Source organism: Haloechinothrix sp. LS1_15 (genome assembly GCF_033042135.1).
Taxonomy (GTDB): Bacteria; Actinomycetota; Actinomycetes; order Mycobacteriales; family Pseudonocardiaceae; genus Haloechinothrix.
Genome location: NZ_WBXM01000015.1, coordinates 1 through 57,671 on the forward strand (window position 1 = coordinate 1; position 57,671 = coordinate 57,671).

Consider the following 57,671-nt stretch of genomic DNA (forward strand, 5'->3'; position numbering starts at 1 on the left):
AAGATCTCGTGTTGCGGGGAGAACGCCCGGGTCCAGTCGGGGTTCTGCTCGTAGGAGAACGAGTACATGTGCGACTGGATGTCGCACGCGCAACCGGGATAGGAGTTGTCACGCCACGTCCCGCCGATCTCGTCAGCCTTCTCCAGGATCACGAAATCGTGAATGCCAGCTCGCTGGAGCTGGATCGCCTGTCCGAGACCAGAGAATCCGGTCCCCACGATCACGACCTTGGCTCGGGCACGTACCGCCATACTCACATCCTCCACGCGCCTTCCGGGGCGATATCCGACCGGGCAGCTGCCAGGCAGCACGCCGGGCCACGACGACCAGCGGTCCGGCCGCGCCAGCACAGCCGCAACCATTGTTACCGATAGTAACAGTTACCATAGGGTAGCATGCGGGAAGAGGTGGCGACTGTCAACCGAACTCCGGTCACCGACCGGCGCATACCGGTCAACCCGACGTGGTGTTTCCCACGCAATAGCCCTTCGGGTATGCCATTCGACCCGGATTCACATTAAAGTAGGAGGACCCGGTAACCCCGGGCACCGCGATATGCGCACACGGCGTGCCGCCTGGCCTGCGCCGATCCGGGGCCGGGGACGGGCGCCACTGGCACGATGACGTGCAATCTATCGGCTGCACAGCGAGGTGCGGCCACTCGCTTACCACCGGTAGGGACGCTCGCCTCCGGACAACCAGCAGCTCGCCAGCTGCTGTCCGGCAATAGCGGCGGACCGACCATCCGGCGAGATACCGGGCATCTCGCGTCTGAAGAGCAGACCACCGCGATTCCTGGCAGTGCCACTTCCCCGGCCGCCCCCGTGGCCGGGGACCCATGCGCGCTGCCAGGACGCGCCGACACCATTGGGAGGGCGGCTAGACGTGACCCGCCACAACACGAGCTCGCTTGGCGCAGCGCAACCCTCGGCGCAACCCCCGAGTGAGGGTCTGTACGACAAGCAGTACGAGCACGACGCCTGCGGCGTCGCCTTTGTCGCCGATCTCTCCGGTCGCCGCGACCACTCGGTCGTGCGCAACGCGCTCACCGCACTGCGCAACCTGGAGCACCGGGGAGCGCGGGGTGCCGAGCCCGAGACGGGTGACGGCGCCGGGCTGCTCATCCAGATACCCGATGCGTTCTTCCGCGCGGTCGTCGATTTCGAGCTGCCCGACCCCGGAGCTTACGTGGCAGGCACCGCCTTCCTGCCGCGCGACGAGCAGGCACGGGACAAGGCCAAGTCGACCATCGAGCGCGTCGCCGCCGAGGAGGACATGAGGCTGGTCGGCTGGCGTGACCTCCCGGTCGACACCGCCCATGTCGGGGCGACGGCGGCGAGCGTCATGCCTTCCTTCGCGCAGGTTTTCCTGGCCCCCAAGGAGGCGGGCTCGCACGCCCCTACCGGGCTCGCGCTGGAGCGGATGGCCTACTGCGTCCGCAAGCGTGCCGAGCACGCGCTGACCGATCACGGGGTCTACTTCCCGAGCCTGTCCGCGCGGACCATCGTCTACAAGGGGATGCTCACCGAGCCGCAGCTGGACCGGTTCTACCCCGACCTCACAGACGAGCGCGTGGCCAGCGCCGTCGGCTTGGTGCACTCCCGGTTCTCCACCAACACCTTCCCGTCATGGCCGCTGGCGCACCCGTACCGCTTCATCGCGCACAACGGCGAGATCAACACGCTCCGGGGTAACAAGAACTGGATGAACGCCAGGGAGTCGATGCTCCGCTCGGAGCTGATCCCCGGCGAGCTCGAGCGCCTCTACCCCATCGTCACACCGGACGCCAGCGACTCGGCCACCTTCGACGAGGTGCTCGAGCTGTTGCACCTCGGTGGCCGCAGCCTGCCGCACGCGGTGCTGATGATGATCCCGGAGGCCTGGGAGAACCACGACGAAATGGACCCTGACCGCAGGGCCTTCTACGAGTTCCACTCCGGGCTCATGGAACCGTGGGACGGACCCGCGCTCGTCGCCTTCACCGACGGCACCCGGATCGGTGCCGTGCTGGACCGCAACGGGCTGCGCCCCGCGCGCTACTGGGTCACCGAGGACGGCCTGGTCGTACTGGCCTCCGAGGTGGGCGTGCTCGACCTCGAGCCAGCCAGCGTCGTGGCCAAGGGCAGGCTCGAACCGGGCAGGATGTTCCTTGTCGACACCGAGCAGGGCCGGATCATCGACGACGAAGAGGTCAAGGGCGAGCTCGTCGCCGAGCACCCCTACCGGGAGTGGGTCGAGGCAGGCAGGCTTCGCATCGACGAGCTGCCCGAGCGGGAGCGCGAGGTGCCCACCCACTCCTCGCTGGTCCGCAGGCAGCAGGCCTTCGGCTACACCGAGGAGGAGCTCTCGGTGTTGCTCGAGCCGGTGGCTCGCTCCGGGGCCGAGCCGATCGGCTCGATGGGCAACGACTCCCCGCTCGCGCCGTTCTCCGGCCGGTCGCGCCAGCTCTTCGACTACTTCACCCAGCTGTTCGCCCAGGTCACCAACCCGCCACTGGACGCGATCCGCGAGGAGATGGTGACCTCGCTCGAAGCTCAGCTCGGCACCGAGCCCAACCTGCTGGATGCCGGTCCGCAGGCGTGCCGGCGTATCGTGCTGCCGTTCCCGGTGCTGGACAACGACGAGCTCGCCAAGCTGGTGCACGTCAACGACGACGGTGACCTTCCGGAGTTCCAGGCGGCCACCATCGACGGCCGCTACCCCGTGCACGGTGGCGGCGAGGCGCTCGTCAGGCGGCTCGACGAGATCCGCTCCGAGGTCAGCGAGGCCATCGCCGAGGGCGCGCGGCTGATCGTGCTCTCCGACCGGGGCGTGGACGCCGACAACGCCCCGATCCCCTCGCTGCTGCTGACCGGAGCGGTACATCACCACCTGGTGCGCGAGAAGACCAGGACTCAGGTCGGGTTGGTCGTCGAGTCAGGTGACGCCCGCGAGGTCCACCACATCGCGCTGCTGATCGGCTACGGCGCCGCCGCGGTCAACCCCTACATGGCCATGGCCACCGTGGAGGAGATGGCCGAGCGTGGCCTGATCCCCGGCACCGATGCCAAGCAGGCCACCCGCAACCTGATCAAAGGGTTGGGCAAGGGCGTCCGCAAGACCATGTCCAAGATGGGTGTGTCCACGGTCGCCTCCTACACCGGTGCGCAGATCTTCGAGGCCATCGGCCTCGGGCAGGAGGTCATCGACTCCTGCTTCGCCGGAACCACCTCCCGAATCGGCGGGGTCGGCTTCGACGTGCTCGCCGAGGAGGTCGCCCAGCGGCACCGCAAGGCGTTCCCCGCCGACGGGGTGCACGCCCACCATCGCGAGCTGGAGCTCGGCGGCGACTACCAGTGGCGCCGCGAGGGCGAGCCGCACCTGTTCAACCCACACACGGTGTTCAAGCTGCAGCACTCCACCCGCTCGGGACAGTACGAGATCTTCAAGGAGTACACCCGCGGCGTCGACGAGCAGTCCGAGGAACTGATGACGCTGCGCGGGCTGTTCTCGTTCCGCGAGGGCGCGCGTGAACCGGTGCCGGTCGAGGAGGTCGAGCCGGTTTCGGAGATCGTGAAGCGGTTCTCCACCGGCGCCATCTCCTACGGCTCCATCTCGCAGGAGATGCACGAGACCCTGGCCATCGCGATGAACCGGCTGGGCGGCAAGTCCAACACCGGTGAGGGCGGCGAGGACCCCGAGCGACTCTACGACCCGGAGCGCCGGTCGGCGATCAAGCAGGTCGCCAGCGGGCGTTTCGGCGTGACAAGCGAGTACCTGGTCAACGCCGACGACCTGCAGATCAAGATGGCCCAGGGAGCCAAGCCCGGCGAGGGCGGCCAGCTGCCAGGCAACAAGGTGTACCCGTGGATCGCCAAGACCAGGCACTCCACGGCGGGCGTCGGGCTGATCTCGCCGCCGCCACACCACGACATCTACTCGATCGAGGACCTGGCGCAGCTGATCCACGACCTGAAGAACTCCAACCCGGAAGCCAGGGTTCACGTCAAGCTGGTGTCCGAGGTCGGGGTCGGTACCGTCGCGGCCGGCGTGTCCAAGGCCCACGCCGACGTCGTGCTGATCTCCGGCCACGACGGCGGTACCGGGGCTTCCCCGCTGTCGTCGATCAAGCACGCCGGTGCACCGTGGGAGCTCGGGCTGGCCGAGACTCAACAGACCCTGCTGGCCAACCGGCTGCGTGACCGGATCGTGGTGCAGACCGACGGCCAGCTCAAGACCGGCAGGGACGTCATGGTGGCCGCGCTGCTCGGCGCTGAGGAGTTCGGCTTCGCCACGGCCCCGCTGATCGTCTCGGGCTGCATCATGATGCGTGTCTGCCACCTGGACACCTGCCCGGTCGGGGTGGCCACGCAGAACCCGAAGTTGCGGGAGAAGTTCACCGGCAAGGCCGACTACGTGGTGAACTTCTTCGAGTTCGTCGCCCAGGAGGTTCGCGAATACCTGGCAGCACTCGGTTTCCGCTCGCTGGACGAGGCGATCGGGCACGCCGAGATGCTCGACACCCGTCGCGCCGAGGAGCACTGGAAGGCGCAGGGGCTCGACCTCTCGTCCATCCTGCACGTGCCCGAGCTCCCCGATGGCGCGCCACGCCACCAAGTGGTCAGCCAGGACCACGGTCTCGACAAGGCGCTGGACAACACGCTGATCCAGCTCGCGGAAGGCGCGCTCGCCTCAGGTGACCGGGTACGCCTCGAGCTCCCGGTGCGCAACGTCAACCGCACGGTGGGCACCATGCTCGGCTACGAGCTCACCCGGCGGTGGGGCGGCGACGGCCTGCCTGACGACACCATCGATGTCACCTTCACCGGTACCGCGGGCCAGTCGTTCGGTGCGTTCGTACCGCGCGGCATCACGCTGCGCCTGATCGGCGACGCCAACGACTACGTGGGCAAGGGCTTGTCCGGTGGCCGGGTCATCGTGCGTCCGCACGATGACGCCCCGTTCGCCGCCGAGGAGAACCTCATCGCGGGCAACGTGATCGGTTACGGCGCCACCGGTGGGGAGATCTTCCTGCGTGGCAAGGTCGGCGAGCGGTTCTGCGTCCGCAACTCCGGCGCGGTAGCGGTGGTGGAGCACGTCGGTGACCACGGCTGCGAGTACATGACCGGTGGCAAGGTCGTGGTGCTCGGCGGGATCGGGCGCAACTTCGCCGCGGGCATGTCCGGCGGCGTCGCCTACGTCCTCGACCTGCCACATCACCGGGTCAACACCGAAATGGTCGACCTCGACCCGCTGGACGACGACGACCGCGAGTTCCTCGCGGGGATCGTCGGCCGTCACTACGCGGAGACCGGATCCACAGTGGCACGCTCGCTGCTCACCGACTGGGACGCGGCGGTGGAACGGTTCGGCAAGATCATGCCCAAGGACTTCAAGCGCGTGCTACAGGCACGCGAGGCCGCGGTCCGGGAGGGCCGCAGCGTCGACGAGGCAGTAATGGAGGCCGCGCATGGCTGACCCGAAGGGTTTTCTCACCACCAAGCGGGAGACCGCGAAGCCGCGACCCGTCGACCTGCGGTTGATGGACTGGCGCGAGGTCTACGAGGGGCTGAACAACGGGAAGTTGCAGGAACAGGCCGGACGGTGCATGGATTGCGGCATCCCCTTCTGCCACGAGGGCTGCCCGCTGGGCAACCTGATCCCGGACTGGAACACCCTGGTGTGGCGGCAGGACTGGGCCGATGCCATCGAACGCCTGCACGCCACGAACAACTTCCCCGAGTTCACCGGCACGTTGTGCCCCGCGCCGTGCGAGGCAGCGTGCGTACTCGGCATCAACGATGACCCGGTCAGCATCAAGCAGGTCGAGATCTCCATCATCGACCGCGCTTGGGACGAGGGTTGGGTCAAGCCCCAGCCGCCTGCCACCAAGACCGGCAAGAAGGTCGCGGTCATCGGTTCGGGGCCCGCGGGACTCGCCGCCGCCCAACAGCTCACCAGGGTGGGGCACGACGTGGTGGTCTACGAGCGCGCCGACGCCGTGGGCGGGTTGCTGCGTTACGGCATCCCCGAGTTCAAGATGGAGAAGTGGCGCATCGACCGCAGGCTCGAGCAGATGCGAGCCGAGGGAACCGAGTTCCGCACGGGCGTCGACGTGGGCGTGGACGTGACCGCCGAGCAGTTGCGCGGCTCCTATGACGCCGTGGTGCTGACCGGAGGCGCCACCGCGTGGCGCGACCTGCCGGTGCCCGGCCGCGAGCTCGAAGGGGTGTACCAGGCCATGGAGTACCTCCCGCTGGCCAACCGGGTCGCCAACGGCGAGCTCGACGTCTCCCCGATCGACGCCGAGGGCAAGGACGTGGTGATCATCGGTGGCGGTGACACCGGCGCCGACTGCCTCGGCACCGCGCACCGCCAGGGCGCTCGGTCGGTGACCCAGCTCGAGATCATGCCCAAGCCGCCCGAGTCCCGCACCGAAGACCAGCCGTGGCCGACCTACCCGTTGCTCTACCGCACTTCCTCGGCGCACGCCGAGGGCGGCGAGCGGGTGTTCTCGGTCAACACCCAGGAGTTCCTCGGCGATGGCGACGGCAAGCTGCGGGCGTTGAAGCTGGTCGAGGTGGAACGCACCGACAGCGGTTTCGCCCCGGTCGAGGGCACCGAGCGGGAGATCCCGGCGCAGCTGGTCACCCTCGCGATGGGCTTCGTCGGCCCGGAGAAAGGGCCGCTGCTGACCGATCTCGGCGTGACCTACGACGGGCGCGGTAACGTGGCCCGCGGCGATGATTACCAGACCAGCGTCGAGGGTGTGTTCAGCGCGGGCGACATGGGCCGCGGCCAGTCCCTGATCGTGTGGGCGATCGCCGAGGGCCGTGCGGCCGCAGCCGGAGTGGACGCCTACCTCACCGGACGGGACGTGCTGCCCGCCCCGGTGAAGCCCACCGACCGCCCCATCTCCTAGTCCCGGGGTCGGGGTGCGCCCGATCCCCATGGCTGCGGCCTACCGTCAGCGTCGCCGGTAGGCCGCTTTGCGCCTTCCCTGCGGGAAAGGGGTGCCGATGGTCCGGCTACACGCCCTGCGGGACCGTCGCGCAGTGCCTGCGCACCACCATCACAGGGCACGTGGCGTGATGCAGCAACGCCTGGCTCGTCGAGCCGAGCAGCATGCCACGGAAGCCGCCACGGCCACGGCAGCCCACCACCACGAGATCGGCGCTGTCGCTCCAGTCGAGCAGCCGCTGCCGGGGCTTGGCTCGCGCCACGTCCCGCTGCACCTCGACGTCCGGGTAACGCTCCGCCCAGCCTGCCAGGCACTCGGCGAGCACCCGGTGCTCTGTGCCGTCCGGCGGCTCGCCGCCGGACGGCACCGGTGACCGTGCACCGGGCTCGCCGGTATCCCCGTCGCCGGTGGCGCGGACCGCCACCAGCCTCGCCCCTCGGAAAGCGGCCTGCTCGAACGCGCAGCCCAGCGCATCGTCGCTGAGCTCGCTACCGTCGACACCGACGACCACGGTATTCGCCTGCACTCGCTCGCCCGGCCCACGCACCGCGACGACCGGGCAGCGCGCGTGCGCGGCCAGCGTGATGGTCGTCGAGCCGAGCAGTGCGCCTGCGAACGCACCCCTGCCGGACTCGCCGAGCACCACGCAGCGTGCTCGCGCCGACTCGTCGATCAGCGATACCACTGGGGAATCGGTCAGCGTCTCGGTACCGACCACGATCCCACCTCCCACCCGCTCGGCCAGCTCCCGCGCGTCGGCGAGCGCGGCGTCGGCGTCGCGCTCGAGCAGGTGGAACAGTTCGGTCGATGGGGAGATCGCGCCGCCGGGGAAGAAGTCCGGGATACCGATGGCATGCACGATACGCAGCGCGGCGTGCCGTAGCCGCGCCTCGTGCGCCGCCCAGGTCACGGCCCGCAACGCCGCCTCCGACCCGTCCACACCCACCACCACCGGGCCGCTGCGCCCGTGTTCGGCGTGGTGCGCCGAGGTGTCCGAGTGCCCCACCGGCTACCTCCCGCCGTCGTACCGAGCCCGCCTGCCGCACCGGCGGGTTCCTGCTGGTCATCATGGCGCAGATACCCGGCACCTGCCACCAGGCCAGGGCGCCACCGCACCCTTGTGCGCGGTGCCATCCTGGCGCACCGTTGAGACCATGGCCGCGCCTGCCCGCCTGCTCGTTCTCGCCCTGCTGTTGGTAGCAACAGCCGCCGCAGTGGCGATCGGGTCGCGGCAGGAGGTGGCAGGCACGCCAGGGTACCGGCCGGAAGCAGGCGCCGCTGGCACCGCGCTGCTGTGGCTGATGGCGCTGGCGATGCCCTTGCTGGCCGCCATCCTGCTGGCCGCCGTCCACCACCGTGTCACGCGCCGCCGCGCCACCGACCGGCACCACGGAACCCCGGTGCTCCGCGGGCTGCTCGGCGCGCTCGGGCTGCTCGGGCTGCTGGCAGCGCTGGCTGCCGTGATACCGCTGCGGGCACCCGATGTGTCGCTGCCCAGCGACCAGGACGGCCGGGCGCCCGACGACCGGCAGGAACCGCCCGGCCGGGATGCCGGAAACGAGCCGGCCACCGCCGACCCGGCGCCCGGCGGCGAGGCCGGGCCCTCTGGCTTGCTCGATGTGGTGACCGTGTTCGTGGTCGCCGCGGTCCTGCTGCTCGCACTCGCCGCGCTGATCGCCCACTGGCCGCGACGGGCCCCCGGCGGGCCGGTAGTCGAGCGCGGCCACGGTGAGCAGGGCCACGGCTCTCGTCTCTCCACCCACCACGCCCTCGTCGAGGCGACCCGACGTGCCCTGTCCGAAGTGGATTCTGCTGGGCAGTCACCGCGCGAGGCGATCATCCGCAGCTACGCCACCTTCGAACGCGCGCTCGCCGATGCGCCGGACGCGGCGCCGCACCCGGCTGACACCGCATCCGATGTGCTGGGCAGGGCGGTTCATGCAGGCAAGCTCCGCGCCGAACACGGCGGGCGCCTGGTCGAGCTCTTCGCCGAAGCCCGGTTCAGCACGCACCCGATGACCGAGCAGGACCGCGCCGATGCGGCGGATACGCTGCGCCGCGCGTTGGACGACCTGCGGGAGCGCGTATGGTCACCTTCCTGATACTCGAGCTGCTCGCCGTCACGGCGCTGATCGCGATCGCGCTCACGCTGCTCAGCCGATCCCGGCGTGCACGGCTGGACCGCGACTCCGCGAGCGCTGCCCGGATCCCGGCTGCCGGGGCCCCGGACGATTCCGTCGCCGCGCGGGCGGCAACGATCGCCTCGGCCGCCCGAGGCACGCGAGCGGATTGGGACCGGCACGTGCGGCCCGTGCTGGCGAAGGAGTTCGCCGAGATCACCGCGAACCGCCACCCGCACGCCCCCGAAACGGCCACCGAGGGCGAGCGGCACCGCGCGGGTGTCCGGTTGTTCGGCGCGACACTGTGGCCGCTGGTCGACCCCGAACAGGCGTTCACCACGCGTCTTGGCCACCAGGGGCCGGGTCCCGACGCGCTGGAGGCCATCGTGGACAGGTTGGAGGAGGCCACATGAACGTGCTCCCGGCCGCCACGACGACCGCGCACTGCACGCGCGTGCTCGACGAGATCGAACGCGCTGTCGTCGGCAAGCGCGACGCGCTCGAGCTCATCCTGACCGGCGTGCTCGCGTGCGGCCACGTCCTGATCGAGGACCTGCCCGGCATGGGCAAGACCCTCATCGCCCGCTCGTTCGCGACGGTGTTCGGGCTGCGTTTCACCCGCGTGCAGTTCACCCCCGATCTGCTGCCAGCCGACCTGCTTGGTGCCACCGTCTACGAGCAGGCAACCGGAACGTTCACGTTCCGTCCCGGCCCGATCTTCACCCACCTGCTGCTCGCCGACGAGATCAACCGCACGCCGCCGAAGACGCAGGCCGCCCTGCTCGAGGCGATGGCCGAGGAGCAAGTCAGCGTGGACGGGCACACGCGATTGCTCGAAGCGCCGTTCATCGTGCTCGCCACCGACAACCCGATCGAGTACGAGGGCACCTACCCGCTGCCCGAGGCGCAGCTGGATCGCTTCATCCTCCGCGTGCGCCTCGGTTACCTGGACGCCGACCGCGAGGTCGAGATGCTGCAGCGGCGCCTGCATCGCGGGATACGGTCGACCCAACTGCACACCGCCCTGGCTCCGGAAGACCTGCTTGCCATGCGTGACTCCCTAGAGCAGGTGTCGGTACATCCCGAGGTGTTGTCATACGTGGTGACGCTGGCGGGCGCGACACGCTCCCACCATCAGGTCGACGTCGGGGTCAGCCCACGGGCCGAGCTCGACCTGGTGCAGCTCGCCAGGGCAAGGGCACTGCTCCGCGGCCGTGACTACGTCATCCCCGAGGACGTCAAAGCGCTCGCGGCGTCGTCGTGGGCGCACCGCGTCAGCCTCCGCCCCGAGATGTGGATCCGCCGCATCACCGCCGAACACGTCCTCGACGAGCTGCTCGCCACCCTGCCCGCGCCGCGCCTGGAGTGACCCGTGCACACCCGACAGGAACGCGTCACGCTGCATGCCTCCCCGCTGGCCACACAGCTGGTGCTGTTCTCGGCCGCCGCGCTCGCGCTTGCCCTGCTGCTGCGCCGGATCGAGCTCATCGCGTTCACCGCCCCACTGCTCGGTGCGCTGGCAGGGGCCTCGGCCCGGCACCGGCGGCAGGCCGTCCTGCTTCAGGTGCATCCGGCGACCGCGCGGATCCTGGCGGGCGAGACGGCGCGGGTGCGGGTGGAGGCCACTACCTGTAGCCGTCTCACCGGCCTCGACGTGCGGCTCGACTGCCCCGACGGCGTCACCGTCGACGAGCGTACTGTCGCCGGCGTGCCAGGGGGCATCAGTGTCGAGTACGCGCTGACGGCTCCGGACTGGGGCCGGTTCGTGCTGCCCGTGACGCTGACCGTCCGTGCTAGGGGAGGATTGCTGGCAGCCACCCACACCAGCCCGGTCGCGGTCGAGGTGCGCGCCTATCCGCTAGCCGCCCCGTCGGCCGTCTCACCGCGCGCGGCAGAGCTGCCCGATCGGATCGGCGCGCACCTCACAAGGGCACGGGGCGAAGGGGTGGAGTTCGCCGGGATCCGTCCCTACGTGGCAGGCGACCGGCTCCGTGCGGTGAACTGGCACGCCACCGCCAGGACTCGGCGACTGTACGTGACCGAGCGGCACACCGAGCGAGCCTGCGACACCGTGGTGGTGGTGGACACCCCAGGCACGGCGCCCCGACCGGGCACCGCCGAGCGGCAGGGGCTGGACCGTGCGGTACACGGGGCGGCACAGGTCGTCCAGACCGCGCTACGGCACGGCGACCGCACTGGCGTGTTCGCCCTCGGCGGTCGAGTACGTTGGTTACCGCCCGAGTCGGGACGAAAGCAGTTCTACCGCATCGCCGACGTGGTCCTCGACGCCATACCGGGCCACGCCGTCGGTGCCCACGGCGTCGCTACCGATGGTGCCACCGGCGCGTTGATCCCTTCGGGCGCGCTGACCTCCGGTGCCATGGTCATCGCGTTCACACCGCTGCTCGACGCACGCATCGTGCTCACCATCAACAACGCCCGGTTACGAGGGTACGCGGTGGCCGCGGTCGACGTGCTCACGGCGATGCCGCGACACGCCACTGCCGCCGACGATCCCCTCGTCGCGCGACTGTGGCGGCTGCAACGTCGGGGACTACATCGCAACCTCGCCAGCCTCGGCGTACCGGTCATGCCGTGGCGAACCGAATCGTCGCTCGACGAGGTCCTGCAGCCGCTGGCTCGCAGGCCGCTGCGCGCGCACCCGCCGAGGAGGGCACCGTGACCGGCCGCGAGCCCGGTGGCGGGCACCGCCAAGGCAAGACACTCGCCGCGATCACCGTGGCCTGCGGGATCGCGCTTGTCGGGGTCGCTCCCGCCGGGGTGCCCCACGCGCTCGCCGCGGGCCTGCTGTGCCTGCTCGCGCTCGTGCTGGCCGACGCGACCCCCCGATCCCACCCACCTGGCGACGGCCGCCGCGACTACGCCTGCTTGCTGCCCGGCGTGGCGACCGCCTCGATCGTGATGCTCGGCGCGAGCCTGCTGTCAGCCGACGCCCTACCGGACGTGCCGTGGCAAGCGGTGATCGCCCCACCCGCCGCGGTCGCCCTGCTCGCGCTTGTCAGCTGGCCGTACCGGACATCTCGGACCGGCCGGTGACGCAGTGGGCGTGCCGTGCCACTACCCTGGGCATGGTGTGTAGTCGCTGCGGTGGCCTGCGAGCAGGCCACCGCCCGGCCAGGCTTGCGGGTCGGGCGATGGTCGTGCCGCGCTGCCGACGACACGCTGCCCGGTTCCAGCTGATGGGAGGGTTCGTAACGGATGCTGGGGGGAGACTCCACACCGGTGCCGGCCGTGGCGAGCCGCCCGCGACCGACCGGTCGGCTCGCTGTCGCTGTCGCGCTCATCGCCTGGGTTCTGGGGGTCGTGTACGTCCTCGACCTGGTCATCGGATCGCACCACCTCCCCCGTGCGGTGACCGTGGCCGGGGTCGACATCGGCGGTATGTACAAGCAGGACGCGGTCGAGACACTGCGACGCGACCTCGACCAGCGGTTGACCGAGCCCGCGACGGTCACCGCCGGTGACGAGAGCGTCGACATCGACCCGGCGGCGGTGGGCATCGAGGCCGATTGGGAAGCGACGGTCGCCACCGCCGCGCAGCGCCCGTCGCGACCGCTTGCGTGGTTGCTGTTCCACTTCACAGCGCACGAAGTAGATCCCGTCGTCGACGCCGACGAGCAGGCACTGCGCGAGGAACTGGCCCGGCTCCGCGACCAGGTGGAACGCGATCACGTGGAAGGGGGCATCGCCTTCCACGGCACCGAACCGGTGGCGGTGCCACCGGAGGAGGGAAGGCGCCTGAACGTCGACGGGGCAGCGCGGACCGTCCAGCGGGAGTGGGTGCACGACAACCCCATCACGGTCGCCGTGACCACGCAGCGTCCCCTGGTCACCGCCAACGGCGTGCACACCGCGCTGGAGTCCGTGGCGCGTCCAGCCGTTGCCGGTGACGTCACGCTCGCGGGTGCTGACGGCGTCAGCGCCTCGTTGGAACCACACGACATCGCGGAGCTGCTGCGGTTCCGTCCCGACGGTCGCGGTGGCCTCGCCCCCGAGCTGTCGCCGGATGATCTGGAGAGCACCGTAGGCGACGAGCTGGCCGAGTCGGAGCAACTAAGCAGGGACGCCTCGATGGAGTTCGATGGCGAGACCCCCACCGTCCGGCCTTCTGTGGACGGTCGCCGCATCGACTGGGACGGCACGGCGGCGGAGCTGCTGGATGTCCTGCCGGGCGACGACCGCGAGGTCGCCGTCTCCTACCGCGACGAGCCCGCCGACATCACCACCGAGCAGGCCCGCGACCTGGGTATCGACGAGGTCGTCGGGGAATTCTCCACCGGGGGCTTCGCCCAGGACTCCGGGGTGAACATCCGCCGGGTCGCCGAGCACGTCGACGGTGTGATCGTGCCACCGGGTGAGACGTTCAGCCTGAACGAGTTCACCGGCCCCCGTGGCACCGACCAGGGCTATATCGAGGCGGGGATCATCGAGCAAGGCGAACCCGGTCGTGCCGTCGGCGGCGGTATCTCGCAGTTCGCCACCACGCTCTACAACGCGGCGTACTTCGCCGCCATGACCGATATCGAGCACACCGAGCACAGCTACTACATCAGCCGTTACCCAGTGGCCAGGGAAGCCACCGTCTACCAGGACGCCAGGGGCAACAGCGTGATCGACCTGGCGTTCCGCAACGGCCACCCGACAGGGATCGCCATCGAGACCGAGTGGACCCCCACCGAGATCACGGTCCGGTTCTGGGGGACCAAGCACTACGAAGTCGAGTCGGTGACCGGTTCGAGGACCAACTTCACCAGCCCGTCGGTACGAACCATCCCGCACGGCGAACCTTGCACCCCCAGCAGCGGTTCGCGGGGTTTCACCGCGACCGATACCCGCATCATCCGGGACCTCGACGGCGAGGTGGTCACCGAGGAGGAACGCACCGTCGTCTACAACCCGCAACCCGCTATCCGCTGCGCGCCCGCGCCGGACCCGTCGCCGGATCCCGACGACAACCCCGAGCCCGATCCCGACGACAGCCCCGAGCCCGATCCCGACGACAGCCCCGAGCCCGATCCCGGTGACGGCAACGGCGACGGCGACGAGGACGCGAGCGGCGGCAACGGCAACGGTGGCGGTAATGGTGGCGGCAACAACGGGGACAACGGTAGTGAGAACGACGGCGGCTCCGACTGACCGGGCACGGCCAACCCGTCTCACGGGGTGCTGGGTAGTCGCACCGTGACCGCGAGACCACCACCGACCACGGGGTCCGCCGTCACCGTGCCGTGGTGGGCCTCCACCGCGGCACGCACGATGGACAGGCCGAGCCCGGAGCCGTCCCGGCCGGTACGAGCCGTCCCACCCCGGTGGAACGGTTCGAACAGCTCCGAGACGGTCTGCGGATCGATCAACGGTCCCGAGGAACGCACGACCAGCGTCGCATCGGCCGGTTCCGCCCTCGTGCGGACCGTGATCCAGCCACCTGCGACGTTGTGCCGCACCGCGTTCTCCAGCAGGTTACCGGCAACACGTTCCAGCAGGGCCGGGTCACCTACGGCGGGAGCGGCCGGGGTGTCGAACTCGACACGCAGCTGACGTTGCTGGGCATCGGCACGCACCGCATCCCACGCGTGCCGCACCACAGCTGCCAGATCCACCGGCTCCCGCGTCGCGAGCTCGGCACCGTCGGTTCGGGCCAGCAGCAACAGCGCCCCAACCAGCTGCTCGGCGCGCCGCGCGGCTGATCGCACCACCCCGGCCATCCTGCGCAGCTCCTCGGCGTCGGCCTGTTCGTCGGTGAGCGTGACGTCGAGCTCGGTTCGCATCACGGTCAGTGGCGTGCGCAGCTCGTGGCTGGCGTTGGCGACGAACCGGCGCTGCGCATCGAACGCCGCGGCCAGCCGGTCGAGCATGTTGTCGATCGTCGCGGCGAGCTCGGCCAGCTCGTCACGCGGGTGCAGCTGCCCGATACGCTCGTCCATCGACTCGGCCGTCAGCCGCCGCGCCGTTCCTGCGATCTCCCGGAGCGGGCGCAGCACGTACGAGGTCAATGCCCATGCCAGCACGCCTGCGGCGAGTACCACGCAACCGAAAGCGATACTTCCGATCAGCACGACGCGGGTGCGGGCCTGCTCCCGCAGGTACTCGGCCAGCGCCGAGGCTTCCACGTCGGTGCCGTCCACGCGTACCGTGGTTCCCGGTGGCATGTGCGGTACGGCAGCGATCGCGTCGCTGACCAATCGCCACGCCAGGACGAGCAGGATCGCGCTGATCCCCGCGGCCAGCAGCACGGAGAGCAGCGTGATTCGCGCGCGCAGCCCGCGCGGGGACAGCCTCTCGCGAAGCTTCCTCAACTGGGTTCCAGGGTCGTCGGTGGAGCGGTCTACTCGTCGGAGACACTACCGGCTTCCGGGATCCGGTACCCGGCTCCCACGACGGTCTCGATGATCCCCGGCTCCCCCAGCTTCTTCCGTAGCGTCATGACGGTGACCCGGACCGTCGTGGTGAACGGGTCCGCGTGTTCGTCCCAGACCCGTTCCAGCAGTTCCTCGCTACTGACCACGGACCCTCCCGCCGACAACAGCACCTCGAGCACCCCGAACTCTTTCCTGGTCAGATCGATGTGGCCGCTGTCGCGGTACACGGTGCGGCGCGCCGGGTCGAGCCGGACATCCGCGGCACGCAGCACCGGGGGGTTCGGCGGCGTCGCGCGTCGCGCCAGCGCGCGCACCCGCGCGACCAACTCAGCGAAGGCGAAAGGCTTGGCGAGGTAGTCATCGGCCCCGAGCGACAGCCCATCGACCCGGTCGGCAACGGTACCGCTGGCGGTCAGCATGAGGATGCGGGTGAGCTCACCCGAGCCCACGATCTCCTCGCACAGCGTGTCACCCGGCATGCCGGGCAGATCACGGTCGAGCACCACGACGTCGTAGCGAGTGATCATGGCCTTCTCGTGCCCGTCGTCGCCGTTGAGTGCCACGTCCACGGCCATGCCCTCGCGACGCAGACCGCGCGCCACCGCCTCCGCGAGCGGCTGTTCGTCCTCCACTACCAGTACCCGCACGTCACTACCGTGCCACATCCGCCTGAGAGCGGGATGAGACGCGGCTGAGAACCCCCGGCATCCCGGATTCCGGCGGGCTCCCCGGCCGCGAGACCCCGCCCGGCCGCGGAACGGCGGGTCGGCAGCTCCCGCGCTGGTCCCGATCAGGTACCTTCGTTCTGCGGATTCCTGCTGGACATAAGCTCCGGTGCGGCCAGCTCGGCACCTGTCTCCGGCGCGGCCAGCCGGTCGGCTACCCATTCGGTGACACGGCGGGCGATGTCCTGCGACGTGAGCCCGAACGAGGTCAGCAGCTCCGACCGCGAACCGTGCTCGTGATATTCCTGCGGCACAGCCAGGTCCCGCAGCGGCACGTCGCATCCGGCGTCGCGCAGTGCCGCGGCCAGCGCCGCACCGAACCCGCCGTGACGTCCGCTGTCCTCGACGGTGACCACCAGCCGGTGTCTCGCCGCGAGCTCGACAAGCTCCCCTGGTACTGGCAGGATCCAACGCGGGTCGGCCACCGTCACGCCGATCCCCTGGTCTGCCAGCTTGCTCGCCGCCTGCAACCCGAGCTCGGCGAAAGCGCCGACGGGGACCAGCAGCACATCGGAGCCCACCTCGCCGTCGGGGGTGCGCAGCACGTCGACGGTGCCGGTGCGGTAGTGGGCAGGCAGCTCCTGCGGCACCGTGCCCTTGGAATAGCGCAGTGCTGTCGGCCCGCCCGAGGTCGCCACCGCCTCGCGCAGCTCCTCGCGCAGTGTCACCGCGTCGCGGGGAGCAGCCACTGCCATACCCGGCACCGTGCCGAGCAAGGACAGGTCCCACATGCCGTGGTGGCTCGGCCCGTCCGGGCCGGTGATGCCTGCACGGTCCAGGACGAACGTCACCGGCTGGCGATGCAGTCCCACATCGAGCAGCAGCTGGTCAAAGCCTCGATTGAGGAACGTGGAGTACACCGCGACCACCGGGTGCATGCCGCCCATGGCCAACCCGGCCGCCGAGGTCACCGCGTGCTGCTCGGCGATCCCCACATCGAAGACCCGCTCCGGGTAACGGTCGGCGAAGGCGTGCAGCCCGGTCGAGTGCAGCATCGCGGCGGTGATCGCCACCACGTCCGGCCGCTCATCGGCGATCTCGGCGATCGCGTGGCCGAAGACCGAGGTCCAGCTCGTCCCCTTCGCGGGCGGCTTGCCGGTGGCGGGATCGATCGCGTCGGTCTGGTGCATCTGGTCGGTCTCGTCGTTCACCGCAGGGGGATAGCCGTACCCCTTCTGGGTCACCGCGTGCACGATGACCGGGCCACCGAATGCCTTGGCCTTGCTCATCGCCGCTTCCAACGCGCCGAGGTCGTGCCCGTCGACCGGCCCGATGTACTTCAAGTCCAGATCGGCGAACAGCGCCTGCGGGCTCAAGGCATCCTTCAAACCTGCCTTGGCGGCATGCGCGGCCGCGTACAGCGGCTTGCCGACCACCGGCGTCCGCTGGAGCAGGGTCTTGCCGTACTCCAGGAACTGCTCGTAGCCGGGGCGCAACCGCAGCGCGGCGAGCCGCTCGGCGATGCCCCCGATAGTGGGAAGGTAAGACCGGCCATTGTCGTTGACGACGATGACCACAGGGCGGTTGGCCGCAGCGATGTTGTTCAGCGCTTCCCAACACATACCACCGGTGAGTGCGCCGTCACCCACGACCGCGACCACGCTGCGGTGCCCACCCGCGAGCTCGTAGGCTTTCGAGAGGCCGTCAGCGTAGGACAGCGCCGTCGAGGCGTGGCTGTTCTCCACCAGATCGTGCTCGCTTTCCTCGCGGGAGGGATAGCCTGCCACACCGCCGCGCTGTCGCAGCCGATCGAAGCCCTTCCGCCTGCCGGTGACGAGCTTGTGCACGTAGCTCTGGTGCCCGACGTCGTAGACGATGCTGTCCTTCGGCGAGTCGAACACGCGGTGCACCGCCAGCGTCAGTTCGACCACACCGAGGTTGGGGCCGAGATGCCCACCGGCGGCACGGACCTTGTCTACGAGGAACGCTCGGATCTCGGCCGCAAGCGCCGCGAGCTCGTTCCGGCTCATCCGCTTGAGGTCGTCCGGCCCGTTCACCGCGTCCAGCAACGCCACCGCTCCACCTCGATTCTTGCTTCACCCAGGCAGGGAACGTCCCCCAGTCTAGGGGTTCTTCCCCGCTCGTTGGCCGCTGGACAGTCCATTGCCTGCGCGACCGGCGGGACCGGCCCGCGTGTCATGCCCGTTACGGGCCTGTGGTTCCAGCAGGGCGACACACTCCACGTGGTGGGTCATGGGGAAAGCATCGAACGCGCGCAGTCTGCGCAACCTGTAGCCGTGGCAACCGAACGTCGCAATGTCCCTGGCGAGTACCGCCGGATCGCAGGCCACGTAGACCACGCGGTCGGGCCCTGACGCAGCGATGGCGCGCACCACGGCTCGACCCGCCCCGTTGCGCGGCGGGTCGAGCACCACCACCCGCGGCGGCCGCGCCACCGAAAGGCCTTCCTGCCCGGCGGCCATCACCCGATCGACCCTGCCCTGCCGCCAGCGCACCTGCGGGAGATCGGCCAGGTTGCGCCTGCCGTCGGCGACCGCGCGTCGCGACGACTCGACCGCGAACACCTGACCGGTCGGGCCGACCTGCTCGGCCAGCACCGCGGCGAACAACCCGACTCCCGCGTAGAGGTCCCAGGCCAGCCCACCAGCAGGCGCTTCGGCATCCTCGGCCACCACGCCAGCCAGCGCGTCGGGCAGCTCAGGATGGACCTGCCAGAAGCCGTGGGCGTCGAGCCGCCACTGCCTGCCCGCCGCCCGCTCGGCAGCCTGCCCGCCCCGCAGCTGCCGTCCCGCGCCCGACGTGCCCGCCCGCACGTGCACCTCGCCTGCGGCGTCGACCGCGACAGCGATCTCCTCGCCCGGCTCCCACCTCTGCCCCGCGAGGCCGTCGAGGGCTCCTGGCACCGCCAACGGGCAGCCGTACTCGCCCAGCGGGATCACCCGGTGACTCCGGTTGGCGCGCAGCCCTGGCCTTCCCTCGGCATCGGTGGCGAGCCTGATCCTGCTGCGCCACCCGAGCGTTCCGCCGGGCAACGCCACCACCTCGGGAGCCAGCTCGATCCCAGCCAGCCTGCGCAGCTGCTCGGCGACCACGGTGGCCTTGAGCTCCCGCTGGGTGGCCGCATCGGCGTGCTGCCAGTCGCAGCCGCCGCAACCGCCCGGCCCCGAAAGCGAGCAGCGTGGACTCACCCGTCCCGGTGCCGCTCGCAACACCTCGATCGCGTCGGCACGGCAGAACGAGCCGCCATGGTCCTCGGTCACCTCGGCCAGCACCCGTTCCCCCGGCAGCGTGTGGCGCACGAACACCACCCTGCCGTCGGAGCGTGCCACGCAGTGACCGCCGTGCGCCACAGCCTCGATCTCCAGCGCCACCCGCTGCCCGGTCCAGTCGGTCGTCATCGTCCCTCCAGTGTGTGCCATCAGCAGGCCAGGTGATTCCACGCCCCGACCCGCGGCCGTGTCTTGCCCCAGCGAGAAGGGTGCGCAGTAGCCTGAACCCACACGATCCCGCCCGAGGAGGAGGCATTCGAGTGCACGTGGTCATCATGGGCTGCGGCCGTGTCGGCGCCTCGCTGGCGAACGCGCTCGAGCGGCTGGGACACGACGTCGCCGTGATCGACAAGGACCTCGACGCGTTCCGCAGGCTGGGAGCTGAGTTCCACGGGGACCAGATCCTCGGGATCGGCTTCAACAAGCAGACGCTGCGCGAGGCAGGCATCGACAGGGCCGAAGCCTTCGCCGCCGTGTCCAGCGGGGACAACTCCAATATCATCTCGGCACGGGTAGCACGCGAGACGTTCGGCGTCACGCACGTCGTAGCACGCATCTACGATCACAAACGTGCCGCGGTGTACGAGCGGCTGGGGATCCCGACCGTCGCCACCGTGCCGTGGACCACGGACCGGTTCCTGCACACCCTGGTCGGTGACTCCGCCGCACCCGTGTGGCGGGATCCCTCGGGGCAGGTCGCGCTACTGCACCTGCGCCCGAGTCTTCAGTGGGTCGGTGCCACGTTCGCGGAACTGGAACGGACGACCGGTGCGCGGGTCGCGTTCCTACGGCGTGCGGCCGCCACGATCTACCCGGAAGGCGACGAGCGTCTCGCCGAGGGCGACTCGGTCTACGTAGTGGCAGGATCGGACGAGCTCGACACCGTCGAGCGGTTCGCGGGAACCGGACCGCCTGCGCATTCGGGTGAGGAGGTCCGCTGATGCGTGTGGCCATCGCAGGCGCCGGAGCGGTCGGCCGGTCCATCGCGTTGGAGCTGCTGGAGGTCGGCCACCAGGTGATGCTGCTGGAGCGGCTCCCGGAGAACTTTGCCCCCGAATCGGTGGAAGCGGCCGACTGGGTACTCGGTGACGCCTGCGAGGTTTCCACACTCGAAGAGGCAGGCCTGCAGGGGTGCGATGTCGTCATCGCCGCTACCGGGGACGACAAGGTGAACCTCGTGCTGTCGCTGCTGGCCAAGACCGAGTTCGCGGTGCGCAGGGTGGTGGCCAGGGTCAACGACCCCGACAACGAGTGGTTGTTCGACCAGCGGTGGGGTGTCGACGTCGCGGTGTCCACTCCGCGCATGCTGGCGGCGATGGTCGAGGAGGCCGTCGGGATCGGCGACCTCGTCCGGCTGATGACGTTCCGCAAGGGGCAGGCCAATCTGGTGGAGATCACGCTGCCCGCGGGCAGCGCGCTCGACGGACGCCCGGTGAGCCGGCTCTCGCTGCCCGCGGACACCACCCTGGTGGCCGTCCTTCGGGGCGACAGCGTGATGGTTCCCACCGGGGACGACCCGCTGCATCACGGGGACGAGCTGCTGTTCATCGCCGGTGACGAGGCCGAGGACGCCATCCGGCACATGGTGAAGGAACCCGAGAGGTGACGTCGGACTCGCCCACTACCCGTACTTCTCCCGTAGCCTGCGCTCGATCTCGGTGTCCGACTCATGCTGCTGCCACGTCATCGCCTTCATACGCTTGTTGGCCTTGCGAACCGCCCAGATGGTGACGATCAACGCGAGCCCGAACAGTGGGGCACCCATGGATATCCGTGCCACGGCGAGCATCCCCGTCTCGTTCTCCAGGTACAGCCAGTTCTGCACCACGAACCGCGCCGCGAACACCGCGGCGAAGGCGAGCGTGGCGATGTCGTAGGCGTGCAGCGAGGGCTTGTCCTTGCGCCAACCCATCCCGGAACCGTTGAGGAAGTTCCAGATCACCCCGACGAGCGGCCACCGCACGATCACCGAGATCACGAAGATCCCGCAGTAGAGCAGGCTCATCCAGATGCCATACAGGAAGAATCCCCGGGCTTCGCCGGTGCGGTAGGCGATGAACGCCGCGATAGCGGTCCCGAAGAGTCCGGCCACCGCGGGTTGCAAACTCTCCTTGCGCACCGCTCGGACCACGGCGATCACAGCAGCCGAAGCCAGCGCGCTCCAGATCGCGGGCACGAGCTCGAACACCGAGTTCACCATCACGAAGACCACGATCGGGACGGCGGAGGCCAGCATCCCGTACACGCCGCCTATCTGCTCGAGCAAGGTCTGCCCACCGAACACGCGGGCGCCCGCAGCCGAGTCCTGCGCTACCTCGTCCGACGATGCTCGTTGCTCGTCGCCGGGGCTGTCATTGCCTGCCCGGTTCGCCGGTTCGCCCACGATGTCCCTGCGCCTTCTGCAGACGGTCGGTTGGCTAGCCGCGGTCGGTAGCGGGTGTTCCCGGATATCAACCGGGTACCCGTGCTGTCCCGCGTGCGTCCGTCAAGGATAGCTGGCTCGCGGCGCGGCCGTCCCTTGCCCGGCCTGCGTCGCACCCGCGCTCAACCGCTCTGCTGCTCGCGTCGCTCGGCGATGTGCTTGGCGACAGCCTCGGGCAGCTTGATCGGCAGCGGGTTGCGAACCGGCATCGGACCATCACCGCGAACCACGACCGTGTCGCGCATGAGCCTGCGCAACGTTTCCGGGGCACGCTCGGCCAACTGACCAGGACCGGCGATGACACCGCGCAACATCCACCGTGGCCCGTCGACACCGACGAAATGCAGCGCGTTCTTACCCATCTGCACCGACAACTCCGGGCCCCACGGCCCGGTTGTACGCACCACCGTCGCGCCGTCGGAGCGCAGCTGCTCGCCGAGCTCCTCGCTGACCTCCGGCCAGATCTCCCCGCTCCGCGGCGCCGCGTACGCGCTGATCGTCACCTGGCCGTGCGGGGTGACGACGTGGACCGCGCGAACCTTGCCGCTGGATTGGTCCATCTCGACCTGGATCTGCGCGCCCTCGGGAACCGGGACACGCACTGAACCGAGATCCATGCGAGGCACGGAGTCCTGCGGTGCTTCGGCGACGTCGTACGGACCGTCGTGTGGGGGAGGATCCCGGTCGGCGTCACCGGCACCGGCCGCGTCGGGATCGGTCACATCGGACTCGCTTCCCGCGCCCGCCGCGTCGACCGACGAGACCTCGTGGTCCTCCGGGAGCGCGTGCCTGCCCCGCTGTTGCCTGCGGTGGCCCGCGCCTCGTCGCTTGCGTCCGAAAATCCCCACTAGCTCACGTCTCCGTTACTCAACCGCCCTACACCGTCCTCGTCTCCAGTGTCGCGCATGCCGTCGCGGGTACGGGCGGCTCGTCGCAGCGCCGTAGCTGCCGTACGCACGTACCCTTGTCTGCCCGCGTCCTCGCCCGGCGGTCACCCACCGCCGCTGTCCGCCCCCGCTCGCCAGCCGCCGGTGGAGCCGTAACCGTTGGTTCCACGCTCCCCGCCGTCGAGCTCGCCGACCTCGACGAAATCGACGTGCTCCACCCGCTGCACGATCAACTGGGCGATCCGGTCGCCGCGGGACAGCACGATGGGTTCGGCGGGATCGTGGTTGATCAGGCACACCTTAATCTCGCCACGGTAGCCCGCGTCGATGGTGCCCGGGCTGTTCACCACCGAGAGTCCTGCCCGCGCGGCCAATCCCGACCGGGGATGCACGAAGCCCGCGTAGCCGGTCGGCAGCGCGATCGCGACCCCGGTTCCCAGCACGGTGCGCTGTCCCGGTTCGATCACGGCGTCCACCGTCGTGCACAGGTCGGCACCGGCATCGCCCGGCCGGGCGTATCGCGGCAACGGGATTCCCGGATCGATGCGCGTTATCAGTACCTGAACAGTCGACACGGCAGCTCAGGCTACTCTGGGGGCATGTCAGGCAGCACGGCACGGGGTGGCAACGGCAGCACCGGCGGCTCGCAGGCAACGGTGAGCTACAGTGAACGGCTCTACCTGTCGTGGTGGGCCTGGCCGGTACCGCTGGCGTTGGGTGCCTCGCTCGGTGCGACAGTGCATCTCGGTTACCCGGGACTACGCGCCTGGCTGCCCTACGTGCTCATCCTCCTCACCGTCGCCGCCGCACTCGTGCTGCTCGGTCGTACGCGGATTCTGCTGATCACCAACGGGGAAGGCGGTTCCGCCTCACCCGAGCCGGTACTGCACGTCGGCGCGGCACGGCTGCCCGCTCGTTACCTCGGCGACATCGAGGTGATCCCACGCGGGGCCAAGCGCACCGCCCTCGGCCCCGAACTCGATCCGGCCGCCTACGTGGTGCACCGCGGCTGGATCGGTCCGGCACTCCGAGTGCACTTGACCGATCCAGCCGACCCCACGCCGTACTGGCTGTTCAGCACCCGCAGGCCGCACCGTCTCGCCGAGCTGCTGCGGTCGGCGGCCCCGGCTAGCCCGGCTACTCCGAGCACGCAGGCCACCCAGGACGGGCAGCCCGCCGAGGAGTGACCGGCCGATACCGCCGGTTCCGGCGACTCCCCTCGCCAGTGCGGTGCCCGCCGTCACAGGTTGCGCCGGATCGCACGTCGACCGGTTCGCCGGGCTGCTCAGGCACAGTCACGGCACACCGTGCGGCCGCCGGATTCCTCGGCCAGCCGCGACCGGTGGTGCACCAGGAAGCACACCGAACAAGTGAACTCGTCCGCCTGCTTCGGCACGACCTTGACCGTCAGGTCCTCACCCGACAGGCCGGACAGGTCGGCACCGGGCAACTCGAAGTTGTCAGCCGTGGCGTCCTCGTCGACGTCCACCACACCGGACTGGGTTTCGTTGCGGCGCGCCTTCAGCTCTTCCAACGAGTCCTCGGCCAGCTCGTCGGTCTCGCTACGGCGCGGAGCGTCGTAGTCGGTCGCCATGTCCTTCACCCCTGCGCTCGACATCGTGTTCTCTCCTCGGGTGGGTGCCCGATTGGCCCGGGCGCCCACGTAATCGTCCGTGTCGCTGGATAACGATCCAGCGCCCCAGTTTGTGCCCGGAAACGCCGTGAAATTGAACCGCGCCACAAAGCCACAGCCCGACAAGACCCCCGCCGTCGACGTGACCGGCCGGACGTCCTCACAAGCGGTGCTGACGGATCGTAATCAGTACCCGGAGCGCGGAGAGACTAGCTCATGTTGTGCCGCGCGATGCAACGACGCGCCCGGGAGTGATACACAGATCACGTCTGCTTTAACTCTGACGGGGGAACTTGGAGACAGCGACGCGCTCACCGCTGCCCGTGCTCGGCAGGGAAGTCCGGACACGCCCGGTACCCTCCGGGCCAGCATAACGCCGAGATCACACACGGTACCTTCGATCGGGGGACGTTGTAACGGCGACGGTGACCAGTAACGACACTAAAGTTGACAGGCGCCGGAACTTCGCAGCCGGAAGGGACGATTCAGGTGGTGTCGGGGACCAACAGGACCGCGCGGCGGGAACGCCCGTACCGGCGTTACCGCCCGTTACCCGCGGTGATCGTGCTCACCGTGCTCGGTGTCGTTTCCGGCTACATCTGGATCGAGGCTTTCGCCGATGATTCCGACCTGGATCAAGCCATCCAATGCGACCCGCGTCCCGGGGACTTGACCGACGGCGAGTTCGTCTCCGCGGGCTACGACGCGTTGGACAGCGTCACACCCGCTGCACCGGACGCCATCTCGGTCCAGGTGCTCAACGCCAGCGGCGTTCGCGGGCAGGCGATGCTGACCACCGAGACCCTGCGCTCGCTCGGCTTCACACAGCTGGGAGAACCGGCCAACGACCCGATCTACGACGACGAGCCAGCGCACTGCCGAGGCCAGCTGCGATACGGCAGCAACGGTGAACGAGCCGCTCGCACCCTTAGCCTCGTCGTTCCCTGCTTCGAGCTGGTCGAGGACGGCCGCCAGGACGCAAGCGTCGACTTCGTGCTCGGCTCCGGGTTCGGCAACATCCTCGCCCGGCCCGAGGCACACACCGCCCTGGAACAGCTCGCGGCGCATTCCCAGCGCCAGGCAGGCACCGGGGACAACGAGCTGGCCACCGGTCAGGACGAACCAGACATCGACGAGGAGCTGCTCGAGGCGGCGCGCGACACGCACTGCTGACCGGTTCACACCTCGGCAGCGCCGCAGTGCACCAGCAGCTCCGCCACCTCGTCGGCGACCGAGGGGGCGCAGGCGAGAGTGGCGTCAGCGCCCAATCGGGGATCATCCCCCGGCAGTGAGAGCGTGGCACCCGCCTCCTCGGCGATGAGCGCTCCCGCTGCCCAGTCCCAGCGGGACAGGCCGTGCTCGCAGTAGGCATCCACCCAGCCGGTGGCCACCGCGCACAGGTCGAGCGCCGCCGAACCGGACCGGCGGATGTCCCGCACGTTCCCCAACGCCGACGTGATCATCCGCGCCTGCCGTTGCCTGCGTGCGGCGTCGTAGGCGAAACCGGTCGCCAGCAACGTCACGCCCAGTCGCGCGGGTGCGGATACCCGCAGTCGCACGCCGTCCAGCCACGCGCCACCGCCGCGTGTTGCGCTCCAGCAACGACCCGTCATCGGTTCGATCACGGCCCCTGCCACCGACCTGCCCTCGACCTGGGCGGCAACCGACACGGCGAAGGCGGGATAACCGTAGAGGAAGTTCACGGTGCCGTCGATCGGGTCCACCACCCACGTCACCGAGTCCGGACCGACGGAAGCCTCGCCGCACGGGGCCGCCCCCGTCGCCGTGGCCGCCTCCTCGCCGAGCATCGGTTCCCCGGGGCGCAGGCGCGCGAGCAGTTCCCGGATGCGCTGTTCGGACGCCCGGTCGACCGACGTCACGACATCGGTCTCGCTCGACTTGGTGGCGACGTCGATCCGCCTGTGCCCGCCTGGGCCGGTGGACGCCTCGCGGACCAACGCCGCTGCCTCGCCTGCCACGTGCCGCGCCGTGGCCAGCAGGCTCTGTTGATCGATACCCACCTCGTCATGGGATCACACGTTCTACAGTAAGTCGCATCCACCACGACCTGAATGGCCGCGCGGCGCAGGCGATCCGGACAATCGGTGACAGAGGCCACAGCGCCCCGGTGCCTATGCGGGCGCGGCGAGGGCAACGGGACAGGGCAGCCGGCCGGCACCGGACTGCCTGAGCAGGCGGCGACGAACACCGAAGGGACTGTAGCGGCATGACCGATCTCACATTCGGTATCGATATCGGAGGCAGCGGCGTCAAAGGAGCACTCGTCGAGCTGGACAGGGGTGCCCTCGTCGGCGAGGAACTCCGGCTGCCGACTCCGCAGCCGTCCACCCCCGACGCCGTCGCGGACGTGGTCGCCGAGATCCTCGAGACCTTCGACTGGGACGGCACGGTCGGTATCACCGTGCCCGGCGTGGTGATCGACGGGATTGTGCGTACCGCGCCGAACATCGACAGCGCGTGGATCGGCACCGACGCGCGCGAACTGTTCGCCAAGCGGCTCGCCCTGGATTCCGCGGACGTCGTGGTGCTCAACGACGCCGATGCCGCAGGGGTGGCCGAGGTCCGGTTCGGCGACGCACGTGGCCGAACCGGCTGCGTGCTGGTGCTCACCTTCGGCACCGGGATCGGCAGCGCGCTGTTCATCGACGGGACGCTGGTGCCCAACACCGAGTTCGGGCACATCGAGGTCGACGGCGATATCGGTGAGCGCCGTGCCGCGGCCGCGGCGCGGGAACGCGAGGGGTTGGGCTACCAGGAGTGGACCGCGCGAGTGTCGCGTTACCTCGGCGTGCTGGAGCGAATGCTGTGGCCGGAGTTGATCATCCTTGGCGGGGGTGTGAGCAAGGACGCCGCGCAGTGGGTCCCGCTGCTGCGCACCCGCACGCCGCTGGCCGTGGCCTCGCTGCAGAACACCGCCGGGATCGTCGGCGCCGCGGCAGCCGCTTGCGACGCCAGGGCGAAGTGACGGCGGGTGCGAACAGGCCGGTCACCACACGGCCCTCGGCCCTGACCGACGTCGTCCGGTAATCAGGACGGCGTAGGAGCGGGAAGGGTACAGTGGGAGGAAACGCGAGGCAGTAGGAGTCGAGTGGGAAGCGGTGGGAACGTATCCCGCGGTTCGGCCGTGCGGTGCCCGTAGCGGCTGTTCGGAGCAGGACGACCGTGAGGTAACATCCCGCCCGGTACGCGGCCGGTGGGCGACGATCGCTTCGCCGGACCACCGAACTTCGCCGTTACAATGGAACAGGCTGCGGTCGGTAACCACTACGGCTGCCGACCGGAGGAGCATCCCCGAACTTGACGCAGCTGGGATGCGGCGCATCCCGGTGTAAGTGATCACGAACCTGCGAAAGGGCGTACGTGGCAGCCGCAAAGACCGCAACGCGACGCGGGACCAAGACTTCGAGCGTTGACGAAACCGCCGAACCCGCGTCGGATGTCACGGATGCAGAGTCCACCGACGGAGCCGAGTCCACGGGCAAGGGACGGAAGAAGTCTTCGGCGGGGACGAAGTCGGGCGCCGAGAAGACCACACGCGCCAAGGACGCCGACGAGCCCGTTCTCGAAGAGGACGTGGAGCTCGGCGAGCTCGAGGACGAGACGGACCTGACCGACCTGGACGGAGTCGAGGTCGATGTCGTCGACGCGACCGTCACCGAGGAGGACGAGGAGGCCGCCGAGGCCAAGGCGGAGGCTGCCAAGGCCAAGGGCGACCCGGACTTCATCTGGGACGAGGAAGAGTCCGAGGCGCTGCGGCAGGCACGGAAGGACGCCGAGCTCACCGCCTCGGCCGATTCGGTACGCGCCTACCTCAAGCAGATCGGCAAGGTTGCCCTGCTTAACGCCGCCGAAGAGGTGGAGCTCGCCAAGCGCATCGAGGCAGGGCTCTACGCCGCCGAGCGCGTCCGTGCCGCCGAGGAGGACGGCGAGGAGCTGTCCACACAGATGCGGCGCGACCTGAAATGGATCATCCGTGACGGTGAGCGTGCCAAGAGCCACCTGCTCGAGGCCAACCTCCGGCTCGTGGTGTCGCTGGCCAAGCGTTACACAGGGCGTGGCATGGCTTTCCTCGACCTGATCCAGGAAGGCAACCTCGGCCTGATCCGAGCCGTCGAGAAGTTCGACTACACCAAGGGCTACAAGTTCTCGACTTACGCGACCTGGTGGATCCGGCAGGCGATCACCAGGGCCATGGCGGACCAGGCGCGCACCATCCGGATACCGGTGCACATGGTCGAGGTCATCAACAAGCTCGGCCGTATCCAGCGGGAACTCCTGCAGGACCTGGGTCGCGAGCCCACTCCGGAGGAGCTGGCCAAGGAGATGGACATCTCGCCGGAGAAGGTCCTGGAGATCCAGCAGTACGCGCGGGAACCGATCTCGCTGGACCAGACCATCGGCGACGAGGGCGATTCGCAGCTCGGCGACTTCATCGAAGACTCCGAGGCCGTGGTCGCCGTTGACGCGGTCTCGTTCACATTGCTGCAGGACCAGCTGCAGTCCGTACTGCAGACGCTGTCCGAGCGTGAGGCGGGCGTGGTGAGGCTGCGCTTCGGTCTCACCGACGGCCAGCCCCGCACGCTGGACGAGATCGGCCAGGTCTACGGCGTGACGCGGGAGCGTATCCGGCAGATCGAGTCCAAGACGATGTCGAAGCTACGGCACCCGTCGCGCTCGCAGGTACTCCGCGACTACCTGGACTGAAACCCCCACGCCTGGGAGGCCGAACGTGACGTTCGGTGCCGTAGAGGGAACGAACGTCACGTTCGGCCTCCCAGTCGAGGTCACCAATCCGGCCGCAGCGGCATATGCGAGCGGGCATCGTCCAGCCGAACCCCGAGCACCTGGTGCAGCTCGATGTTGTTCCGCTCGAACCCCAATCGCGAGGCGTTGAGGTACAACCGCCACGTGCGGGCGCGCTCCACACCGACCTCGCGTACCGCTTCGTCCCAGTGCCGGTCGAGGTTGGCCGCCCAGGCCGCCGTGGTACGCACGTAGTGCTCCCGCAGGTTCTCCTCGTGTCGTAGCTCGAAGCCGCGGTCGTGCATCGTCGAGATGATGTGACCAGGGCCGAGCAGCTCGCCGTCCGGGAAGATGTACCGGTTGAAGAAACCGCGCACGCGGGGCGAGCGCGAGTTGTCCGCCCGCGTGATGCAGTGGTTGAGCAGTCGTCCCCCGGGCCGGAGCTTGCGGTAGAGGGTGTCGAAGTACCGTGGCAGCTGTGCCTTGCCGACGTGCTCGGTAAGCCCAATCGAGCTGATCGCGTCGAAGTCCGACTCGGTCACCGAGCGGTAGTCGAGGTACCGCACCTCGGCGAGGTCCCCGAGACCGGCCGCGGCGATCGCTTTCTGCGCCCACTCCGCCTGCTTGCGGGACAGCGTCACCCCGAGCGCCCGCGCACCGTACTCGCGCGCGGCGTGCATCACCATGCCGCCCCAACCGCACCCCACGTCCAGCAGCCGCATACCGCTGTGCAGGCCGAGCTTGCGCGCCACGAGATCGTGCTTGGCGTACTGCGCCTCCTCGAGGCTCGCCCCCTCGTGGGGGTACACCGCGCAGGTGTAGGTCATCGACGGGCCGAGGATCCACTCGTAGAACCGGTTCGACACGTCGTAGTGATGCGCGATCGCCTCACGATCCCGCCGCAGCGAGTGCTTCCAGCCCCGCATCCTGGCCTCCAGCGCGGGACGCCGCACCGGCCACCGGATCCTGGTAGCTGCCAGCCGCGCGGCCACCTGCACCCGCAGCGCAGGCGACAGCTCCCCGAAGGCCACCTTCTGCATCCGGGTGAGCGCGGCATGGAGGTCGCCTACCACGTCGAGGCAACCCGTGATGTAGGCACGACTCATACCGAGCTCGCCGGGCGCGGAAGCTAGATAGGACACCGCGAGCGGCGACCGTATCTCCACGGTGACCGAGGCCGACCGCGGTCCCGCCCTGCTGCCGTCGTAGGCGCGAAACTCGATGTCCGCCTGCTCACCCACCATGCGCATGAACACATCGGCCAGCCGCATCGCCAGCTCCCTCCTAGCGCCCGTACACGCACTTCTCATAAAGGTCAGGCAACCTGCCATCGGGGTCATACGTGCGCTTCAGCCGTGCGTACTGCTCCCCGTTGTACAGGCGCCAGAACTCCTCCTCGTCGAAAAAGGACGTCGAGTACAGCGACTTGTGCCCGCCGAGCTGCACAACGGCGCGCTCGATCGCCCGGTTGGCCGCGCCGTGCCGGTGACCGTCCCGTTGCGGCACCGAGGACCAGAACCCGACGTTGACGTAGAGCGTCTCCGGGTCCATCGGGTAGAGCGGCCAACGCACCGGCTTGCGCAGCCGCAACGGGCAGATCCACACGGGACTGATACCGATCTCGCGGTGGAAGAACTCCAGGAACTCCTCCAGCTTGTCGAGTGGTACCTCCACATCCTGGATCACCAGTTCCCGCTGGGCGGCACCGCGCAGTGCCCGCATGCGGTCGGACAGGCGGTACCGGCGGTCAAACGCGACGATCGACCGGTAGACGTCCGACCGGAGGTAGCGTCGGGGCCACAGCGCCCGCACCAGCGGGTTCTGCGCACCGAGCGCCTTCGAGCACCAGAACCAGTCGGTATCCCAGCGCCACAGGTAGTCCCTCACGGTCAGCGTGTCCGTAGCGCGTTCTCGCAGCGACCGGTAGTACACCCGCATGCCGGTGTAATCGCTGCGGCCTGCCGCGGTGTCGGTGAACGAACCGAGCGTGAGGTACTGCTCGCCTCGGGAGAACACCGTCCCGTCCACGAAGTGCACCGGTAGCCCGTCGTAGCGCTGCTCCGCACAGACCTCTGCCAGCGTTCGAGCACAGGATGCGGCATCGACGGGCCGGATGTGGCGCAGCGCCACGGCCGGGCGTACCGGTTCCAGCTCGATCCTCACCCGCAGCGCGTAACCCAGCGTGCCGTACGAGTTGGCGAAGCCGTAGAACAGCTCGCTGTGCTCGTTGTCAGGGCTCGCGGTCACCACGCGGCCGTCTCCGGTGAGCACGTCCATCTCCAGCACCGACTCGTGGGGCAGCCCGTTGCGGAACGAGGTGGACTCGATGCCCAGTCCTGCGATCGCCCCACCGACCGTGATCGTTTTCAGCTGCGGGACGACCAGCGGCATCAAACCCGACGTCAGCGTCGCGTCGACCAGGTCTTCGTAGGTCGTCATTCCCCCGACCTCGGCGGTGCGCGTGACGGGATCGATGCCGAGTACCCCGGAGAAGCCACTCACGTCGAGCGCGTAGCCGGTATGCGGGGGCCGGAACCGGAACAGGTTCGACGTGGGTTTGGCCAGCCGTACCGACGCCGTTGCAGGCGCTGTCGCGTATTGCCTGCGCAGCGCATCCACCGACGCCGCGTACCGCCCTGCAGCGACAGCGTCCGGGGTGTACCGCTCGATCGTCTCGCCGCTCGAGGTGCCCATAATCACCGATGGTAGGCCGACAACCGGCTCGCTGTCCGGTTACGGCGGCTCTTCGGGTGACTGCCCACCCTTACGGGAGCCTTCGCTGGAACGTAGGGCGACCCCGGCGACCACGGCGAGGATGCCGATCCCCTCCCCCGCGGTGGGCACCTGCCCCAGCACCAGCAGGCCGACGGCGGTGGCGGTGGCGGGCAGCAGCGCGAGCAACACCGCGAAGCGGGCGCGGCCGACCCTGCGCAGCACGATCTGATCGAGGGTGTACGGGATCACCGTGGACAGCACCCCCACCCCGATGCCGAGCAGCATCAGCTCCCCCGAGCCCCACACCGGCCCGGTGCCCAGGGCGAGCGGGCTCAGCACCACGGTGGCCACCGCGAAGCCTACGGCGAGGCTGTCGAACCCTGACACGCCCGTGTCGGCCAGCGCGACGCGCTTGCCAAGCACGATGTAGCCGGCCCACGCCGCCGCGGCGAGCAACGCGAACAGCACGCCGAGCGGGCTGCCAGCCAGCTGCACGTCGGCAATGAGCGCCACGCCAACCGCGACGAGCACCAGTGCCGCCACATCGCGCCTGCCCCGCGAACCGATCGCGGCCACCGCCACCGGTCCGACGAACTCCAGCGCGACGGCGGTGCCGAGCGGCAGCCGCGCGATCGCCTCGTAGAACAGCACGTTCATACCCGCCGTCACGACGCCGAACGTGCCGGCGAGCAGCAGCGGGCGCCCTCGCCACGCCGCACGCGGCGGCCGCCGCCAGGCCAGCAGCACCAGTGCCGCTCCGAGGCACCGCAACCAGGCGACTCCGGACGGTGACACCTCGTCGAACAACCAGACGGCAAACGCCGCCCCGAGGTACATCGAAATTCCGCTGAGAACGAACAGTGCCGGCGCGGGCACGCTCGCCAACCGTGCCCCGCCCCCTAGCCGTGTCACGGCACCCATCCTGCACCACCGGTACTTGTGACGGCATCAGTACCCGACGACCTGCGAGAACGCCCGGACTTCCCACGAAGTGGGAGGAACCGACCCGCCGGTGTGTCACCGGGCGTGATACAACTCGCAGCTATACGGGAACACTTGCGTCGCACGCAGCGTCTGCAACAGTAGAGGTAGCGGCACAGCGTGATCGTCGGCTCGCGGGGAGGTTCCCCGACACCGGCGGCCACAGCCGCACGATCGAAGGCATCGATACCGATGATGCCGGGACGGAGGGAGACTCCATGACAACCACGCTCACCCGCCCCGAACTCACCGCCGCCGACCGCTGCGACCGGTGCAGCGCCGCAGCCAAGGTGCGTGCCATCCTGCCGACCGGGGGCGAGCTGCTGTTCTGCGGTCACCACGCCCGGGAGCACAAGGCCAAGCTGGCCGAGCTCGATGCCGAGATCCAGCAAGACGACGACTCGCTGTTGACCTGACGTCGCCGGACCGGTGGGACCCGGGATGCCACGAGATAGTGCCGTAGCCCGGGCCCACCGGCCACTCCACACGTTCCATCGATCCCCTCCCACACCCGCGACCCACGGTTACCACGAACGCAACGTCGCGATGCGTTCCTCCAGCTGCTCCACCGTGGCCATCGCGGTCGGCGGGCCGCCACACGCCTGGCGGAGCTCGTTGTGGATCACGCCGTGCGGTTTGCTCGTGCGGTGGTGGTACATACCGACCAGCGCGTTCAATTCCTTCCGCAGGGCGTTTCGCCGCTCAGCCACCCCGGCCTCGGCCGCCGGGCGCTGCCCTTCCCGGCCCGGATGCGCGCCGTCGCCCTCCGACTGCCACGCTTGTTCCCGCCGGGACAGCTGCTCCTCCTGCCGTTTGCGCAGCAGCGCGCGGACCTGCTCGGCATCGAGCAAGCCAGGAAGTCCCAGGTAATCCTGCTCCTCCTCGCTGTATGCCAGCGCCGCGGTACCGAACGAGTCCCCGTCGTAGATCACCTGGTCCAGCTCCGCCGAGGCATGCAGCGAGGTGAACGGCTTCTCCTCGTCGCCAGCCTCGTCCTTGGTCCGGTTGGCGTCGGCGAGCAGCTCATCGTCCCACCCCTCGCTGTCCCGGTGCGGCTTGCCGAGCACGTGGTCGCGCTGCGCCTCCAAGTCACTGGCCAGCTCGAGCAGCACGGGCACGCTCGGCAGGAACACGCTCGCCGTCTCACCCTCCTTGCGCGCCCGGACGAACCGCCCGATCACCTGGGCGAAGAACAGCGGGGTCGACGCGCTCGTCGCGTAGACACCCACCGCCAGCCGCGGCACGTCCACCCCCTCCGAGACCATCCGCACCGCCACCATCCACCGCTCGCGCGATTCGGCGAAGTCGGCGATCCGTTCGCTCGAGCCTGGATCGTCGGAGAGCACCACGGCGGGGTGCTCTCCGCAGATCCCGTGCAGGATCCGCGCGTAGGCCCGGGCAGTCGCCTGGTCCGATGCCACCACGAGACCACCGGCATCCGGGATCCCGCCCTCCCGAAGCTGCTGCAAGCGCACGTCGGCTGCCCTGAGCACCGAGGGGATCCACTCCCCACTCGGATCGAGCGCGGTACGCCACGCGCGGGCGGTCTGCTCGGCGGTCAGCGGCTCACCGAGGCGGGCGGTGAACTCCTCCCCCGCGCTGGTGCGCCACGACGCGTCGCCGGAGTACGCCAGGAACACCACCGGCCGCACCACACCGTCGGCCAGCGCGTCCGAGTAGCCGTACGAGTAGTCGGCTGCGCTGCGCAACCGACCGTCGGCGTCGGCGGAGTAGGTCACGAACGGGATCGGCGAGTCGTCACTGCGAAACGGTGTCCCGGTCAGCGCGAGCCGCCGCACCGCAGGCGTGAACGCCTCGTACACCGCATCGCCCCAGGAGCGGGCGTCACCAGCGTGGTGGATCTCGTCGAGGATCACCAGCGTCTTGCGTCGCTCCGTGCGCACGCGGTGCAGCGTGGGATGGGCGGCCACCTGCGCGTAGGTCATCGCCACACCCCAGAAGTCGGCCGACGTTCGCCCGGCGGCGTTGCTGAACCGCGAGTCGATCGGGATCCCCGCTGCGGCCGCGGCCGCAGCCCACTGGTGCTTCAGGTGCTCTGTCGGGGTAATGATGGTGACCTGCTCGACGGTGCGGTCGCTCAGCAACTCGGCAGCAACCCGCAACGCGAACACGGTCTTACCCGAACCGGGTGTGGCCACCGCGAGGAAGTCACGTGGCTTGCTCCGCAAGTACTGTGTCAACGCCCGTCGCTGCCACGTACGCAGCGGCTTGGCGGTGGCGTCCTGCTCCGGACTCGGCGCTGCCTTGTCGTCTGCCAGGCGGGTGTCCGACACGGTGAGAGCCAGCTCCTCTCCGTCGGTGCCTCGTTCACAGCCGGGTAGCACACGAACACCCCCACCGACCCGGTACCGGTGACACGGGCACCGGCGGCACCGCCTGCCACGTGCGGGTACAGCCGGTGATCACCGCGGTGAGGGTTTCCCGGCCACCCTACCGGCAGGTACCGCACGCTCGGCGGCCGACGCGCGTACCCGTGATGTTGTCCCGCGCACACCATCGCGGGGTAACCACAGGCACACTGAGGGCGAACGTTGACGCAGTCGGGTGGGAGCCGACGTGGGAACCGATACGGAGCGGCCGCAGGCGAACCGGTCCGGTATACAGCATGCTTGAACACCACGATGCGTGAGACCGGCAATGACGATGAGGGCACGCGGGCGGGCACGGCCGTTGGTTCCCGCCCGCTACGCCGCCGTGCCCCGTTCCGGCTGCTCACCCGCACGCTGATACGGGCTTGGCGGGGCAGCATCTTCTCGCAAGCCGCCGAGGCCGCGTTCTGGCAGACCCTCTCATTGCCGCCGCTGCTGCTGGCGCTGCTCGGCAGCCTTGGCTACCTCGGCGATTGGTTCGGCCGAGCGGTGGTGGACGAGGTTCTCGAGGAGATCATCGACTTCAGCAGGACGATCTTCACCGAGGACGTTGTCGCCGACTTCATCGCACCGACCGTGGCCGAGATCTTCACCGTCGGCCAGGCGCACCTGGTGTCGTTGGGCTTCGTCATCGCACTGTTCGCCGGTTCCTCGGCGATCTGGTCGTTCGTCGACACCATCACCGTGGCGCACGACCAGCACGGCATCCGCAACGAGCTGTGGCAGCGGGTGTTCGCGCTGCTGATCTACATCGCCAGCCTCGCGCTGCTGATCGTGATCCTGCCCGTACTCGCGCTCGGGCCGGAGCTGCTCACCCGGATCATCCCCGAGTCATGGCGGCCGCTGGTCGCCGACTGGATCGGTACGCTGTACTACCCGGCGCTGGCGCTGCTGCTGGTGCTGGCGCTGGCCACGCTGTACAAGCTCGCGCTGCCTCGCAAGTTGCCATGGCACCGCGGGCTGCCCGGTGCCGCGCTGGCCATGCTGGTCTTTCTTGCCTCGAGCACCGTGCTCCGGAACTACCTGTCCGACATCACCGCGACCGGATACACCTACGGCGCCGTGGCGACCCCCATCGCCTTCCTGCTCTTCGCCTTCTTCATCGGACTCGCCATCGCCGTGGGGGCGTACTTCAACAGCGCCATCGAGGAGCTGTGGCCCGCGGGGCCACCTCGCCGGTACCGGAAGCGCTGGCACCGGCTCGAACCCGATCGCGGCGCGCGTGAACCGGGGTGACACGCCATCGCATCACCCCGGTCACCGCTCACGTGCGCGTTACTCGTCGCCGCCCGGCGGCAGGTTCTCGTAGATGCGCTTGCATTCCTGGCATACCGGGGAGCCCGGCTTGGCCTGCTTGGTCACCGGGAAGACCTCGCCGCACAACGCGACAACGTACGAGCCGGTGACCGCGCTTTCCACGATCTTGTTCTTGCGCACGTAGTGGAATACTTCCGGCGTCTCGTCATCGGGCGCGTCCGTGCCCTCGGGCCGGGTATCCTGCTCGGGAAGAACCTGGGTACTCACATCCCCTATGGTGCCTCATCCGGACAGGGCACGGTGGTCGAGGTCCGAGCGTCCGCTAGCCGTCGATCACCCGGTGCCCGCCCTCGTCAAGCGCCCGAGGCTCACGCCGGAAGGTGCTGGCGCTCTCGGCCTTGCGGGCGGGCCGATCGTTGGCGATCAGCACTGCGATCCAGGGCAACGGCACCGCGATCACCACCAGCGTGACCGCGAGCCAGGGAATCTGGTAGAAGATCCCAGCCAGGATCAGGCACGGGAACCGCAGCCCCATCATCCAGACGTACTTGCGCTTGCGGGCGGCGAGCTCGTCGTCGTAGGAGGGTTCGGCCTCGGTGATCAACACGGGCCCTTCCGGCTCACCCGAGTCCTGTTTCGGCCAGCTCACCGCCGATCACCTCCAGTTCTCATGGTCCCACGCCGGGCAATGCCCGCTGCCGGGCCTCTGCCGGGCCGTTTTCGGGCCGTTTCCGGGGCACTGGACGGTTTCCCACCTGACCGGCCCATCAAGCAGGCACATGCGAGGATAGTCCCGTGCGAGATGATCTCCCCGAGCTGTCCGCCGAGGTGTGCGCGCGACTTCGCGAGGCGTTCCACCAGGCGCGCTACGACGCCGACGGCGTGGTGGACCTGCTCGGCGATGCCGCCCACGCCGCGCTGGGCCGGGACGAACCGGAACCCGCATTCCAAGCGACCGCGGGCAGCGGTCCCCTCGGCACGCTCATCCGGCTGTTCCTGCTCGATGCCGTGGAGAGCCGGGCAACAGCAGCCCACGCGCTCGCGCCACTGCCGGTCGACGACGCCCTCGCCGCCGGTGTACTGCGCACCTGCGCGGACGGCGTCCGCGCCGGGCTCGACATCCGCCCGCACGCCGATCAGCAGGGCTCCTGGTGGGTGGTCAGTGACCGCGACAGCCGTGCGGGCACCCCGGTGGGGCGGGAGTACGTCGTCGGGGTCGGCCAGGCGGCGTTGAGCCTGGTGCGGGCCACTGCCCGGGAACCTGCCGGCACATTCTGCGACGTCGGCACCGGCAACGGTATCCAGGCCCTGCATGCCAGCAGGCATGCGGCGACGATCACCGCGACCGACATCTCCGCACGCGCGCTCGCACTGGCCCGCGGCACGTTCCTGCTCAACGAGGTCGACGTGGAGCTGCTGCGCGGCTCGTGGTTCACCCCGCTGGCCCGCAGGACGTTCGATCAAGTGGTGTGCAACCCGCCCTTCGTGGCTGGCCCCCCACGGGTGGAATACACCTACCGCGACTCCGGACTCGCCGGTGACGAGGCCAGTGCCCTCGTGACCCGCCAGTTGCCCGCGTTCCTCACCGAAGGTGGCACCGGGCACCTGCTCGCGACCTGGTTACACGTGCAGGGCGAGGACTGGACCGAGCGGGTGGCAAGCTGGCTTCCGCCGGGCATCGACGCCTGGTTCGTCCAACGGGACGTGGCCGATCCCCCGCTCTACGTGAGTACGTGGTTACGCGACGCCGGGATCGACCCGGCTTCGGCGGAAGGCAGAGCCGCCACTCGTGCCTGGCTGGACTGGTTCTCCACCGAGCGGGTAGACGGTATCGGGTTCGGGTTCGTCACGCTCCGGCGTATCGCCGAAGGCGGCGACACTACCGCCGAACCCACTGTGGTCTGCGAGGACCTGCGCCACGCCTACGACGATCCGCTTGGCGAGGAAGCCACCCGCTGGCTGGCCAGAGTAGCGTGGTTGCGCGACACCCCGAACCTGCTCGCCGTCACCTACACGGTCCCACCGTCGGTGGTACTCGAGCAGGTGTGCGAGCAGGGCAGCCAGGGGTGGGCACCCGCGATCCGCCGGTTGCACCGCACCGACGGGCCCGGCTGGCAGCACGAACTCGACGAGCTCGCCGCTGCGTTACTCGCGGGGTGCCAGGGCGCACTCCCCCTGTCGGACCTGCTCGAGCTGCTGGCGGCCGCGCACGGTGAGCCGACGGACAGTCTCGTCGCCGGGGCACTGCCGATCGTGCGGGAACTCATCCTGCACGGCATGCTGCTGCCGGTCGAACTCGCCGGAGCGAGCGGGCAGCACGACCCGTTCACGGCGGGCACGCAGCGGGGTGAGTAACCGGACCACGAAGCAAGGGGCACAACCATGAGAGCCGTGGTGGCACGGGTCACGCGCGCCAGCGTGACGGTGGACGGCGAGACCGTCGGCGCGATCGACGAACCAGGACTACTCGCCCTCGTCGGGGCGCACCGTGAGGACACTGCCGCCGAGGCGCGCACCATGGCGCGCAAGTTGCACGAGCTCCGCATCCTGCGGGACGAACAGTCCTGCGCGACCGCGGGAGCGCCGATCCTGGTGGTCAGCCAGTTCACGCTGTACGGCGATACCAGGAAGGGCAGGCGCCCTTCCTGGACCGCGGCCGCGCCCCCCGAGACGGCCGAACCGCTCCTCGACAAGCTGGTCACCGAGCTGACCGAACGAGGTGCCCGGGTGGCAGGCGGCCGGTTCGGCGCCAAGATGCAGGTACACAGCGTCAACGACGGCCCGTTCACCGTGCTGGTCGAGGTGTGAACGGCTACTGCGCAGCCCGCACACGAGCCCCGTGCGTAGCCTCCGATCGCCACCTTTGCCGCCTGTTGTGGCACGAATAACCCGGCATCGAGTTCGCCTCGCGGGAACGATTCGGGCCGCCAAGGCGTTTTCCCGGTGTCTGGCCCTGAAACAGGTCGGGCGTGTGCGGCGGGTAACACCGGCGCACGCCACGTAGCTCCGGTACGTCGATCGTGCCGGACTGCCCAAGGGGAGGCTGAGGATGTCCGTACAGGCACTCGACCGTGAAACCCGTGCCACGTCCGCCAGCGACGCCGCCGAAGCCGTCGAAGCCACAGAGGCCCTCGGCGCCGACGCACCGGATGTGCCGGTACAGACCGCACCGAGCCCCGAGGCCGATCTCGACAACCAAGGCCCGGCGGCCGATCTCGTCAGGGTATATCTCAACGGGATCGGTAAGACCGCACTGCTCAGCGCGGCCGAAGAGGTCGACCTGGCCAAACGGATCGAAGCAGGTGTGTTCGCCCAGCACGTGCTCGACACCGAGGAAGGGCTCTCGGCACAACGCCGGTCCGACCTCGCCGCCGTGGTTCGCGACGGTGAGCGCGCCAAGCAGCACCTGCTGCAGGCGAACCTGCGCCTGGTGGTCTCCCTGGCCAAGCGTTACACCGGGCGGGGGATGCCGCTGCTGGATCTGATCCAGGAAGGCAATCTGGGGTTGATCCGCGCCGTCGAGAAGTTCGACTACGCCAAGGGCTTCAAGTTCTCCACCTACGCCACCTGGTGGATCCGGCAGGCCATCACCAGGGGGATGGCCGATCAGGGCCGCACCATCCGGCTCCCGGTCCACCTCGTCGAGCAGGTCAACAAGCTGAGCAGGATCAAGCGCGACCTGCACCAGCGGCTCGGCCGGGAAGCCACACACGAGGAGTTGGCCGAGGAGTCCGGGATCCCCGAGGGGAAGGTGGCCCAGCTTCTCGAGCACGCTCGTGACCCGGTCAGCCTGGACATGCCCGTCGGCTCCGAGGAGGACGCGCCGCTCGGCGACTTCATCGAGGACGGTGAGGCCGCTGACGCCGAGGGCACGGTCATCTCGGGCATGCTGCACGACGACCTGCGACGGGTGCTTGGCACCCTGGACGAGCGCGAGCAGAACGTCATCCGGTTGCGCTACGGGATCGACGACGGCCAGCCGCGCACGCTCGACCAGATCGGTCGGGCGTTCGGGCTCTCGCGGGAGCGCGTCCGGCAGATCGAGCGCGAGGTCATGGTGAAGCTGCGCCACGGCGATCGGGCGGACCGGCTGCGCGCCTACGCGAGCTGACGCTCGCACGGTAGGTGCGCACAGCGACCCGATCAGGCTGCTCAGCCGACGGAGATGCCGCGCTCGGCGAGCCACGGCACGGGGTCGATGGGCGTCTGACCACCCTGCCACACCTCGAAGTGCAGGTGGGGACCGGTGGATTGGCCACGATTACCCATCGTGGCGATCTGCTCGCCCGTGCTGACCCGCTGCCCCTCGCCGACGAGGATCCGATCCATGTGCCCGTACACCGTCACCGTGCCGTCGTCATGGCGCAGCTGTACCCACAGCCCGAACCCGCTGGCGGGTCCTGCCTCGACCACCGTGCCCTCGGTGACCGCGAGGATCGGTGTGCCGATGGAGTTGGCGATGTCGATCCCGTTGTGGGTCGACCCCCAGCGCGCGCCGAATCCCGAGGTGAACCGCCCCTCGGCTGGCTTGGCATACGCCGGCCGTTCCGGCTCCGGCTCGGGTTCGGGTTCCTCAGCGTCTGCGCGCGCCTGCTCGGCGGCCTCGGCCTCCTCAGCGGCACGCTCGCGCTCCTGCCTCGTCTCGTCGGCGGCCAGCAGCGCCTCGACCTCGTTTCGGGCGTCGACCGAGGTGGGTTGCTGGCGCAGCACGTTCGGGGTCGGCCTCGGCTCGATACTGGCCGCGACCAGTTCCACGGGTTCCGATGCCGTCGCGCTGCGCGCCGCCGACTGGCTCACCGCCACCAGCACGGCGATCGCCAACGTAGCGACCACCACCTGTTGCCATCGTTGCCTTCCCCCGGTGGCCGCCCGCCCGCGGGGCACGGCAGCGGCCACCGGGGGGCGTCTCGGGCCCTCCGGTTCGGTCCGGGTCATGTACACGCCTTCCGTCTCGGGGCAACTCGGTCCGACCCCGGGCGGGGCTCCCGGCGGCATCGGCTGGCAACCCAACCGTTCCCTGGTCGTGACCGAGTCGTAACACGCCGACCGGACGGTAATCGGGGGTACTGCGGAGGGCAACGAATTGTCGTGATCGCGCTCACATCGATCGGACGAGCCACGTGACCCGAACCACACGGCACATGGCACTACCCACCCGCGCGTGTATCCCCCGGTCGAGGGTCCACGCGCCTACACTCAGGAACCGATTACCCCATTACTAAGCTCCCGGTATCCTTGCCACGAAGCGAAAAACCATACGACAAGGCAGACAGAGTACGGTTCCGACGCAGCGACTACCGTACTCCAAGTGTCCACAGAAGACCGTTTTGTCGCGAGAAGTCGATCTCGACGGGGGAGATCAACTCAATCCGCGCGAAGTGACCAAGGTCATCGGGAATTTATCGGCCGTTCACGGCCCCGTCCGGGGTGTTTCCCGGCTGTTCGAACCCGGCTGCCGTGTCACCGTTCCTCGGCGCGCAACAGCACGGTCCGGTCCGCCAGTGGCTCGTCCAGCGCCACCGTGACCTCGGGATAACTCACCTGCTGCGTACACATCACGTCACCCTCCGCCCTGGTATGGACCAGCAGCACGGTGACGTGCCGATCGGCCTGTCCGGCGAGCTCGGCCGAGGCCGTGACGCAGCCGCTCGACTCCCGTGCCGTGATCACCAGGGTCCTGCCGCCGTCCCTGATGACGACCTCGGTGGGATACCCCTCCGGCAGTGCCGACCCGTCGATCCGTTCCGGCGGTACGGTCGCTTCCTCCTCGCCGTTACCGGCCTGGCCGTCACCACCCTGCCTGTCACCGGAGTTCGCATCATCCGGTTCGCCCGTTTCTGGCGTGGTGGTCTCCTCCGGATCGGCGGTGGAGCCGTCCCCCCCCGCCGTCGCGCATCCCATGGCTACCGCAAGCAGGAGCGCGAGCAGCGCCGTCGCCATACGTACCGACCTCATACCGGAGCACACGCGCGACACGCCGCCGAGGTTGTCCCGCAGCGCCCGCTGGGCGTGACCTACCGCGGCAGGCGACCGCTCACTCCGGCGGTACATCGATCGGCCGGAGCCTGCGCGGCCCGCTGTCCGGCCGCGCAGGCGGCTGACCCACCGTGACACGGGCACCGACCACCGTCGCACCATCGCTGGTGGCGATCACCGGATCGAGCTCGAGCGCCCGCACCTCAGGTAGGTCGTCGGCCAGCGCGGACACCCGCAGAACGAGCTCGGACAGTGCGCCGACATCGGCGGGCTCGGCACCGCGATACCCCGCGAGCAGTGGCGCCGTCCGCGGCTCGGCCACCAGGTCGGCGGCATCGACGTCGGTCAGTGGGACCGCGCGGTAGGCACGGTCACCGATGAGCTCACCGAGGCTGCCGGACAGGCCGAACGACACCAGCGTCCCGAAGGACGGATCGTCCTGCAGCCCGATGGCACATGAACTACCCCTCGGCGCCATACACTGCACGTACACTTCCGGAGAGTCGCCGATCTCGCGCAGGTCACGGTAGGCGGTACGTACCGCGTCCTCGGTGTAGAGGTCCAGCCGTGTCCCGGTGTAGTCGGGGCTTCGTCGCAGCCGATCCACGCCGGATTTCAACGCAACCGGGTAACCGAGCCGCGCCGCGGCATCGGCCGCGTCCTCCTCGCAGGCCACCCGCTCGTACGACACCACGTCGATGCCGTAACAGCGCAGCAGTTCGAGGCACAGCGTATCCGGTAACCAGCGACCCGCCTGGGCTCCCGCGCTATCCCACTCCCCCGCCAGTACGGCGGTGACCAGCTGTTGCGCCCGTTGTGGGTGCAGCTCCGGTTGGCGCGCGAACGACCCGGCCGGCCGCTGCCGCCATGCCGCGTACCGCACCACGCGGGCCAGCGCCGACACCGCCCGCTCCGGGCTCGGATACGACGGGACCGAACCCGCGGCGGGGACGCCGTCCTCGGTATACACCGCGAGCTCACTCGGGATGCCCTCCACCGCAAGGAAGGTCGATACGATCGGCTTGCTGCCGTGCGGCGCAGCATCCTCGGCAGCCTCCCGTACCGCTCGCGCGTAGCGCGTTCCCGGAATCGCCAGTGGTGGAACGAACACCACCACGAGCGCATCGGTGTTCGGATCGTGCAGCGCCTCCCGCACCGCTCTGGCGAACTCCTCCGGTCCCGCCTGCGGGCCCACGTCCACCGGTTCGAAGGCTAACGTCAGGCCGAGATCCAATGCGGTGTCCGCGGCGAGCGCGCCGATCGCCGCGGAGTTCCCCACGATCGCCACCTGATCCCCCTCGGGCAGCGGCTGATGCGCCAGCACCAGCGCGGTATCGAAAAGCTGGTCGAGCGTTTCCACCCGGATTACCCCGGCTTGCTCGAACAGCGCCTGCACCGAGGCGTCGTCCACCGACGTCGAGGTCGCCGCAAGCTCCGGACGCAGCGCGCGCCGCCCGGAGCGCACCGCCACGATGGGTTTGCGGCGGGCGAGTCTGCGCGCCAGCCGGGCGAACTTGCGCGGGTTGCCGAACGACTCCAGGTAGAGCAGCACGGTGTCGGTATCCGGATCGGTCTCCCAGTACTGCAGTAGGTCGTTGCCGGAGACATCGGCGCGGTTACCTGCGGAGACGAAGGTGGACAGCCCAAGCCCGCGCTTCTCGGCGTCGTCGAGGATGGCGATACCGAGGGCACCCGACTGGCAGAAGAATCCCGTGCGCCCCCGCGGCGGAAGCCGCGGGGCCAGCGTGGCGTTGAGCCGGACCGATGGATCGGTGTTGAGTACGCCGAGCGCGTTGGGCCCCACCACGCGCATGCCGTGCGCTCGCGCCTCGCCGACCACCCGCAGCTCCGCGTGCATCCCGTGCGGCCCGGACTCTGCGAACCCGGAAGAAACGATCACCAGCGTGGTGACGCCCTTGTGCAGCGCGCCCTCCAGCACGTCGTCGACCTTCTCCGAGGGCACCGCGACCACCGCGAGGTCGACGTCGTCCGGGATGTCGACGACCGACGGGTAGGCCCGCACTCCTCGCACCGAGGGGTGTTCCGGGTTGACCGGGTAGACCGTCCCGGCGAAGTCCGCCCCGAGCAGGTTGGTCAGCACCGCGTAGCCGATCTTGGATCGATCGGGGGAAGCGCCGATCACCGCCACAGATCGCGGGAACAGCAGGTTCCGCACGCTGCGGGCTTCCGCAGCCTGTTCCCTGGCGCGGGCCACGACCAGGGATTCCTCGGTCGGGTCGATATCGAACTCGAGATGCAAGCTGCCGCCTGCCACCTCCCTGGTGACCTCGTAGCCGGCGTCCCGGAACACCCGCAGCATCGCCGCGTTGTCGCTGAGGACCTCGGCGGCGAAGCGTTCGATGCCGCACTCCGCCGCCGCGGCCGCGAGATGCTCCAGCAGGATCGACCCCAGTCCCCTGCCCTGGTGGGCGTCGTCGACCACGAAAGCCACCTCGGCGAGCGGGCCGCCTTCCAGTCGCTCGTACCGACCGACCGCGACGATCTCCGAACCGAGCGCGGCGACGAGCGCCACCCTGTCGTGGTGATCGACGACGGTGAACCTGGTCAGATCACGCGGCGGGATCCGGGGGTAGGCGCCGAAGTAGCGGAAGTACCGGGTACGTTCCGACAGTCTGCTGTGCAACGCGACGATACGGTCGGCGTCGTCGGGAACGATCGGCCGCAGCCGGACCGTGCCCCCGTCGGCCAGTACCACGTCGGCTTCCCAGTGCCGCGGGTAGTCGTAGGGGTCGGTGGAGTCTCCGGCGGGTGCCTGGTCATCGGCCGTCATCGCATTCCCCTTCGTTCTCTACTCCCACGGCCACCGACAGGGTCAGTCCCTCGGGTCGTCGGGATTCAGTCCCACGAGCGGGAACACCGCCTTCCGGGTCTCGCGGATAGCCGGATCCACCGGTTCCTCATTCACCCCGTCCCACGGGGTGAACTCAGCCTGCTCGCCGTCGGTCATGGAGATCGGTATCTCGGCGTGCGGAGCGGCCTTGGCCACCGAGGAGCTCCAGATCCCTGGCACCCGGGTGTGCGGATCGATGTCACGGTCGAGCACCGTGGCGATCAGGTGCGTCCATGACCGGGGCACCACCCGCACCAGCTGGTAACCGCCGCCACCGACGGCCAGCCACCGGCCGCCGCTGTACTGCTCAGCCAGCTGCCGCAGCTCTTGGTAGATCCGGCGATGCCCGTCGACGCTCAGCGCCAGATCAGCAAGGGGGTCCTCGTCGTGGGAATCGACGCCGCATTGCGTCACCAGTACCTGCGGCTCGAACTGCGCGATCAGTCCGGGGACGACAGCACGGAACGCACGTAGCCAGCCCCGGTCGGGTGTCCGCGGCGGCAGCGCCACGTTCACCGCACGCCCCTCGGCGCCGGGACCGCCGGACTCGCCGGGAAAGCCCGTGCCGGGGAACAACGTCATCGGGTGCTGGTGCAGCGAGATCGTGAGCACGCGTGGGTCATCGTAGAACGCTGCCTGTACCCCGTCGCCGTGATGCACGTCGGTATCGATGTAGGCGATCCGCTCGAACCCGCTGTCCAGCAACCGGGCGATCGCTGCCGCGCAGTCGTTGTAGATGCAGAATCCCGCGGCACATCCCGGCATGGCATGGTGGAGGCCGCCTGCGATGTTGACCGCTCGCGTGGCGGTCCCGCTCGCGAGCTGATCGGCCGCGAGCAGGCTCGACCCCACCACCAGCGCCGCCGCGGAGTGCATATCCGAGAACACCGGATTGTCCGCGCCGCCAAGGCCGTGGCCGACGTCGTACCCGGCACCGGGCGCGCGCTTGACCGCGGCCACGTACTCCGCATGGTGGACCCGGGTGATATCCGCTTCGGCCGCCTGTTCGGGAACCAGCAACGACACGCCGTCGAGCACGCCCAGTTCCCTGGCGAGGCGAATCGTCAGGTCGAGCCGTACCGGGTTGAACGGATGGCCGTCGCCGAAGTCGTACGACAGCAGCGAGGAGTGCCACACTACGGCCGAAGATCGCATCATCCCAGCCTATCCAGTCACCCGTGATCCTCAACCCGGCTGCGTGCCGGTGATGACCTCCCGCAGCGGATCGCGACACCATTGTGACCAGGATCCAGCGTAGAGCGCGGGCCACTCACCGGCACCGGCCAGCTCCAGCGCGAGGACAACCGAGCACGCCGTAACCCCGGATCCGCAGTAAGCACCCACCGGCGCGTCGCCGGTGACCCCGAGCTCGGCGAAGCGCTCTGCCAACTCGGCGGGCGAGCGCCAGCGCCCATCGGCACCGGTGTGATCAGCGAACGGCGCGTTCACCGCGCCCGGGATGTGTCCTGCGCGGGGATCCACCGGTTCGTGCTCGCCCGCGTACCGCTCGGGGGCCCGGGCATCCAGCAGCACCCCCTCGCGGGCACAGCGAGCCGCTCCGTCGGTATCCAGCACCGGCATCCGCCCCGGCGTCACCTTGATACCGGTGGGTACCGGCTCGGGGACCGTCGTGGTAACCGGACGGTTGCCTGCCGACCACGCCGCGTAGCCACCGTCGAGCACCGCCACCGCCCGGTGCCCCGCCCAGCGCAGCAGCCACCAGGCCCGCGCGGCCACCGAGCCGTCGGCATCGTCGTAGGCCACCACCGGGTGGCCGCTGCGCACTCCGGCGCTCCGCAGCGTCCGTTGCAGCCGCTCGGGGTCCGGCAGCGGGTGGCGACCACCCGCACCGGGCCGCCCCGCCAGCGCGGTATCCAGATCGACGAACACCGCGCCCGGGATGTGCCCTTCGGCGTAGGATTCCGCACCGGGCGGCCCCGACATCCGCCAGCGTACGTCCAGCACCGTCGGAGGATCCCCGCTCGCCAGCATCGCCGCGAGGCCTTCGGGGTCGATCAGCGGATGCATACCGCCCATTCTGCCGTAGCCACCGTTACCGGCACCTTCCGTAGCCAGGCACACGAACACCGGCGAGCTAGCTACGATTGTGGTCATCGGACACCGGCGTGGCTCCGACGGCGCGAACCGCCCGCGGCACATGATCCGACGACCGTGCACGGCCCGACAAAGGACGGCAGAGTGAACGACCTGATCGACACTACGGAGATGTACCTGCGCACCATCTTCGAACTGGAAGAAGAGGGTGTCGTGCCGCTTCGGGCACGGATCGCGGAACGTCTCGATCAGAGCGGCCCGACGGTGAGCCAGACGGTGGCCCGCATGGAGCGTGACAACCTTGTCGTCGTGGCGGGTGATCGCCACCTCGAGCTGACCGACCATGGCCGCGAGCTGGCGATCGCGGTGATGCGCAAGCACCGACTGGCCGAGCTGCTGCTGGTCGATGTCATCGGGCTCGAGTGGGAGCACGTGCACAACGAGGCATGCCGGTGGGAGCACGTGATGAGCGAAGCCGTCGAGCACAAGCTGGTGAAGCTGCTCGGCTACCCCACGACCTCTCCGTACGGCAACCCCATTCCCGGGCTCGACAAGCTCGGTGCGGGCGAACCCGCGCCACCCGCCGAATCGAACCTGATCCGCCTCGACGAGCTCGCGCGGTCCGGCGGCGGTACCGTGACGATCAAGCGGATCGCCGAGCACGTTCAGATGGACGAGGAGTTGATGGCTAAGCTGCGGTCGGTGGGATTGATTCCCGGGGAATCCGTACAGATCGACAGCGCCACCGGGGCCGAGGCCGCTGTGACGATCACTGGAAAGGACGAATCGATCGAAGTATCCACCGGCATCCTGCACGCCGTCCTCGCCACCGCTCCGTAACGGGCCTAGACGGCGAGCATGACATCGGCTGAGCTATCGAGTACCGGCAAGCTGCTGGTGACCGGGGGTGCGGGTTACATCGGCAGTGTCTGCACCGCATGGCTGCTGGCCGCGGGGTACTCGGTTACCGTCGTCGACGACCTGTCGACGGGCCACCGTGACGCGGTTCCCGGGGGCGCCCACTTCGTCGAGGGCGACGCCGCCGACATAGCCGCCGACCTGCTCGGCGAGGGCTTCGACGGAGTGCTGCACTTCGCCGCCCGGTCCCTGGTCGGCGAATCGATGGCCCATCCGGACCGGTACTGGCACGGCAATGTCGTGACCTCACTGCGGTTGCTCGATGCCATGTGCGCACACGGCACACCGCGCCTCGTCTTCTCGTCCACGGCAGCCACCTACGGCTCCCCCGATCGTGTGCCGATCGCGGAGTCAACCCCGACGGTGCCGGGTAATACCTACGGCTATACCAAGCTCGCGGCCGACCATGCCATCACCAGCTACGCCCACGCGCACGGACTGGCGGCAGTGAGCCTGCGGTACTTCAATGTGGCGGGAGCCTATGGGCGGTGGGGTGAACGGCATGCCGAGGAAACCCACCTCATCCCCCTCGTGCTGCGGGTCGCAGCCGGCCTGGCCGAGAGCGTGTCCGTTCACGGCGACGACTACCCGACCGCCGACGGCACGGCGGTGCGTGACTACATCCACGTCGCCGACCTCGCCGACGCCCACCTCCGCGCGCTACGCCACGCGGCGCCGGGACAGCATCGCGTGTACAACCTCGGCAACGGTACCGGCTTCTCGGTTCAGCAGGTCCTCGACACCTGCCGGGCGGTGACCGGCCACCGGATTCCGGCTGCCGTGGCACCACGCAGGCCAGGAGATCCGGCCGTGCTCGTCGCATCGAGCGATCGGGCGCGGGTGGAGCTCGGCTGGAAACCACAACACCCCAACCTGGTCGATATCGTCACCCACGCGTGGGAGTTCGCCACCACCGGACGGGCAGGCGAGCCAGCACGCTGACCCGCGGCCGTTCACCCACCCGGATCCTCACCCGCGGCTGCATCGGGCGGCAGGTCGATGCAACCGCCTGTGCGTTCGCCCGTCCCGGCCAGCGCACGGATGGTACGAGGCTGAACCCCGCCTTGCAGCGCGCGGAGGAGCAGTGCGGCCAGCACGTGATCGGGATCAGACTCCAGCGCGGACTCCAACGCGATCCGCGCCAGCGCCCCGTTGCCCGCGGCATAGGCGGAGTAGCCCGCCAGCACCGCGGGCTGAGCACGTTCCGGGGCGGGCAGCACCCTGGCGAGCCACTGCCAGAGTCGTTCGGCCGTGTGGGCATCGGCCGTGTGCGGCGGCACCACGGTGGCCAGGCAGGCATCTCGCACCCGCGTATCGCTGACAGCGCGGGCGAGCGTGGCCAGCTCCTGGTCAGTGAGCTCAAAGTCACCCCGGCGCACCCGGAGCAACGCGTCCCTGACCACCTCGATACCGCGCGCTGCCTCCGCCGCCGCATCCTGCGGTCGGGAACGCAGCTCGGCCACGAGATGATCGGCCCTCGTCCGCGCCCGCGCGTTATCGTCGGGCACGACCAGCCGCTGCAGCTCCTCCCTGCTGCCGAAAGTGACAAGGCCCTGATCGACGATGCGCGCGGCGGCCACCGTACTGCCCGGATCCGGCAACACACCCCCGCAGCGCGCGTGGTCGTAGCACCGCCACCCCACGCCACCGGTGATGCTGGGCAACCACAACGCCGCGGGGTCGGTCACCTTACTGGCCCGCAACTGCTCGCGGAGCTCACGCACCAGGGCACGCTGTGGCAACCCGCGATGCCCGCGCACCGGTGCGCCCGAGGTGCCGCCGATCACGACGGTGACCACCGACGCCGGTTCCGCGCGAGTGATCGCCTCGACCAGCCGCACCGCCACCTCGCGCACTTCGGGCTCGGCCGGAAGGTCGCAGCGCATCACCGGGCCGACGTGGCGGCTTCCGGAGTGCGCGTTGGCAAGCAGCACTACCGAGTCGCTCGGGTAGAAACCAATCATCTGGGGCAGCGACGCCAACAGCTCGCCCGGGCTGGTGAACCGTACCGGCGCGTTCCCCGCGTATGTCTCGTCGGTCATGGCACCCAGCCTGCGCAGGCGATAGCCGTGCCGGGGCAGGCATGGCGAATCCGTGGACCGGTGACCCGGGTGTGGACAGCGCCGCGGGCGAACTGCCGCTCGGAGTCGCACGGAACCGGCCACGACCGGTGGCGAGGGCGGCGTCACCACCCGAACACCCGCTGCTCGCGGGGTTCACCCCTGCACGATGTATGCCTCGAGCTGTTCCTTGGTGTGTTCCAGCTCGTCCATCCGGTTCTTGACCACGTCGCCGATGCTGATGATGCCGCCCAGCCGCCCGTTGTCGATCACCGGCACGTGCCTGATCCGGCGCCTGGTCATCAGGTGCGTCAGATCGTCGACGGTGTCCTCGGGGCCGCAGCTGGCCACCATCTCGGTCATGATCTCCGATACCGGCGCGTCCAGCAGCGGTGCGCCCCGCTCGTGCAGCCTACGCACCACGTCACGCTCGGAGACGATGCCGCTGACCTCGTCGCCGTCCACTACGACCATGGCACCCACGTTGTGTTCGGCCAGCAAGGCGAGAAGCTCGGTCACCGTCGTGTCCGGGCTCACCGTCGCCACCTCGGTTCCCTTGGCACGGAGCACATCGGCGATTCGCATCGAGTTCCTTCCGTCGGGTGACAGACCTCACAGCAGTATCCAGTAGAGTAACGCCGCTGGCAGGCCTCGCGGAAGACGCCGGAGGGGGTAACTTACCCGCCGGTAGATCACCGTACGGCCGTGACCTGCGCGGCGGCGCCGATGCCGACCTGGAGGCACCCCAGGTGCTCGGGAGGGCAACGGCCCTGACCGCTGCCCTCCCGAGCACGGACCTCAGCTGCAGCCGGAGGTGGCGCCGCAGCCCTCGCAGGCGTAGCAGGACCCGGCTGGCCGCATCTTCGTGCCGCAGGTCATGCACAGCGGAGCGTCCGCGGCCTTACCGAGCTTGGCCTCCAGCAGCTCGGTCGTGGTGTGCGCCTCGGGGGTCTGCTGGTCATCGTTCATGACGGGGGCAGCCGAACGCTCGGCCGACTCGGAGCTCGTCGCGCTCGCATCGACGGTGCTGCGCAACGCTTCGAGATCCACCTCCTCCGTCTCCCCTGAGGACGCGGGCCGCTCCTGCTGTTCGGTCAGCGCCGCCGTGCGCTCCGCCGCGGTGAAGATGCCGAGCTGCTCCCGCTTCTCGTACGGCAGGTAGTCCAGCGCGAGCCTGCGGAACAGGTAGTCCAACACGCTGGTGGCCATCCGGATATCGGGGTCGTCGGTCATCCCGGCCGGTTCGAACCGCAGGTTCTGGAACTTGCTGACGTAGAACTCGAGCGGGATACCGTACTGCAGGCCGACCGAGATCGACATCGAGAACGCGTCCATCACCCCGGCGAGCGTGGATCCCTGCTTGCCGAGCTTGACGAAGATCTCGCCGAGTCCGTCATCCGGATACTCGCCCGCGTGCAGGTACCCCTCTGCGCCACCGACCGTGAACGACACGGTCTGGCTCGGCCGCTTCTTCGGCAGCCGCTTGCGAACCGGGCGGTACTCCACGATCGGTTCCTGCGCGACCGTCGCACCAGCGTCGGCGGACTCCTGTTTGGCCGAATCACCGCTACCGGTGGACAGTGGCTGGCCGACCTTGCAGTTGTCCCGGTAGATCGCCAGGGCCTTCAAGCCGAGACGCCATCCCTGGAAGTAAATCTCCTCGACATCCTCCACCGTCGCGGACTCCGGCATGTTCACCGTCTTGGAGATCGCCCCGGAGATGAACGGCTGGACAGCCGCCATCATGCGCACATGCCCCATCGGGGGGATCGCACGCTCGCCGATGGCGCAGTCGAACACCGGGTAGTGCTCGGCTTTCAGGCCGGGCGCGTCGATGACGTGCCCGTGCTCGGCGATGTACTCGACGATCGCCTCGATCTGCTCCTCCTGGTACCCCAGCGAGTGCAGCGCGCGAGGAATCGACCGGTTGACGATCTGCATGGAGCCACCGCCGACCAGCTTCTTGAACTTCACCAGGGAGAAGTCCGGTTCGATCCCGGTGGTGTCACAGTCCATCATGAACCCGATCGTTCCGGTCGGGGCGAGCACGCTCGCCTGGGCGTTGCGCCACCCGTGCTTGCTGCCCAGCTCGATACCGCGCTGCCACTCGGTTGTGGCCAAACGGCGCACGGCGACGTCGTTGGTGTCCCTTGGCTGGATCGCGTCGTTGGCCGCCGAGTGCTTGCGCATCACCCGCTGATGCGCTTCGCTGTTGCGAGCGTAGCCCTCGTACGGCCCCACCGCCCCGGCGAGCTCGGCGGAACGGCGGTACGACACCGCCGTCATCAGCGAGGTAATCGCAGCGGCGAGCGCCCGCCCGTCCTCGGAGTCGTAAGCGTGGCCGGTCGCCATCAGCAGCGCACCGAGGTTGGCGTAGCCGATGCCGAGCTGCCGGTACTTGCGCGTGGTGTCACCGATCGCCTCGGTGGGAAAGTCCGCGAAGCAGATCGAGATGTCCATCGCCGTGATCACCAACTCCACGGCCTTGGCGAACAGCTCCGCGTCGAAGGTGCCGTCCTCGACGAGGAACTTCATCAGGTTCAGCGACGCGAGGTTGCAGCTGGAATTATCCAGGTGCATGTACTCCGAGCAGGGGTTGGACGCGGTGATCCGGCCCGTCTCCGGGCAGGTGTGCCAGTCGTTGATGGTGTCGTCGTACTGCAGCCCGGGATCGGCGCACTCCCATGCAGCGCGTGCCATCGAACGGAACAGCGACTTCGCGTCGATCTCCTCGACGGTCTCACCGGTGGTCCGCGCACGCAGGCCGAAGGTTGTCGACCCGGCGACCGCCGACATGAACTCGTCGGACACCCGCACCGAGTTGTTGGCGTTCTGGTACTGCACGGAGCTGATGTCGGTGCCGCCGAGATCCATGTCGAATCCGGCATCACGCAGCGCGCGGATCTTGTGTTCCTCTCGCGCCTTGGTCTCGACGAACTCCTCGATATCGGGGTGGTCCACATCGAGCACCACCATCTTCGCGGCACGGCGAGTCGCACCGCCGGACTTGATGGTGCCAGCCGAGGCATCGGCACCGCGCATGAACGACACCGGCCCCGATGCTGTGCCACCGGAATGCAGCAACTCCCGCGAAGAACGGATCCGTGACAGGTTCAGCCCGGCGCCGGAACCGCCCTTGAAGATGAGTCCCTCCTCCTTGTACCAGTTCAGAATGGACTCCATCGTGTCGTCGACCGACAGGATGAAGCACGCCGATACCTGCTGCTTGGAGGCCGTGCCCACGTTGAACCACACCGGGGAGTTGAAGCTGAAGTACTGGTGCAGCAGCATCCAGGTCAGCTCGTGCGCGAACACCTCGGCGTCGGCCTCCGTGGCGAAGTAGCCGTGCTGGCGCCCGGCTTCGGTGTAGGTCGACACCACCCGGTCGATCAGCTGCTTGAGGCTGTACTCGCGCTCCTCGGTGCCCAGCGCACCCCGGAAGTACTTGCTCACCACGATGTTGGTGGCGTTCAGCGACCAGAAGTCGGGGAACTCGACGCCTCGCTGCTCGAAGTTCACCGTGCCGTCACGCCAGTTGGTCATCACGACGTCACGGCGCTCCCAGGTGACCTCGTCGTAAGGGTGCACCCCTTCCGTGGTGAACACCCGCTCCACCCGGAGTCCGCGGCCTTCCCCCTTGGCTGAGCCCTTGCCCTTGGCAGAGCGCCCAGATTTCGCTTCGACTCCGACGGTCTCCGTCATCACATCTCCCTCACTCCGGCGCCGCCCCGGATCCCCCGGTCTGCTCGAGCGCCTCTCCGAACCGATTTTCTCGTGCTGTGTCTTCGCGGCCACTGCCCGCACCAGCGCATCCCGCGACTGTCGGGCCCTACATGCCGTCACCGCCCCGTATCACCGAGGCCGCTCGCGCCGTCACTCCGCTACCGCGACGCCGCCCGATCGCCAGCCTCGCCATCACTGCCTGCCGCCTCGTCGCCGGCCATGACCTCGCGCAGGCCCGCGATCTCCTTCTCGAAGTCCTCGATCGAGGAGAACGCCCGGTACACGCTGGCGAATCGCAGATAGGCCACGCTGTCCAACTCACGAAGCGGCCCCAGGATCGCCAGGCCGACCTCGTGGCTGGGAATCTCCGCCGCGCCTGCCGAACGGATCGATTCCTCCACGCGGTGCGCCAGCTGCTGGATGTCGTCGTCGTCGACGGGACGGCCCTGGCAGGCGCGTCGCACCCCGGTCACCACCTTGTCCCGGTTGAACTGCTCGGTGACCCCTGACTTCTTGACCACCGCCAACACCATCGTCTCCGACGTCGTGAATCGCCGCCCGCACGCCGAGCACGAGCGGCGACGCCTGATCGCCTGGCCCTCATCCACCTCGCGCGAGTCGACCACCCTCGATTCGGTGTTCCGGCAGAACGGGCACCGCATCGCGTACTCACCTTCCTCTCGCGCGTCGAACCGGTCCCCGCACCCGCGAACCGAAACCCGGCTACGGCGATCGACCTGTGGATGCCGGGTGAACGACAGCCACCCCGCTGTGGACCACAGCTCCCAGTTCCGCCCCAACCTGTGGAGCAACTACATCCATGTAACTACTACATGTTGGGGTCGACGATAGATCGCATTCCGACGCTCCGCAAGCGACCCGCCCCGGCCGGGTGAGAGTCCACGCGGTGAGCTGCCGCACCCTCGTCCCGGTTTCGGGTCATTGCCCGCCATGACTGGTCCCGTCATGAGTGGGCACGGTGAGCACCGAGCCGATCTCGACAGCGCCCGCATCCGCACCCACGGTGGAGTTCAGCTCCCGAATACGGTCGATCACCGCACGAGGGTCGCTGGCCGGAGCGTGCGTCCGGGCGATGTCCCACAGCGACTCCCCCTCTGCCACGGTAACCACCGTGGTCCGTTGCGGCACCTCGCCCATCGTGACTCCCGCGAGACCACCGAAGGTGACCGCCACCACCACGATGATCGCGCAGATCGCCACCACGACCACGGCGATCATCAACCCACGCTCACCGTGGCCGGGCTGGTGCGGCACGCGGCACGCAACGGGCCGTGGCAGCACCCGCTCCGTGGCACCGCGCACTCCGGCGACCGGCCGCCGCATCGTCTCCTGCCGCCGAAGGCCAACTTGCGGGCCGTGACGCGGCAGACCGCTCCGGACGGCGCGCGGCTCATGTTCGGATCGATGGGTGCTCATCGGGACCGGCATCGCGGTTCCTCCTCGTTGCCACCGGGCTCCCACCGAGGCGGGACCGTACCCGGCCTCGCGACGGGAGCACTCGAACATTCGTTCTATCGAACGCCTGGGCGGATTTGTACCACGGCGCACCGACAGAATCGAGTGCGTTGTGCCGGTCCGAGTCCACACGGTCCTGCTCACGGGCCGCTCACGGGCCACTCACAGGCCGCTCACAGGCCGCTCACAGGCCGCTCACAGGCCGCTCGGGCACCGCTACGCCCGCGGCCAGAGCACACTCGCCGCCGGGCCTGGAGCCGACAGACTGATGAACAACCCTCCGTGTCCCTGTCCAAAGTCGGGCTATTCATCACACGGACCACCGGCACACCCCTATACGAACTCACCCTCGACCCTTCGGCGTGTCGCTCGAACAGCTGTTTGAGGTACGCGGCTTTGCGCGCTACCGTTTGGAGTAGCGGTGGCCACATCGAAACGGGCCAGCGAAGCGAGCCGACGGGCGGGATGTCCGCCGCGGTAGGCGTGCGAGGCGGGCCCGTACACCAGGGCGCAGGGACGACTCTCTTGGAGGCTGAGCGGTGGCAGGGCAAGACAAGGCCGCATCCCGACCCGATCCGGGAAAGCAACGGTCGGCGGCGAAGAAGGACGAACCGGATGCGGCGGGTCAGGCAGCCGACGGCAACGTGCACACGCTCTCCCCTGCGGGCGAGCGGGGTGATCTCACCATCCGTCAGGGCCAGATCCTGGAGGTCATCCGTTCCTGGGTCCGGCGGCTCGGATACCCGCCGAGCGTGCGCGAGATCGGTGACGCCGTCGGACTGACGTCTACCTCCTCGGTCGCGCACCAGCTGCAGGCGCTCCAGCGCAAGGGCTACCTCCGCAGGGACCCGAACCGGCCACGCGCGGTAGGAGTCTTTCCGGCCGATGTGGACCCCAGCGAGATCGGCGCCCCACCGGACGCCGCTGGCGAGGACGAACGTGCCGCCAAGCCGGTCTACATCCCGCTGGTGGGACGCATCGCCGCGGGTGGCCCGGTGCTGGCCGAGGAGTCCATCGAGGACGTGTTCCCGCTACCGCGCGAGGTCGTCGGCGAGGGCGAGCTGTTCGTGCTCAGCGTCAAGGGCGACTCGATGGTTGACGCCGCCATCACCGACGGCGACTGGGTAGTCGTCCGCAAGCAGCCGAGCGCGGACAACGGCGAGATCGTCGCGGCCATGATCGAGGGCGAAGCCACTGTCAAGACGTTCAAGCGCACCCCAGACGGTCACGTGTGGCTGCTGCCGCGCAACGAGGCGTACGAGCCCATCCCCGGCGACGAGTCCACCGTGCTCGGCAAGGTCGTCGCGGTGCTGCGGCGGCTGTAGCTCCCGGAGGCCAACGGCCCTCCACCGCTACCGGTGGCTCCGCCGGGCGCGCCACGTTGCCACGGCGATCACGAGTATCACCGCCAGGCCGCCGGCGGCGATCACGGCGAGCCGCTCCGGGGATCGCCACACGTCGATCCAGCCGGTGGCCTCGATCGCCCCGGAGATCGCGGCAGGCTCGGATGCCCGCTCACCTGCTCCGCCCTGATCCTCCGGTGGGTCGGACACCAGCTGCACCGCCCCCGGCACGGCACGTACCGGCTGGCCGACACCCTCGCTGGTCGACAGCAACGTGCCGTCCGGCTCGAACGCGAGCGCCTCCCCCTGCGGCTCGTCCGGCAGCGGGATCCGCACCGGCTCCCGCTGCAGTGCGGCGACCACGTCGCCGTCCGGTGCGGCGAACAGGTAGGCATCGGTGTAGGTGCGCAGCGCGATGACGCCGCCATCAGCGCTGACCGCCCCGCCGGTGACCAGCACCGAACCGAGGAAACCCGCCGGACCGCCCGTGGTGTCCGTCGGGCTGATCGTCAGCTCCGCGACCCGCTCCAGCGGCGTCGGCCCGGGACTGCGCAACGGCTCCTCGGGACGGTACACACCTGGGCGGCCGGTCTCGGTCTTGGTGACGATGTGCGGTACACCGTCGCGGTCCAGCAGCAGCGCCTCCGCATCGCGCGGCCCGTCCGGGTAGGTCAACCGGTACAGAGTCGCCCGGCCGTCCGGGGCGAGTTCGTGCAGCGCGACGGTATCCCGTTCCCGGTGATTGTCCCCGGTGTCCGAGAGCCACAGCGTGCCGTCGGGGCCTCGGGCGAGATCCTCGACGTCGAACGGGTTGGTGTCGTCGGT

General features: G+C 69.2%; 50 protein-coding genes (1 of these 50 running past the window's edge). 22 read left to right on the plus strand and 28 right to left on the minus strand.

What is annotated here, in order from left to right; translation table 11 throughout:
* Positions 1-251 (minus strand): FAD-dependent oxidoreductase (locus tag F8178_RS18510; protein WP_317496113.1); only part of this gene is annotated, 251 nt, incomplete at its 3' end.
* Between the two features lie 634 nt (positions 252-885).
* Between F8178_RS18510 and gltB the strand changes: the two genes are divergently transcribed.
* Together gltB and F8178_RS18520 are read left to right on the plus strand one after the other, a co-directional pair.
* A complete protein-coding gene (gene gltB, locus F8178_RS18515; RefSeq protein ID WP_396345789.1) occupies positions 886-5,457 on the plus strand; it encodes a glutamate synthase large subunit in 4,572 nt (1,523 codons plus the stop codon).
* A complete protein-coding gene (locus F8178_RS18520; protein ID WP_317496114.1) occupies positions 5,450-6,901 on the plus strand; it encodes a glutamate synthase subunit beta in 1,452 nt (483 codons plus the stop codon). Before gltB ends, F8178_RS18520 begins: the two co-directional genes overlap by 8 nt.
* Before the next feature lie 106 nt (positions 6,902-7,007).
* On the opposite strand, the gene F8178_RS18525 is transcribed toward F8178_RS18520, so the two are convergent.
* The gene (locus F8178_RS18525; protein WP_317496115.1) at positions 7,008-7,946 is read right to left on the minus strand and encodes a universal stress protein; all 939 of its coding nucleotides are present in this window, start codon (positions 7,944-7,946) and stop codon (positions 7,008-7,010) included.
* A gap of 121 nt (positions 7,947-8,067) precedes the next feature.
* Here F8178_RS18525 and F8178_RS18530 point away from each other — a divergent pair, with 121 nt between their 5' ends.
* The 6 genes from F8178_RS18530 (at position 8,068) to F8178_RS18555 (ending at position 14,217) form a co-directional block, all read left to right on the plus strand.
* A complete protein-coding gene (locus tag F8178_RS18530) occupies positions 8,068-9,042 on the plus strand; it encodes a DUF4129 domain-containing protein (protein WP_317496116.1) in 975 nt (324 codons plus the stop codon).
* Positions 9,027-9,473, plus strand: coding sequence for a hypothetical protein (locus F8178_RS18535; RefSeq protein ID WP_317496117.1), 447 nt, complete (start codon positions 9,027-9,029; stop codon positions 9,471-9,473). Before F8178_RS18530 ends, F8178_RS18535 begins: the two co-directional genes overlap by 16 nt.
* Positions 9,470-10,429 (plus strand): MoxR family ATPase, encoded by a 960-nt coding sequence (locus F8178_RS18540; protein ID WP_317496118.1) that lies wholly within the window; start codon positions 9,470-9,472, stop codon positions 10,427-10,429. The genes F8178_RS18535 and F8178_RS18540 overlap by 4 nt, the downstream gene beginning before the upstream one ends.
* A gap of 3 nt (positions 10,430-10,432) precedes the next feature.
* Entirely contained in the window at positions 10,433-11,743 is a 1,311-nt protein-coding gene (locus tag F8178_RS18545; protein WP_317496119.1) for a DUF58 domain-containing protein, read from the plus strand.
* Positions 11,740-12,117, plus strand: coding sequence for a hypothetical protein (locus F8178_RS18550; protein WP_317496120.1), 378 nt, complete (start codon positions 11,740-11,742; stop codon positions 12,115-12,117). The genes F8178_RS18545 and F8178_RS18550 overlap by 4 nt, the downstream gene beginning before the upstream one ends.
* Positions 12,118-12,303: 186 nt before the next feature.
* A complete protein-coding gene (locus tag F8178_RS18555) occupies positions 12,304-14,217 on the plus strand; it encodes a VanW family protein (RefSeq protein ID WP_317496121.1) in 1,914 nt (637 codons plus the stop codon).
* A 20-nt stretch (positions 14,218-14,237) separates the two neighbouring features.
* Here the strand turns inward: F8178_RS18555 and F8178_RS18560 are convergent, their stop codons facing one another.
* The 4 genes from F8178_RS18560 to F8178_RS18575 form a co-directional block, all read right to left on the minus strand.
* On the minus strand, positions 14,238-15,377 hold the full coding sequence (locus tag F8178_RS18560; RefSeq protein ID WP_317496122.1) for a HAMP domain-containing sensor histidine kinase: 1,140 nt from the start codon (positions 15,375-15,377) through the stop codon (positions 14,238-14,240).
* 29 nt (positions 15,378-15,406) lie between these two features.
* Positions 15,407-16,087 carry a response regulator transcription factor gene (locus F8178_RS18565; protein ID WP_317496123.1) on the minus strand — a complete coding sequence of 227 codons (681 nt, stop codon included), beginning with the start codon at positions 16,085-16,087 and terminating at the stop codon, positions 15,407-15,409.
* A gap of 143 nt (positions 16,088-16,230) precedes the next feature.
* The gene (gene dxs / locus F8178_RS18570; protein WP_317496124.1) at positions 16,231-18,180 is read right to left on the minus strand and encodes a 1-deoxy-D-xylulose-5-phosphate synthase; all 1,950 of its coding nucleotides are present in this window, start codon (positions 18,178-18,180) and stop codon (positions 16,231-16,233) included.
* A gap of 48 nt (positions 18,181-18,228) precedes the next feature.
* Complete coding sequence (locus F8178_RS18575) at positions 18,229-19,524, minus strand: TRAM domain-containing protein (RefSeq protein WP_317496125.1); 1,296 nt, start codon at positions 19,522-19,524, stop codon at positions 18,229-18,231.
* Between the two features lie 131 nt (positions 19,525-19,655).
* On the opposite strand from F8178_RS18575, the gene F8178_RS18580 reads away from it, so the two are divergent.
* Together F8178_RS18580 and F8178_RS18585 are read left to right on the plus strand one after the other, a co-directional pair.
* Complete coding sequence (locus F8178_RS18580; protein ID WP_317496126.1) at positions 19,656-20,336, plus strand: TrkA family potassium uptake protein; 681 nt, start codon at positions 19,656-19,658, stop codon at positions 20,334-20,336.
* Positions 20,336-21,001: a TrkA family potassium uptake protein gene (locus F8178_RS18585; RefSeq protein ID WP_317496127.1), complete on the plus strand. Its 666-nt coding sequence runs from the start codon at positions 20,336-20,338 to the stop codon at positions 20,999-21,001. The genes F8178_RS18580 and F8178_RS18585 overlap by 1 nt, the downstream gene beginning before the upstream one ends.
* Before the next feature lie 15 nt (positions 21,002-21,016).
* On the opposite strand, the gene F8178_RS18590 is transcribed toward F8178_RS18585, so the two are convergent.
* From F8178_RS18590 to dut, 3 genes are all read right to left on the minus strand, one after another.
* Positions 21,017-21,778: a DUF3159 domain-containing protein gene (locus F8178_RS18590; protein WP_396345794.1), complete on the minus strand. Its 762-nt coding sequence runs from the start codon at positions 21,776-21,778 to the stop codon at positions 21,017-21,019.
* Between the two features lie 161 nt (positions 21,779-21,939).
* Positions 21,940-22,665 carry a DUF3710 domain-containing protein gene (locus F8178_RS18595; RefSeq protein WP_317496128.1) on the minus strand — a complete coding sequence of 242 codons (726 nt, stop codon included), beginning with the start codon at positions 22,663-22,665 and terminating at the stop codon, positions 21,940-21,942.
* A 143-nt stretch (positions 22,666-22,808) separates the two neighbouring features.
* Positions 22,809-23,279 carry a dUTP diphosphatase gene (gene dut, locus F8178_RS18600; protein ID WP_317496129.1) on the minus strand — a complete coding sequence of 157 codons (471 nt, stop codon included), beginning with the start codon at positions 23,277-23,279 and terminating at the stop codon, positions 22,809-22,811.
* Between the two features lie 24 nt (positions 23,280-23,303).
* Here dut and F8178_RS18605 point away from each other — a divergent pair, with 24 nt between their 5' ends.
* Positions 23,304-23,891: a DUF3093 domain-containing protein gene (locus F8178_RS18605; protein ID WP_317496130.1), complete on the plus strand. Its 588-nt coding sequence runs from the start codon at positions 23,304-23,306 to the stop codon at positions 23,889-23,891.
* Positions 23,892-23,989: 98 nt separating this feature from the next.
* Here F8178_RS18605 and F8178_RS18610 read toward each other — a convergent pair whose 3' ends face one another.
* On the minus strand, positions 23,990-24,298 hold the full coding sequence (locus F8178_RS18610; RefSeq protein WP_317496180.1) for a DUF4193 domain-containing protein: 309 nt from the start codon (positions 24,296-24,298) through the stop codon (positions 23,990-23,992).
* A gap of 531 nt (positions 24,299-24,829) precedes the next feature.
* Here F8178_RS18610 and cei point away from each other — a divergent pair.
* Entirely contained in the window at positions 24,830-25,510 is a 681-nt protein-coding gene (gene cei / locus F8178_RS18615) for an envelope integrity protein Cei (RefSeq protein ID WP_317496131.1), read from the plus strand.
* Between the two features lie 5 nt (positions 25,511-25,515).
* On the opposite strand, the gene F8178_RS18620 is transcribed toward cei, so the two are convergent.
* A complete protein-coding gene (locus F8178_RS18620; protein ID WP_317496132.1) occupies positions 25,516-26,358 on the minus strand; it encodes an inositol monophosphatase family protein in 843 nt (280 codons plus the stop codon).
* 206 nt (positions 26,359-26,564) lie between these two features.
* On the opposite strand from F8178_RS18620, the gene ppgK reads away from it, so the two are divergent.
* Positions 26,565-27,323, plus strand: a complete 759-nt coding sequence (gene ppgK / locus F8178_RS18625; protein ID WP_317496133.1) for a polyphosphate--glucose phosphotransferase — start codon at positions 26,565-26,567, stop codon at positions 27,321-27,323.
* 395 nt (positions 27,324-27,718) lie between these two features.
* Positions 27,719-29,062 (plus strand): RNA polymerase sigma factor, encoded by a 1,344-nt coding sequence (locus F8178_RS18630; protein WP_317496134.1) that lies wholly within the window; start codon positions 27,719-27,721, stop codon positions 29,060-29,062.
* An 80-nt stretch (positions 29,063-29,142) separates the two neighbouring features.
* Here the strand turns inward: F8178_RS18630 and F8178_RS18635 are convergent, their stop codons facing one another.
* The 3 genes from F8178_RS18635 to F8178_RS18645 are packed head-to-tail and all read right to left on the minus strand — an operon-like array spanning position 29,143 to position 32,653.
* Complete coding sequence (locus F8178_RS18635) at positions 29,143-30,372, minus strand: class I SAM-dependent methyltransferase (RefSeq protein ID WP_317496135.1); 1,230 nt, start codon at positions 30,370-30,372, stop codon at positions 29,143-29,145.
* 13 nt (positions 30,373-30,385) lie between these two features.
* Positions 30,386-31,795: an FAD-binding oxidoreductase gene (locus F8178_RS18640; protein ID WP_317496136.1), complete on the minus strand. Its 1,410-nt coding sequence runs from the start codon at positions 31,793-31,795 to the stop codon at positions 30,386-30,388.
* A gap of 39 nt (positions 31,796-31,834) precedes the next feature.
* Positions 31,835-32,653, minus strand: a complete 819-nt coding sequence (locus F8178_RS18645) for an EamA family transporter (RefSeq protein WP_396345806.1) — start codon at positions 32,651-32,653, stop codon at positions 31,835-31,837.
* A gap of 362 nt (positions 32,654-33,015) precedes the next feature.
* Between F8178_RS18645 and F8178_RS18650 the strand changes: the two genes are divergently transcribed.
* Entirely contained in the window at positions 33,016-33,213 is a 198-nt protein-coding gene (locus F8178_RS18650; protein WP_317496138.1) for a hypothetical protein, read from the plus strand.
* Positions 33,214-33,321: 108 nt separating this feature from the next.
* On the opposite strand, the gene F8178_RS18655 is transcribed toward F8178_RS18650, so the two are convergent.
* Positions 33,322-35,091 carry a DEAD/DEAH box helicase gene (locus F8178_RS18655; RefSeq protein WP_317496139.1) on the minus strand — a complete coding sequence of 590 codons (1,770 nt, stop codon included), beginning with the start codon at positions 35,089-35,091 and terminating at the stop codon, positions 33,322-33,324.
* A gap of 336 nt (positions 35,092-35,427) precedes the next feature.
* Between F8178_RS18655 and F8178_RS18660 the strand changes: the two genes are divergently transcribed.
* Complete coding sequence (locus tag F8178_RS18660) at positions 35,428-36,423, plus strand: YhjD/YihY/BrkB family envelope integrity protein (RefSeq protein WP_317496140.1); 996 nt, start codon at positions 35,428-35,430, stop codon at positions 36,421-36,423.
* 39 nt (positions 36,424-36,462) lie between these two features.
* Here F8178_RS18660 and F8178_RS18665 read toward each other — a convergent pair whose 3' ends face one another.
* Positions 36,463-36,711 (minus strand): DUF3039 domain-containing protein, encoded by a 249-nt coding sequence (locus F8178_RS18665; RefSeq protein WP_317496141.1) that lies wholly within the window; start codon positions 36,709-36,711, stop codon positions 36,463-36,465.
* Between the two features lie 55 nt (positions 36,712-36,766).
* Positions 36,767-37,093 carry a DUF3099 domain-containing protein gene (locus tag F8178_RS18670; RefSeq protein ID WP_317496142.1) on the minus strand — a complete coding sequence of 109 codons (327 nt, stop codon included), beginning with the start codon at positions 37,091-37,093 and terminating at the stop codon, positions 36,767-36,769.
* Between the two features lie 146 nt (positions 37,094-37,239).
* On the opposite strand from F8178_RS18670, the gene F8178_RS18675 reads away from it, so the two are divergent.
* The 3 genes from F8178_RS18675 to F8178_RS18685 all read left to right on the plus strand — a co-directional run bounded on the left by F8178_RS18675 (position 37,240) and on the right by F8178_RS18685 (position 40,555).
* Positions 37,240-38,799 (plus strand): methyltransferase, encoded by a 1,560-nt coding sequence (locus F8178_RS18675; RefSeq protein WP_317496143.1) that lies wholly within the window; start codon positions 37,240-37,242, stop codon positions 38,797-38,799.
* A 27-nt stretch (positions 38,800-38,826) separates the two neighbouring features.
* Positions 38,827-39,252, plus strand: a complete 426-nt coding sequence (gene dtd, locus F8178_RS18680; RefSeq protein WP_317496144.1) for a D-aminoacyl-tRNA deacylase — start codon at positions 38,827-38,829, stop codon at positions 39,250-39,252.
* A gap of 241 nt (positions 39,253-39,493) precedes the next feature.
* Positions 39,494-40,555: a sigma-70 family RNA polymerase sigma factor gene (locus F8178_RS18685; protein ID WP_317496145.1), complete on the plus strand. Its 1,062-nt coding sequence runs from the start codon at positions 39,494-39,496 to the stop codon at positions 40,553-40,555.
* Between the two features lie 41 nt (positions 40,556-40,596).
* Here the strand turns inward: F8178_RS18685 and F8178_RS18690 are convergent, their stop codons facing one another.
* The 5 genes from F8178_RS18690 to F8178_RS18710 all read right to left on the minus strand — a co-directional run bounded on the left by F8178_RS18690 (position 40,597) and on the right by F8178_RS18710 (position 47,299).
* The gene (locus F8178_RS18690; RefSeq protein ID WP_317496146.1) at positions 40,597-41,379 is read right to left on the minus strand and encodes a M23 family metallopeptidase; all 783 of its coding nucleotides are present in this window, start codon (positions 41,377-41,379) and stop codon (positions 40,597-40,599) included.
* A gap of 525 nt (positions 41,380-41,904) precedes the next feature.
* Positions 41,905-42,384 (minus strand): hypothetical protein, encoded by a 480-nt coding sequence (locus tag F8178_RS18695; RefSeq protein WP_317496147.1) that lies wholly within the window; start codon positions 42,382-42,384, stop codon positions 41,905-41,907.
* A gap of 94 nt (positions 42,385-42,478) precedes the next feature.
* The gene (locus F8178_RS18700; protein WP_317496148.1) at positions 42,479-45,211 is read right to left on the minus strand and encodes a GNAT family N-acetyltransferase; all 2,733 of its coding nucleotides are present in this window, start codon (positions 45,209-45,211) and stop codon (positions 42,479-42,481) included.
* Between the two features lie 42 nt (positions 45,212-45,253).
* A complete protein-coding gene (locus F8178_RS18705) occupies positions 45,254-46,426 on the minus strand; it encodes an acetoin utilization protein AcuC (protein ID WP_317496149.1) in 1,173 nt (390 codons plus the stop codon).
* Positions 46,427-46,456: 30 nt separating this feature from the next.
* Positions 46,457-47,299, minus strand: coding sequence for a sulfurtransferase (locus tag F8178_RS18710; RefSeq protein ID WP_317496181.1), 843 nt, complete (start codon positions 47,297-47,299; stop codon positions 46,457-46,459).
* Between the two features lie 171 nt (positions 47,300-47,470).
* Between F8178_RS18710 and F8178_RS18715 the strand changes: the two genes are divergently transcribed.
* Positions 47,471-48,166: a metal-dependent transcriptional regulator gene (locus F8178_RS18715; RefSeq protein ID WP_317496150.1), complete on the plus strand. Its 696-nt coding sequence runs from the start codon at positions 47,471-47,473 to the stop codon at positions 48,164-48,166.
* Positions 48,167-48,184: 18 nt separating this feature from the next.
* Positions 48,185-49,186: a UDP-glucose 4-epimerase GalE gene (gene galE, locus F8178_RS18720; RefSeq protein WP_317496151.1), complete on the plus strand. Its 1,002-nt coding sequence runs from the start codon at positions 48,185-48,187 to the stop codon at positions 49,184-49,186.
* Positions 49,187-49,197: 11 nt separating this feature from the next.
* On the opposite strand, the gene F8178_RS18725 is transcribed toward galE, so the two are convergent.
* The 5 genes from F8178_RS18725 to F8178_RS18745 form a co-directional block, all read right to left on the minus strand.
* On the minus strand, positions 49,198-50,286 hold the full coding sequence (locus F8178_RS18725; protein ID WP_317496152.1) for a DUF4192 domain-containing protein: 1,089 nt from the start codon (positions 50,284-50,286) through the stop codon (positions 49,198-49,200).
* A 174-nt stretch (positions 50,287-50,460) separates the two neighbouring features.
* Positions 50,461-50,889, minus strand: coding sequence for a CBS domain-containing protein (locus F8178_RS18730; protein WP_317496153.1), 429 nt, complete (start codon positions 50,887-50,889; stop codon positions 50,461-50,463).
* Between the two features lie 213 nt (positions 50,890-51,102).
* Complete coding sequence (locus tag F8178_RS18735; protein WP_317496154.1) at positions 51,103-54,006, minus strand: vitamin B12-dependent ribonucleotide reductase; 2,904 nt, start codon at positions 54,004-54,006, stop codon at positions 51,103-51,105.
* A gap of 179 nt (positions 54,007-54,185) precedes the next feature.
* Complete coding sequence (gene nrdR, locus F8178_RS18740; RefSeq protein ID WP_317496182.1) at positions 54,186-54,689, minus strand: transcriptional regulator NrdR; 504 nt, start codon at positions 54,687-54,689, stop codon at positions 54,186-54,188.
* A 277-nt stretch (positions 54,690-54,966) separates the two neighbouring features.
* Positions 54,967-55,371, minus strand: coding sequence for a LysM peptidoglycan-binding domain-containing protein (locus F8178_RS18745; protein ID WP_317496155.1), 405 nt, complete (start codon positions 55,369-55,371; stop codon positions 54,967-54,969).
* Between the two features lie 776 nt (positions 55,372-56,147).
* Between F8178_RS18745 and lexA the strand changes: the two genes are divergently transcribed.
* A complete protein-coding gene (gene lexA, locus F8178_RS18750) occupies positions 56,148-56,828 on the plus strand; it encodes a transcriptional repressor LexA (protein ID WP_317496183.1) in 681 nt (226 codons plus the stop codon).
* A gap of 27 nt (positions 56,829-56,855) precedes the next feature.
* Here lexA and F8178_RS18755 read toward each other — a convergent pair whose 3' ends face one another.
* A protein-coding gene (locus F8178_RS18755; protein WP_317496156.1) for a hypothetical protein crosses the window boundary here: on the minus strand, positions 56,856-57,671 show its 3' portion. 273 nt of this gene lie beyond the right edge of the window; only the last 816 of its 1,089 coding nucleotides appear in the window; its start codon lies beyond the right edge, outside the window; its stop codon occupies positions 56,856-56,858.

Coding starts and splice junctions, on each gene's coding strand:
- F8178_RS18645 (WP_396345806.1), bottom strand. CDS start 32,653: ATGTACCTCGGGGCGGCGTTTGCCGTCTGGTTGTTCGACGAGGTGTCA.
- F8178_RS18610 (WP_317496180.1), bottom strand. CDS start 24,298: ATGGCGACCGACTACGACGCTCCGCGCCGTAGCGAGACCGACGAGCTG.
- F8178_RS18695 (WP_317496147.1), bottom strand. CDS start 42,384: ATGGCGACGGCGCTGCTCGCGCTCCTGCTTGCGGTAGCCATGGGATGC.
- F8178_RS18745 (WP_317496155.1), bottom strand. CDS start 55,371: ATGCGGCGGCCGGTCGCCGGAGTGCGCGGTGCCACGGAGCGGGTGCTG.
- F8178_RS18520 (WP_317496114.1), top strand. CDS start 5,450: ATGGCTGACCCGAAGGGTTTTCTCACCACCAAGCGGGAGACCGCGAAG.
- F8178_RS18640 (WP_317496136.1), bottom strand. CDS start 31,795: ATGGGCACCTCGAGCGGCGAGACGATCGAGCGGTACACCCCGGACGCT.
- F8178_RS18690 (WP_317496146.1), bottom strand. CDS start 41,379: ATGACCCGGACCGAACCGGAGGGCCCGAGACGCCCCCCGGTGGCCGCT.
- F8178_RS18650 (WP_317496138.1), top strand. CDS start 33,016: ATGACAACCACGCTCACCCGCCCCGAACTCACCGCCGCCGACCGCTGC.
- F8178_RS18535 (WP_317496117.1), top strand. CDS start 9,027: ATGGTCACCTTCCTGATACTCGAGCTGCTCGCCGTCACGGCGCTGATC.
- F8178_RS18635 (WP_317496135.1), bottom strand. CDS start 30,372: ATGCGGCTGGCCGATGTGTTCATGCGCATGGTGGGTGAGCAGGCGGAC.
- F8178_RS18585 (WP_317496127.1), top strand. CDS start 20,336: ATGCGTGTGGCCATCGCAGGCGCCGGAGCGGTCGGCCGGTCCATCGCG.
- F8178_RS18735 (WP_317496154.1), bottom strand. CDS start 54,006: ATGACGGAGACCGTCGGAGTCGAAGCGAAATCTGGGCGCTCTGCCAAG.
- F8178_RS18725 (WP_317496152.1), bottom strand. CDS start 50,286: ATGACCGACGAGACATACGCGGGGAACGCGCCGGTACGGTTCACCAGC.
- F8178_RS18685 (WP_317496145.1), top strand. CDS start 39,494: ATGTCCGTACAGGCACTCGACCGTGAAACCCGTGCCACGTCCGCCAGC.
- dtd (WP_317496144.1), top strand. CDS start 38,827: ATGAGAGCCGTGGTGGCACGGGTCACGCGCGCCAGCGTGACGGTGGAC.
- F8178_RS18575 (WP_317496125.1), bottom strand. CDS start 19,524: ATGACGACCGACTGGACCGGGCAGCGGGTGGCGCTGGAGATCGAGGCT.
- nrdR (WP_317496182.1), bottom strand. CDS start 54,689: ATGCGGTGCCCGTTCTGCCGGAACACCGAATCGAGGGTGGTCGACTCG.
- galE (WP_317496151.1), top strand. CDS start 48,185: ATGACATCGGCTGAGCTATCGAGTACCGGCAAGCTGCTGGTGACCGGG.
- F8178_RS18730 (WP_317496153.1), bottom strand. CDS start 50,889: ATGCGAATCGCCGATGTGCTCCGTGCCAAGGGAACCGAGGTGGCGACG.
- F8178_RS18700 (WP_317496148.1), bottom strand. CDS start 45,211: ATGACGGCCGATGACCAGGCACCCGCCGGAGACTCCACCGACCCCTAC.
- F8178_RS18710 (WP_317496181.1), bottom strand. CDS start 47,299: ATGCATCCGCTGATCGACCCCGAAGGCCTCGCGGCGATGCTGGCGAGC.
- ppgK (WP_317496133.1), top strand. CDS start 26,565: ATGACCGATCTCACATTCGGTATCGATATCGGAGGCAGCGGCGTCAAA.
- F8178_RS18705 (WP_317496149.1), bottom strand. CDS start 46,426: ATGCGATCTTCGGCCGTAGTGTGGCACTCCTCGCTGCTGTCGTACGAC.
- F8178_RS18605 (WP_317496130.1), top strand. CDS start 23,304: ATGTCAGGCAGCACGGCACGGGGTGGCAACGGCAGCACCGGCGGCTCG.
- F8178_RS18540 (WP_317496118.1), top strand. CDS start 9,470: ATGAACGTGCTCCCGGCCGCCACGACGACCGCGCACTGCACGCGCGTG.